Genomic DNA, 43,947 nt, shown 5'->3' with positions numbered 1-43,947 from the left:
TGTAACCCACCCGGCGGGCCTGCCCCCCCTACACCCTGGGCCCCGGCGGGGCGGGGGCCGGGGCCCCCGGCCGGGCGTCCTGGGCGGCGTCCTCCTGGGCGACGGCGAGCAGGCGGCCGGCGTGTTCGGCGACGGTGCGGTGGATCGAGCCCTCCAGCACCATGCGCCCGTAGACCGGGGCGTGGGAGGGGCGGGGGCAGGCGGCGATCAGGGTGTGCGGGTACGAGACGCTGAGGCCACGCACGTGCTTCCCGGCCTGGGCGAGCGCGTCGGTCACCCACGCCAGCGACACCCGGCCCTCCGCGGAGAGCGCCGGGTGCCCCTCGGCGTGCAGCTCGCGCAGCGCCGCGAAGATCGCCTGGTGGGCCGGGCGGTAGAAGTCCCGGGCCTCCAACCAGTCGAGGCCGGCGAGCTGGCGCGGGTCGAGCAGAACCGCGCCGAGCACGGCCTGCTCGCCGCGCAGCAGCGGGTCCATCACCGCTCCCGCTGCTGGAAGCGGAGCTCGGCGACCGCCCGGTCGGAAGCGGCCTTCGCGGCGGCGAAGCGGTCCAGCTCCCCGGTGAATGTCGGGTCGGTGGCCAGGATCGAGCCGTCCCCGGCGATCAGCCACCACTGACCGCCCCGTCGGACGACGGGTGCTCCGGCGAGCGGCTCGGAGCGCTGGCCTCGGGGCTTACGGGTCTTGTCGCGCATGGGGAACTCCGGTCTCTGGCAGGGGGAGGGCTAAGCGGTGAGGACGAAGTCGCCGGCAACGGGAGCGCCGGAGCGGCAGGCCCAGGGCGAGCAGCCGTCCGGTTCGCCCGATTCCAGCTCGGCGTCGGCGATGGCGTCGAAGACGTCGACCTGGCGTCCAGACCATTCGTGGGCGGTGACCCGGTCGATGGGGGCCTCGTCGAGTGGGCGGTGGCTGCGGTGCAGGTACGCCTGGCCGAGCAGCGGGGTGCCCTCGGCTGTCGCCCTGGCGTTGCCCGCGCGGATTGCCTGGTCGAAGGCGACGACGTCGTCCCACTCCTCGGGCGAGCCATCGCGCAGGGCTCGCCACTGTGCGTTGCCGTGGTACGGGCACCCCAGGCAAGACGACATCCGAAGCCGCGCGAGCGCAGAAGCCGCAGGCAGTCCGAGCGGGAGAAGCCCTGCTCGATCAGGGGGCAGGTGTTCTTCATGTAGGCGACGTCGGCGTCCTTCGCCCGGTGGAACTCGTCCACGGAGATGCCGATCCACTGTTCGACGAACACCCCGGACGGGATCCGCAGCGGGTGCGGGTAGCCCAGCAGTTCGCGAACCTTCTCCTTGATTGGTTTGATCTTGTACTGGCCGGTGCTTCTCTGCACTTCACTCTCACGGGTGAAGGCAGTCATGTGAGACGCCAAAACGGTCTCCGGGATCTACGAGACGGGGTCAGCGGCGGCGGACTGGAGGCCGACAGGCCAGCAGGTTGCCCGGCGTCGGTAGGATCAGCGCCCTGATGGGGAATGTGACGCGAACGCAGCGGCAGGGAAGCCAGGGGCAGCAGTACGCGCTGACCTCGGACGAAGACGACGCCGACTTCTGGGGCTTCGCCTTCGAGGCCGAGGGGTTTTTCGCCCCGCTGCCGGAAGACGAGGGTGCACGCCGGGTGCGTCTCGTGGGCTGTCGCCCGCAGGGCGGCCTACTGAAGAGCGCCAGCCACATCGGCAGCCGGCGGGCCCTGGCGGGGAACGCCATGCTCCACCTCCTCGACGCTGGCGGTGTCACCATGGGGTCCTACTTCGTGGGAGAGGTCACGGTTGTCGATACCAAGGCGTCCACCCGCGGAGAGGGACTCGTTGACCTCACGGTGACGCTGTGGTGCGACAACGCCCTGGCTGGTGCGGACGCAGTGTGGGACCTGATCCGCAAGGGTCGGCTGAGCCGCGCCGGCTTGTGGCACGGGCTTGGTCCCGAGGACAGAAGAGCGTGGCTGTCGGTCGCCCTTTGGTCCCGGGAGTACCAACGCCAAGGGAGGCCCGACCGTCCTTCGGGGCAGGAGTTCACGCTGGACGGTCGGCACATCGTGGACCGGGACAGCTTCTACTGTGCGCTTGGCGAAGCCATCAACGGGCCGGGCGGATACTTCGGCTGGAACCTTGACGCCGTGATCGACTGTCTGCGGGGCGGCTGGGGCGCCACTGCTCCGTTCACTCTTCTCTGGAACGACTCGGCCGAGGCCATAAGGCAATTGACGGAGCGACTGTCCACCGAAGACGGTGACGTCACCTTGTTTGACGTGCTCCTAAGGATCTTCGAAGAGGGGGACGTCCGCGTCGTCCTGCGATAGCAGCTGGAAGCCTCCGTGCTGGTGGCCCTCAAGAGATCTCCTGAGTGGGAGGGGTGGTTCGGGGCTTGGGGATGCCGAGGTCGACGGCTGGCCGTCGGGCTCGCCGCTGGGCCTCGTCGCGTTTGGCGCGGAGGAACGTGAGGGTGAGGTCGATGCCCTCGATCTCACCGATCCAGCCCTCGGCCTTGGCCTGGGCTCTCCGGTCCACAAGGTCGGCTTCCAGCTCGTTCAGCCGGCCGAGCATCTTCGGGTTGACGTGCAGCATCGGGCAGCGGATGCAGGCGTGCTCATGCTGACAGGGCGTGCCGTAGGGGCGTCCGCAAGAGCCGAGCTCGACCTTGCGGCGGTCGAAGTGCTCCTCGAAGTCCGACCACTCCTGCTCGGAAGCGTGCCGGTATTCGTCGTTGGGGCGTTGCTGGCGCCGCTGGTGGAGGTGGGCCTGGTAGTGCCGGATAACGTCTTCGTCGAAGACGGCGACGTAGCCGCGGGTTGTCTGGATGTTGATGTGGCCCAGCAGCGCGGCTCCGATGTGGATCGGCAGGCCGCTGTTGACGAGCTCCGTTGCGAAGATCCTTCGGAAGTCGTGTGGGGTGAATTTCAAGCCTCGGAATCCCGGATGGATCTCGGCCAGATCCTCGCAGCGTCGGCTGATCATCTTCTGGATCGTGCCGGGGTTGAAGATCTTCGAGCCGATCGCTCCGTTCTGGCGCTGGAAGAGGAAGGGCATCGGTGCGCTCCAGACCTTGTCGTGCGGGTCGTGGCGGCTGACCAGCGGGATCGGCTTTCCTCGGCGGCCGTGGCGGCGGATGATCGAGGCGATGACGTGGAACAGCTCGGCGGACATCGGGATGACGCGCTCGCGGTCGGTCTTGGACGGCGCGATGACAAGGAGGGCGATGACTTCGCCGTTCGAGCGCTGGTACTGGCGGATGCTGAGGTGGGTCAGCTCGCACAGCTCCTCGATGCGCACGCCGGAGTGCCGCAGGGTTTCGACCGCTGCCCAGTCCCAGAAGGCGGCCTCTTCCTCGGTGCCGATGTGCATCAGCCGCCCGCTGTCCAGGTTGACAATGCGGGTGGGAACGGGGTCACCGTGCCGGAGGAGCTTCTGGTCCGATTCGCTGATCACCCGGCGATAGGTGGTGCCGGCGTGGGTGAACTCTCCTCCGTCGGCGGTTTTGTCCGCTCGTTCGAGAAGGAGCCGGGCCTGGTCGTAGCGGGTCTCGACGTGCTCGACCAGGATCGGCAGCAGAGGTTGGCGCTGGCGGGTGCGGTCGGCCGTCCGCTCGTTCTCCTTGCGTCGCCGGCGGCCCAGGCCGTGGAACTCGCCCGGGGGAACCGGACACGGTGCGACCCAGGGTGCCCAGCGTTCGGGCTCGTCCGCCGCCCAGGTGTGCAGGTCGTAGTAGAAGCTTCGGACCGAGATGACGATGTCGTCCTGACCCCTACGGTGGGTGCCGTCCTCCTTGAGTCGGATAGTCTCGCGCCACCGTGTGTACAGGTCGGGATCGATTTGGAGCCCCTGCTGGTCAGGGTTGAGCTCCTCGATCCCCACCCAGAAGTGCTTGACCAGCAGCAGCGCGAGTTGCTTGAGGCTGGAGTAGTCCAGGTCAGCGCGCCGTCGACTGATGTAGTCGACCAGCAGCCGACGGACGGCCTGATCGCGGACACCGTACTGGCCGACCAATTCCTCGATGGTCCGCTGGCCACGCATCATCGCGGCCCTCATGGTGGTGGGGGTGGAGGGCGGGAACTGCCCCATGTCGATGAGAGCAGTCCACATCCCGTGCCCGTAGAGCCGGTTGGCCTGCGGCTGCCCTGGCTGTAGGCGACAGCGTGCCGCCCGGTTGTCGTGCGCGTACTGGAGGATCGAGGCAGGGGTGACGTCGGCCAGGGCGACACCCTGGTAGGTCAGGAGGGTGCACATGTCGAGCACTGCTTCCCGCTCGTGCTTGTGCCGTAGCCCTTGCGCGGCGACGTGTTCCTCGAACCTGGTCAGCAGCGGGTCGTTCTGCGCGGTGACGAACAGCGGCGTGAAATTGTTCAGCTGGTTGCGGCGGAAGGTGAACATCGAGGGCTGGACGACACGGAGGCAGAACAGCGTGCGGACCCCCGGGGTAACGGCGACGCCGGTCGTCCGGCGGGCCCCGAGCTCGCTCGCCTTGATGAGCCCTTGGCCCAGCGGGCTGGCGTCCCATCGCTCTTGCCAGGTCTGGCCGGGGTGGGTGGATAGGTACTGAAGGATCTCGCGGGTGGCCTGGCCACGCTGGTAGCGCGTCACGGTGGCAGCGTCCTCCCAGACGTCGACGGCCAGCTGGGAGATGTGGCTGATGGACGCGGTCGACAGCTCGCCGTGCGGTCGCGGAAGCGGGTCGGAGACGGCAGGCTCGGGTTTCATCGCACCGCCCACGAAGCGGCTAGAGAAGGTGAGCCCCTCGACGACGGGCCCGTGCCGGCGGCTGACGCCGGTGGTCGAGCTAGCGGTTGACCTAGGCACCGAACACCGCCTTGATGTCGTCAGCGGCGTATCCGGTGGGGTAACTCGTATCGGGCCGAGGGGTGTTGTAGTACTCGGCGAGCTTGTCGAACATCTCCTCCACGCGCGCCGTCAGGTAGCGGCTGGTGGTCTGGATGTTGGCGTGTCGCATGATCGCCTGTACCTCGACGGGGGTGAGTTTGCCGCCGTTGGCCATCCGGGATGCTGCCGTGTGGCGCAGATCGTGAAGCGTCCAGTTCGTCCCGAGCAGCACGTTGGCCCGCTGCATCACCCGGCGCATCGCCGAGTAGGACAGGGGCCGGTCGGCGCCGTGCCGGGTCCGCCACACCGGTTCGCCCCCAGCGGGGGTGCCAACCTCGTCGAGGTAGCGAGCCAGCCGGAGGAAAGCCTGTGGCGAAGCCGGCACCGTTTCGCGCTCCCGGGTGCCCTTGGAGATGACGTAGATCCGCTGGCCCGCCCAGTCGATGTCGTCCACCCCGACTCCGAGCAGCTCGACGGCGCGCGCTCCGCTGGAGACGTAGAACTCCAGCAAGGCACGGTCGCGCTCACATCCCATGCGATCGAACAGCTCGTCCCAGTGCCGGTCGGGGATGGAACGCGGCGGCCGGTCGGCGGAGCCGGGCCCGCCCGACGACCGGACGCGGCTCCAGCGGGCTTCGGTGCGAGAGAGCACGCCGACGCTGCGGGTTGACCGGGACGGGGTTCACCACGGGCCCGTTGCCCTGATGAGCGTGGAACCCGTAGAAGCCGCTGACGACCGACAGCGCGTGGTTGATCGTCCGGGGCGCGTAGCCCGCGCGGAGGGCGGGCTTGCCGGTCTTCAGATTCACCGAGCCCGGTGCGGCCCCGCCAGGCTGCTTCCGCTGGCGCTGCGGGTTCGAGGCCATCCGCAGCCATCCCGCCAGGACCGCGACCTCGGACTCGGTCGCCTTGCCCCACGCCACCCCCAGCAGCCACAGCAGCCGAAACCAGCGCAGCAGGCCGTAGTCGTAGCTGCGGACCGTCAGCGGGCTGCAGTCGTTGAGCGCCAGGTCGCGCAGGTAGGCGGTGGCTACCTCGATCTCTTCGCCGTACCCATTCACCACGATGTGCGGCGGATGGGCGCCCTCTGCGGGAACGACCGCTCCCACTCGGGGCAACTCGGCCCGTCCCTCGATCAGTTCATGTTGTAGCTCCACTGGCTTCTCCTCGTCGATCGCGCTGAGCGTCGCGATGACCAACGAGAGGAGGAGGGTGCAGATGACTGTGCACTGCCTGCGCGACATGCCCTCGCCGCCACCGGGGTTGAGGATGTGCAGAGGCATCGACGCGAAGCGCTTCGTCGGGTCGAGAGCGTCGTCGCGAATGTTGCCGGAGGCGACCCGCAGGATCGGGATCCCGGCCGGTTCCGCGACCTCCCGCTCCAGCCGGTCGAGGTGTTCGTAGACGGCCCGCGGCTCCCAGCCGGTGTCCGTGAAGATCGCGACGTCGAGGCGCGGCAGGTGGCCCTCGGCGGCGAGCAGCATGAGCGAGGTGCTCTGCACCCCGGCGCATCTGTCCCTCGTTCGACGCTGTTACATGGCGGCGTACCTGTCCATGCGGCGCCCGGCGGCTTGGCACGTGGATTGGCCCCGTCCGCTCTTGGGCGTAGCGAGATCGCCTGTTGTGTGGCGAACTAGCTGACGGGGTACATGCCGCTTGCTAAAAGGCCGTGAGCACTTGTGCCTTTGGGGGCACCTCACGTCTCGCGTGGTCTCAAGCGAGCCACGGCAACACTTGGCGGTTGAAATACGTGGAGCCAGGTGGCAGCATGGATAGTAGTGATCAGGGAGATTATTTCCAGACGTGGCGAATTGGATGACATGCAGTGCCTCCTGAATTAGCTTGCCGAGATTGGGGTGAGCCATGGGGCAGTAATACATTGATTCAGCAACAATCTACGAACTAATCGGAGCTTTCGATCGAGGGAGAGGGCTTGAGTCTGAATGGGGATGGGAATCCTCACTAGAGAGTACCGCATTGCTACTTGGTCAGAAGGTAGTACTGCCTCCGCCTCCTTCGGGATCTAGAACTGGTCATGGGGCCGACTTTGAGTACGGAGATCTCCTCATGGGCCTCGGGGGGATGGTGGAAGTTAATTCGAAACCAACGCGCAGGGCGGAGAGTCGGGCCCTGGATCGGACTCTCTATTGGATGGCCCAAAACTCAAGAGATATAGCCGAGCAGCTCGATGAACTATTCCAAGACTCTGGAAGACATCATGGGCTATTTGAGCCATGGATAGAGTCTGCTGTTCGAATAGGGTGGCCTGAACATATCCCAAGGTTGGGTGGCCTGTATGATCGCGAGTTGATACCGGCAATCAGCCGCATAATTTCGCAGGTCGATTTCGTCGCTGGCGAGGTGCCGGAAGAGTCGCTCCGCGATCTGCGCGAAAAGACCTTGAACCCCAGGGAATTGGACGCTATAGTCAAGTCTGCGTCCGATGAATTAAAGGTACTTCAGGCTGCTTATGTGGCGGCGGCGCTTGCCCGCGGACCTTATCACGAGATAGTCGCATCAAAGGGTCGCGGTGGTGCCCATATGGTTCATCACCCCATGCGGCGCCTCATTCTTCCTGATGTCGAAACTGATAGGCAAATCATCCTCTCGAATGGAATGGAATATCTATCTCGGATTATTCTGGGGGGTGCATTGCTCCAGCCGAATCCGGAGAGGAGGATGGCATTTTATGTTGACGGCCTTGTCCGCGTTCGATCCTATCTTCAGGCCAGGGCTGGAATGCGGCGGGCCCTCGAGGAGACTTCCTCATTTGAGGATGAGGCTCGTGAGCTTAGTGCAGTAGTCGCTCGGAATGCCGGAATGATTGCCCGTCCATGGTGGATTGATAGTGCTATTTCCACCACGATGGCTGCCGCTTCGAGCGTTCTAGTATCTTTCGCTCTCGCCCCGTTTCCGGTCTACATACAGTTGGGTGGAAGTGGCGTGGGAGGTGCAGCGGGAGCGCTGGCTGTACCGACTAGGCGTCTCGGGAAGTACTTTGAGCACCTCTCCCGCTTTGAGAAGCTTGGCAGTAAGACGAAAGGACGTCTGACTCCGGGATGGGTTAGAACGGCTGAGGGTAATATCCCTTAGGTTGGAGTTGATGCGGGCCGAGTTTACCGATGGGGGTCTCGCTCATGGGCGATGGTGGCAAGGTGGCGGACATTGGTCGGTAGTTTCTTGGCTTCGCAGAGCTTCGCGAGATCAGCTTGCAGGGCCTTGGTGAATTGGGCATATACCTCGGTTCGTTCGGCGAGTTCGGCCTTCTCTTGGCGGAGTCACTGGTTCGCGGTTTCGAGGTTGCTGGCTTTCGCGTGGAGGTTTTGGAACGCGGCTGGGATTCCGTTGGCCGCTTCTCTCGCGTCCTCGAATTCCTCACGGAGGTCTGGATGCTTGTGGGTCAGGACCCATCGCTTGACGCCTGCCTCGGCGGCGAGTGGGCGGCGCTGGCCGGTCCGTGATGTCGGCCGGTACCGCGGGGCGGGGTGGTCAGGCCGAGAGCTCGAAGAGGTCGCAGCCGGTGGCGCTCTTCGCGAGGGCCCGGTCGGTGATGGCCTGGGTGGCGCGGGCGGAGGCCGGGCCGATCTCCTTGGCGGAGCGCTCCTTGTACCAGGGTTTGAGATCGAGCATCGCCACCCGCATGCCGGTGGCGAACAGCAGGACCTTGCCCTTGGGGAGCGCGCGGATCTCGTCCGGCGGCAGGATCCGCTCGGTGCGCATCGAGACCGAAGTCGACTTGCCAGCGTCGGAGTTGGAGACGGACACGGTCTGCACGTCGTGCTCGCCGATCTGCCGGGAGAGACGGTCGGCGAAGTCGGCGTCGTCGATGCCGGAGCCGATGATCTTGGTGGTGGCGGCGGACCAGAGGGCGTCCATGCCGGCCTCGCCCCAGCAGCGCTGGCCCTGCCGGTAGGACTGGAGGATGGTGACCGGGATGACGCCCCGGCTGCCGAGGTGGGAGTAGAGGTCCGGCAAGTCGCTGATCTTGCACACGTTCGCGGCCTCGTCGAGGACGCAGAGGGCGGGCGGGTCGAGGCGTCCGCCGTTGCGCTCGGCGACGATCACGGCCGCGCGCATCATCGCGTCCGCCGCGGCTGCGATGATCGCGCTCGCACTGCCGCCGCCGTCCTTGCTGAGCAGGAACAGGGTGTCGTGGGAGGAGGCGAAGTCGAACGGCTTGAACTCGGGCAGGCCGGGTGTGGGGGTGACCCAGGCGGCGATCTCGGGGTCGAGCAGGCAGCTGGCGTACTGGCGCGCGGTCTCGTAGATGCCGTCGCGCGTCTCGGTCGCTCCGGTGACGGTGCCCTGGAGCTGGGCGGCGACGGCGTGGTGGCCGGCGTCGCCGAGGAGGTCGACGGGGGTGCGGTCGGCCGGGGAGGCGAGCCAGGCCAGCACGTCGGTGATCGGGCGGCGGTGGCTGGCGGCGGCCAGGAAGAGTGCACCCAGCGTGTTGGCGGCGGCGGTGGACCAGAAGTCGGAGCCGCTGGACTCGTCGACGGAGGCGGTGACGAAGTGTCCGGCGAGGCGCTTGGCTCCGGCGAGGTCGCGGGCGTCGGCGAGGATGTCCCACCACATCTCGCGCGGATGGTGGGCGATCTGCTGCGGGTCGAGCGTCCAGACGGTGCCGACCTTCGCGCGGGCGTCGACGCACGCCGTGTAGGCGTCGTTGGCGGCCTTGTTCGAGGTGAGCAGGACGGGCCCGGGGGCGGCGAGGATCGCGGGGATCGCAATGCCGCTCGTCTTGCCGGAGCGGGGCGCCATGATGGCGACCATCACGTCCTCCCAGGAGGCGCGGACTTCGGCCCGGCCGGGGGAGAGCGTGCCGACCAGGATCCCGCGGTCGGCCGGGGCGATCTCCTTCTGGTCCTTCAGGCTCGGGCGCAGGCTGCGGGCCTTGTCGGTGATCTCCTTGTCCAGGAGCGGGGCGATGTCGGCGCGGCGGGCCAGTCCGCTCTTCGCCCCGGCGCGCCGCCGCAGCACGATGCCAAACGCGGTGCCGCCGAGGAGGACGGTGAGCAGCCCGGGGACCACGCGCGTGCCCACCTGGAGCTCGGTGGGGGTCAGGTGGGGCCACAGATGGTCGGGGTGCAGCAGGGCGTCGGTGGCGCGGAACGGAGTCCAACCGCCGGAGCCGAAACAGTAGTTGGTGAGGTTTCCGGTCAGCCAGGCGAGGCTGCCGAAGGCGAGGGCGGCGCCGAGGATGCCGAACAGCAGGTAGAGGAGCGCGTCCGAGCCGGTGCTGGCCGACGGCGCGCTGGTGCGCGGGGCAGGCAAGGGAGGGTCCTGGAGGGTGCGAGCGGGCGGCGGGCGGGGCGCGCTCGGCTCTCGTGCGGATCGTCATGGGCCTGAACTCCTTCGATGCGCTGGAGAAGCGTTTCAGCGGGTGCGGCCGGTCGGCCGGGTCACGGCCGGCGGGGCTGCGGCCGGTGCCGGGGCAGGGGTGGCCGTGGCGGCCGGGGAGGTCTGGCGGGCGGCGGCAAGGCGCTGCTCGTCCGGGAGACTGATGCTGTCCAGGCCGACGTAGCCGACGACCAGCTCCGGTTCGATGGCGACGCGGTACCCGGTGTCGTCCAGCAGGCCGGCCGCACCGGACGCGGCGCTTCGCTGGTCAGCGCTGGGCCGGTGCGGCGGGAGGCTGTAGGAGACGGGGTTGCCGGGGTCGGGCGGGGCGGTGAAGCCGAACTCGCGCAGGATGCGCTCGACCCGGAGAGGGGCGTCGGTGCGGCAGTCGGCCCGGATCTGGCCGTCGGCGCCCTCGTAGATTTCGACGTCGGTGCCGTAGGCGTCGGCGAGGTTGCCCATGACGGTCCGTCCTTTTGCTGTCGCTGGTGGCGTGGGAGGGAAATGCCCGGTCTGGAGCGGCGGTTGGGTCGGGCCGTCGCGGTGGGCAAGGCGGATGTTGTGCTGCATGGCAGCGCCGATTGCTTCGCCGATCGATGAGTAGTACTCGGGCATTGAAGGCTCCTGGATCAGAAGGGGGTCGGAGTCAGCGTCCACGGCCGGCGGCGGATCCTGCCGTCACCGGCACGGCTGCTGCCGGGACGGTGCCCGCCCGCAGGCCGAGGGCTGCGGCGGCCGGGGAGACGGCGAGCGCCGCGTTGACTGCGGCGGTGGACATGGGCGCCTGGGTGCTGTCCGGGTTGGCCTGGTGGGATCGGGCGCGCTGCACCTCGTCGACCGCACCGGCGAGGTCGGCCTGGGCGGCAGTGAGCTGTTCGGACGCGAGCCCGAAGCGGTCGGCGAGCTCGTACTGGTCGGGGTCGAGATCGGTGACCTGCTCGGAGGCGGCCTCCAGCGCCTCCTGGAGGCGGACGAGAACGCCGCCGTCGGGGTCGAGCAGCTCGTCGAGTACCCCGGCGGCCTCGGCGAACGTCGTCGCGCCGCGGATCTGATCGGTCAGCTGGAGGATCTGCTCGCCCGCCGTACCGAGCCCGTGGGTCGCGGTGGTGGGGAGGTTGCTGGCGTCGAGCCTGGGGTCGAGGTCGACGGTGTAGCGGGCGGCGCGCAGCATCTCGGTGGCGTGCGTGGCGATGGCGGCTCGGTCGGCGGGGGCGGTGGTGGTGGGCAGCCGGTGGCGGCGGCCGTGCCAGTCGTCGGTCTGCCGGAAGCCGGCGGTGCGGAGCAGGGCGGCGGAGAGGTCGTCGCTGGAGCCCTTGGCGGTGACGCTGCCGCTGGGCTCGGTGCTGATGGTGATGACGGGGGTGGGCATCCGGTAGTCCTTGGCGGTGGTGATGGAGGGGGCGGACCGGGTGAGGCCGAGGTCGGCGGCGATGCGGTTGCACTCGGCCTGCACGTGGAAGGCGTCCCGGTACGAGCCGTGGATGTGGCCGTCCTCGCGGACGACGGTGGCGACGATGTGCACCGACCGGTCGAGGTTGCGGATGGCGGCCCATCGGCAGCCGTTGGGGTCGCCGTCCGGGGCGAGCCCGGTCGCGGCGACCACGCGGCGGGCGACGTCGGCCCACTGGGCGTCGGTCAGGTCCGGCTGACGGGGGTCCGAGCGCACCGAGCACAGCCACACCGGCCGGTCGGGCGCGCGGGCGCCGATTTGCCTCGCCGGGGCGTCCAGCACGCCGCCGCCCAGGACTTCCTGCGGGTCGCCGAAGAGGGGCAGCTGCTTGTCGGCACCGCGGTAGTCGGCGGCGATCAGCCGGGGCCGCAGCCGGTAGCGGGGATCATCCTGCCCGTAGAGGGCGGGGATCAGTGCGGCCGTGGTGGCGGCGCGCTGCAGGTGGGCGATCACGGCGTCCCCTTCCAGGCGATCGGAGGGCGGTGCCCGGCGGCGCGGGCTGACCGGGACGAGGATCCGCAGGATCCGCGGTTCGGCCCGGCCGTCGGCGGCTGGTAGTGGCCGCCGGGCACCGGGAGCCGGGGTCAGACGAAGGGGTTCTCGGTGGGCCGGTCGGCGTCCGTCGCGGCGGCCAGCAGCTCGGGCAGGTCGGCGGGTTCGCAGGCGCGCTGGTTGATCCACCAGCCTGCTCGGGTGACGGTGCGGGCCTGGTCCTCGATCTGCTCCCACTCGGGCTCCGGCATGCCGCCGTCCAGGACGAGCGCCGTGTAGGAGGCGGTGAGCACCTGGTGGCGGCAACGAACGCCCCAGGCGATGCCCTTCTCTGTGCCCTCCAGCGGCGGCATCCGGTACCGCTCGGACCAGGCGTCGGATTCGGCCTGCTCGGTGGCGCGCCTGGCCTCCAGCCACGCCGCCTTCTCCGTCTCGTCGCCTTCCTTCGCCGCGCGCCAGCAATCGGTGCACTCCTGCTTGGCCAGCCACTCGGCGAATCCGGCACGGCGGTCGGCCGGGCGGCCGCCGAGGTCCCGCTCCGCCTCGTGCCCGCACGAGTGGGTGATCTGCCAGACCTTCTTCACGGCCAAATCTGCTCTGCTCCTTGATAGGGGGGTGGGTGGTCAGCTGGTCAGCGGTGTCGCTGGCCGGGGATGGAGGGCGCCGTGGGCGGGGCGGGCCGGCGCTCGTACTCGGTGCGCAGCTGGGCGAGCCGCTCCTCGGCGCCGGGGAACACGTGGGCCCGGACACGTTCGAGGGTGTCGGTGCCCCGGGCGCGGACGGCTTCGGCGAGGGCGGGCTGGACGGCGACGGTGTACCGGCCGCGCTGGAGACGGGCGGTGGCATGGGCGACGGCGTCGAGGGCGTCGCCGGGGGCGCGGTAGATGCCGAGGTCCGGCAGATGCTGCCAGTCGGCCTGGGTGAGGAGGCCGGACGGGTCGATGGGCAGGTGGCCGGTGACGGCGGCGACGATGCCCAGTTCCGGGTGCTCGCCGATCGCGACGTCCGGCTCGCCGTCGGCGCGCCGGGCCTTGCTCGGTGCGTCGAACTCGGGATCGGCGTCGATGCGGTGGCCCATCGTGCGCAGGGCACGGACGGCGGAGGTTGTGCGTTGCTGGCTGCCGCGCTGGGGATCGGTGAGCCGGAACCAGCCGGGCATGTCCGGGGCGGGCTCGAAGCCGAGTGCCGGCATGACCGCTTCTGCGACCGAGGCGGGCATGTGGCCGGGCGAGGCGTAGACGTCGGGCTGCTGGTGGTGGCGGAAGATCGCCACGTCGATGGCGGGATCGTCGGGCGAGGTGGGAACGGACACGGGATTTCTCCTGAGCGTGGATGGGTGGGCTTGGTCAGCGGGCGCGGGCGAAGGCGATGCGCGGGTCGACACCGACCGGAACCGGGCCGGCGGCCGGGGTAGCTCCGGGCCGTGGGGCCAGGGCGCCTTCCTCGACGCGGAACTTGTGCGTGGTGAACGTCGGGCGGAGTGGCGCGCGGCGGGCGGTGACGTCCTCGGCGAGCTGTGGCTGCACGGCCACGCGCAGGTCGCCCGCCCGGTGCATCGCCGTGGTCGCGGCGGCCAGGCGTTCCAGCGACTCGCCGCGGACGGTGCCGGCGGGAAGGGTGTAGACGTCGAGGACGTGGTTGAACTGCCAGCCGTGGGCTTCGAGGATCGCCCCGCCGCGCTCGACGGCGTTAATCGTGTCGGCGGTGGCAGCGACGATCCCGAGCCGGGGATGCTCGGCGAAGGCGACCTCGGGCTCCGGAGCGGACGTGTGGTGCCGTTCGGGCTCGTCAATGCCGGTGTGCGCAAGGACCCGTGGTGCCTGGATGGAGTTCGCGGGGGCCAGGGCCATGTCGGTGTCGACGCGGTAGCCGGCACCGGTGAGGAGCTTGGCGGCCCAGGCGGCGCGTTCGTCGGCCTCGCGCTGCTGGTCGGCGAGCGCGAACAGGCTGGGGTGTGGCCGGGAACCCGCTGGAACTCAAGGCGTTCCAGCATCCACTGGGCGGCGGCCGAGTGGCTGGGGAGCGCGGCGACGATGCCGTGGTCGGGATGACGCCCGATGACGACTTCCGGCGGCTGACCGGGATCGGGGGAGGGCACGGTGGAACTCCGCTTCGCGGTAGGGACGGTGAGGGGAGCGGGGCGAGGAGCGGTCTGTCGCGGCGCGGCACAACGGCACCCTTCGGAGACGACCTCAGCGGCGGGGGCCGGCGGAACGGCCATGGCCGGCGGGCGAGGCGGGAACGGCCTCGGCCGGGTGGCCGGTGAGGGTGCGGGCGGAGGCAGATGATGTCGAGAGGGCGGCGAGGACCCGGGCATCGAAGCCGCTCACCGGGCTCTGCACGGCGGGACGTGCGAGGCTGGGGTGGGCGGTGTGCCGGTCGGCGAGGTCACCACGCATCGCCCGGACCTCCTGCACATAGCCCTCGGCCATGGTCGCGATGTACCGCAGGCGCGCCGCGTAGTGCGGATCGGACGCCCCGCCCAGCCCCTCCCACCAGGAGGCCGTCTCCTGGAGGACGCCGACGACCCGGTCGAGGGCCCCGTCACCGGGTGCGGTCAGCTCGCTCAGCGCCTCGACCGCATCGCGGGTGTGCCCGGCCCCCGCGATGGCCTCGGTGACCTGGGCCAGCGACCGCGACGGGGGAAGTGCCTGCGTGCGGCCCGGGTTGACCAGATTGGCTGGGCCGGCGACGACGTACCCGCCTGCGCGCAGGTAGTCGGCGGCCCGTGTCACGGCTGCCTGGCGCTCCACAGGGTCGACCATCGCGGTGGGAAGTCGGTGATGGGTCTCGTGCACCCGCACGATAGGGACGAACCCTGCGCGGTGGAGGGCGGACTCGGCCCCTGTTCGTACGGCTTGGACCTGGTCGCGGGACGGCACGCCGAGGCTGTCCAGCTGCTCGTCGACCGCGGCGAGCAGCTCGGGCACACTTCCCCCGTTACGGGCGTTGGGCCCGTTGGGCGTGCTGTCGTAGACGACTTCGAACACCTCGGGGTCGTCAGGGTCGTCCCGGGTCACGAGCCATGCGTCCGGGAACCCGGGGACCTCCGGTCGTCCGTATTCGGGCTGCGGCGAGATCGTCAGCCAGGTCCCGTCGGGGAGCCCCGCGACAACGACGTAGTCGTCCGCCCCGAACTCGACCCCGGTCTCAAGGCCCCGCTGAGCGAGGGGGCGGGTGACGTGTGGGTAGCGTCGGCCCGGACCGGTGGTGTCACGGTCGGACGGGGTGTCCGGGCCGTGGATGTGGGCGGTGACACCGAAGCCGTTGTCGGTGAACCGGACGATCAGCTGGTCGGGTTGCATGGCGTGCTCCTGCGGCGTGCGCGACCGGGCGGTGGTCGGGGCGCCGATGATGCCGGGGCCCCGGGACTTGGTCCGGCCTTGATGTCGTGGTAGGCAGTCACCCCGAGGTGGGCCGCAGACGGCGACCGTGACCGGGCCGGACCGGAAGCGAACTCCAGCCTCAGGTTTGGTCGCGCAGGCCGGTGATGTTCCTGCCGGGGCTTACGGGGCAAGGCCGGACGAAGTAATCGGCCAACTGCTCCGCCAGGACTGCGACGAGGGGCGACGTCGGTGTGGGGAGGCGGGGCTGGTCAGCCGCTCGGCCCAGCTCGGGGCGCTGGTTCGCCGCGAGGGCGGTGGTTCTGGAGCATCTGGGCTCGACCTTGCTGCAAGAGCTTCCTGCGTTCATCGGGATCTGCTGGAAGGCCGTGTACGGCTGTCCGAGACCGGGTCGTGGCGGCTGGGAGGTAGCGGTCCGTCCTGCAGGCCAGCCCGGGCATCAAAACGCAAGGGGGGCCTGGGGCTTGAGGTGAAGAACTTCCGACCGGCATCGAGCTATGAGGTGACCGAATCGCTCTTGGTCCCGTTGCCTGCTGGTGTTGTGTTCTGTTGTGCTGATGGAAGCGCTCGTGCTGTCAGCGGTCCTGCGGGACGCTGGGCGGTGGAGAGGGGAACGGCCATGCCGGCAGCGTCAAAAGTCGACCTCTTGGACCTCTACCGCGATCCCGGGCGGGTCGCCGACGACGGCTTCCGTCCCTTCTGCGCCGCCGTGGCAATGAGCGAGCCGGTCGACTACGTGCTCGGCGACGAGGCCGCTTCCGCACTCGACCGCATCGACAGGGAAGGCAGGTGGCGCTTGCACTCCCGCCCCGCAGGCGGCGGGCTCGCCACCGACGATCCCCTGATCGGCGTAGTCGGCGCGCTCGCTGCCCGTGCCGCCGCCCACCCCGGTGATCGGATGCTGCGGTGGGTGGAGCCGTATCTCCGCCAGGTCGCCGCCCACGAGTACCGGGTCGACCTGCCCGCCCGGCCCTGTGTTCTCGGCGGAGGCCGGGGGAGCGCACAGATGTGGCGCACGGCGCAGGAGACGGTCTCCGGAGCCTGCGAGTCAGCGTCCAGATGGGCCGCCCACTGCCACTCCGCGGACGTCCCGGTCGACGTGGTCATCGCCACCATGCACTTCTGGCCGGTCACCGCCCTGGTCGACCAGCACTACGCCGGGCCGACCTGCGCCGCGGAAGTCGGGAAGCTCGCGCAGGTCGCACTCGACCACCTCCACCCCCACCTCGACCGACCCGGTGCGGTCGAGCAGGTATGGGTGCCGGACCTGGGCAACCTGGTGTCCAACATGGCGACCAGGCTGACCACCCGCTATCACGACCCGTCCGTGGTGCCGCTGCCGGACCGGCTGGCGCTGCGTGCCCTCGATGCCGGCTCCGACGTCCAGGTCGCCCAGAACGGCTACTACGCAGGGCTGTCCGGCCACCCGCTGCTCGACGAATGGAAGATCGCCACGGCGCTCGCCCACGACATGTGGCAGATCCCCCACGACGAGACCAAGCCCGGCGACGACTTCAACTCCTGCTCCATGCTCCTCAGAGAAGGCGTGAAGATGGAGGACCTGGCCGACTACCTCACCTACCTCACCTGCTCCACCGACATGCCGACGGCGATCCGTCACTGTTTCGACGGCTGGACACTGATGACCATCACCTCCCGTCGCCACGCCACCCACCTGCCGGAGTCGCCGCCGCGCCGCGACCGCCTCTGGGATCCCGACGCGGTGGCGAAGGTGCGGAAGGCGATCGGCGCCGGCGGTGCCGGCACGCCCATCGCCGAGGCCGATTCCACCCTGTCGGGAGCCGACCTCGACCTGGTCGGGATCAAGGAGCTCCTCGACCCGGAGAACTGCCGCAGCTACACCGCCTGCATCGACAGCACGGCCGAGACGGCTCGGATGTGGCGGGAATACGTTTACCGCTTCGATGCCATTCCTGGCCTGCTGTCACGGTCGAAGTACGCCCAGCGTCAGATCGCGGCCACGTGATCCCGCGTGCACGGGCCAGTGCGACGAGTGGATCGACGCTTGGCACCGGGAATTCACGGTAGGACGAGGAAGTTGATGTCGGTCATTCAGGCCGCGAGGCGGAAGTCGGTGTCGTAGAGCTCGCGTTCGCGCGGGTGGAGGAGGTGCTGCACGATGAAGCTCAGGCCCGCGACCTTCCACAGGCCCCGGCCGCGGGTGAGGGCGGCGATGGCCTGGGCCTCGACGCCGGTGAGGCCGAGCAGGGACATCGACACCTGGACCTGGTCGGGTTCCTGGCGGTAGATGATCCGGGTGGAGCAGTCGGCGAGCAGGCCCTCGGCGAGGACGCGTCCGCGCGATCCGGCGTCGCCCGCGGACAGCAGGTCGGAAAGCCGGTGCAGGATCAGCAGGTTGGCGATGCCCAGGCCACGGCTGAGCTTCCACTGCTGCTGCATGCGCTCCAGCAGGCCGAGGTGGCGCATGATCCGCCACGCCTCGTCGTAGATCACCCACCTGCGGCCGCCGGCGGGGTCGGCGAGCGCGGCCTCCATCCACGCCGAGGCGCAGGTCATCGCGAGGACGAGAGCGGTGTCATCGCCACTGCTGCCGAGGCGGGACAGGTCGATGGAGAGCATCGGCGCGTTCGGGTCGAACGTCACGGTGGAGGGCGCGTCGAACATGCCGGACAGGTCGCCGCTGACCAGGCGGCGCAGGGCGTGGGCGAGGTCGTCGGCGGCGTGGCCGATCCGGCCTTCGTCGCCGAGGGTGGTGTCGAGGCGGTCGCGGGTGCCGAGGAGGCGGGCGATGTCGCCGAGCAGCGGCACGGTGCCGACCGAGTTGGCGTCGGCGACGGCCAGGTCGAGGGCGGCGGACAGGCCGGTGTGCTCCATCGGCAGCAGATCGCGCTTGAGGACGGTGGCCGCGAGGCTGGCCAGGAGGAGCAGGCGGCGCTTGCGGACCTCGCTGGTCCAGTCCTCCTCGCTCACCCCGTCCGGCTGCGGCGGCGTGTCGAGGGGGTTCAGGCGTCCCGGCAGGCCGGGGCCGAGCGCGATGGTCTGCCCGCCGAGTGCCTCGGCCAGGCCGGACCACTCACCCTTCGGGTCGGAGGGCACGTAGATCTTGTAGCCGTGGGCGATTGCGCGGGTCGCGATCGACTTGGCGAGCGCGCTCTTGCCCATGCCGATGACGCCGCACAGGATCGCGTTCGGGTTCGTGAACCCGTCGATGCGGCCGGAGTTGTAGAGCGTGAAGGGGTCGAAGCAGAAGCTGCCCTCGGCGTGGAGGTCGCGGCCAATGAAGATCCCCTCGGCACCGAGGCCGGCCTCGGCGAGGAAGGGGTAGGCCCCGCCGGCGACGGCGGTGGTCATGCGGTGCTTGGGGAGACGGAGCCGGCCACCGCGGGCGGAGGCGGGGCCCGGCCGCCCAGCGGCGGGGTAGGTGGGCTGCAGTTCGGGGTCGGCCCCCTCGTGCTCGCGGCGCTCGGTGGGGCCCTGGGCGAGGCGGGCCTTGGTGCGGGCCTCGGCGAACTCGGCGCGCGCGGCGCGCTGTTGAGCGCGAGTGGTCTTGCGCGGGACGAAGAGCTGGCTGGCGGTGGCGCGGTTCCTGGGCATGATCACGTATCCGGGCTGGTCGGGTTCAGCGGCGGACGAGGCCGGTGAACGGGGCGTGCAGGTCGGCGGGGGTGGTGCGGCGGCGCACCAGCTGGGCGGTCTCCTGGTGGCGCCGGCAGATGGTCAGCTCGGGTGCGCCTTCGGGCAGGCGGGTCCGGCAGGCGTCCGGACTGGGGACCTCGCCGGTGCCTGGCCGGGGTGAGCTGTGGTAGGCGGCGTGGAGGTGGTCGGCGGCCTGCCACAGCCGGGTGCGGGCGGCCTTCAGGTGGTCGCCCTCGCCGGGCAGCAGCGGGGCGGTGCGCTGGGTGTGGGCGTCCAGCAGGCCGTGCAGCGAGACCAAGTGCTCGTGGAGCGAGTCGAGTTCGGCACGGGATGCGACCAGGGGGCCCGTCGGGATGTTGAGCGCGCGGTGGAAGTCGATCGCGGCGGTCGCGTAGGGGACGAAGTCCTGCGCGGTGGTGGGGGCGGCCAGCATCACGCGGCGAGGGCGAAGGGCAGGGCGGAGGCGGTGAAGGCCTCGGCCTGCTGCCAGGTGAGCGGGCGCAGGTCGAGCTGGGCGCCGACGGCCGCGGTCTCCACGACGGCGCAGGCGGAGCGCAGTTCGTCTTCGGTGTCGGCCGAGACGGTGAGCAGGCCGGTCAGGGCGACGTCGGCGTGCCCGGCTATCAGCTGGCGCTCGCGGTCCTGGATGTCCTGGTACTCCACGCTGTCGGCCTCGGAGGCGACCTGGCCCTTGCGGGCGCGCTCGGCAGAGTCGGCGATCACCGATGCCTTCTTGCGGCGTACGTCGCGCATCGCGGAGTCGATGTCCTTGGGCTCGTACGCGAGTGAGACGGTGCGGCGTACACCCGAGGCGAAGAGCACCTGGTGCAGGAAGCCCGGGTTGACCTGGGTGCGGGGCCAGTTCTCCACCCAGTAGGTGGCGTGGTGGGCGGAGTCGGTGGAGATGTGGTCGGCCTTCTCCAGCACGACCACGGGGCCGGCGGCGGCCGGGTTGGCTGCCGGGCGTCCGTCCTTCGACCAGCGGTCGAGTGCGGCTCGGGACTTGGGGTCGTAGGCGGTGCGGGCGACGGCGGCGATCTCGTCGGCGTTCAGCCAGCCGGTCGGGTTGAGGCCTGCGGTGCGCGCGGACTGCTCGAAGGAGCTCGTCAGCTGGGCGAGGACCGCGAAGCCGCCGGTCAGTCCGCCGCCGGCCTGGTTGATCAGGCGCTTGGCGCCCTTGAAGTCGAGGGCGATGGCCACGTAGGCCTCGTGCGGGGCGCTGGCCGGCCCCGCGTTCTGGATCAGCTCGCCGTACAGGGCGCCCGCGAGCGGCGCGTCGGGGCGGCCGTGTTCCTCCCAGTGGCGGCGAAGCCCGTCGCCGGAGTCGGGCACGGTGCGCTCGATCACCTGGATCCGGGCGACCTGGCCGGTACGGGCCAGCGCGGCCAGCGCCCGTCCCCATCCGTTCACGTTGGCGTTCTGGGTGCCCGGGTCGAGCAGCGCGTAGGCGCGGGAGGAGACCTTGACGATCGCGGTGAGGGTGCCGGCGTGCGGGTCGTGGACGGCGCCGTAGCGGCGGTCGGGGGCGGTGACCACGCGCAGGCTGGCCGCACTGCCGGGCAGGTGGAGCAGGCCCTCGCGCACCGGCCGGGAGGAGGGGCGTACGAGCCAGACCAGCTGGCCGCGCAGGCGGCGCAGCGCGTAGCGGGCGGCGATCGGTGCCCAGTCGGCGAGGGTGCGGCCCCGGTAGCGGACGATGACGAACGGGGCTGTCGCGCCCCAGACGGGGAGGAACTGGAGGGCGCCGGTGACGCCGCGGGTGGTGAGGACGGCGAGCAGGAGCAGGCCGGCGGCCGCGGTCGTGATCAGCTGCGGTGCGCTCAGGCCGAGCAGGATGCCGCGCTTGGAGCGGTGAGGGAACTTGACGGACGCAGGGGTGGGCTCGGGTATCGAGGGGGACATCGGGTTTCCAGAGGGAGTGAGCGTGCGGGCGGCGGGCGGGGGCGCGGCACTCTTCTGGATGGCATCGAGGGACTCCTTTGCTGGTCGTGGGGCCCGGGGTGGGCGGCGGGCCGTCGCCCGCCCCGGGGGAGGGGGCCGGTCAGGTGCCGGTGTTGCTCGGCCGGTTCGGGAAGACGAACCGGACCGGATCGGGAGCCGGGGCTCCGCTCGGCGGGGGTGCGCTCGCCGCGGGCGGTGCTGGGGCCGCAGTGGGTGTGCCGGGGGCGGAGACTGTGCCTCCGGAGACGGCGTTCTGGATGCCCGGGGAGGCCGGTGCTTCCTGGCCACCAGCGGGCGACGCGCCCTTGCCACCGGGGGAGGCCCGGGTGATCAGGGCCGGGATGCCAGGCCGGGTGACCAGGGCGCGTCCGCGGTCGCCGGGCGCGCTCGGGTCCTCGCCGAAGCGGAACTTTGTCGCCTGCTGCCCGGGCCCGGCGTCGATACCCTCCTTGCTGACCCGCCCGGTCGGATCGATGCCGGACGAGGTACCGCCGCCGTCCGTCCCCGGGACCTGGCTGGGGCCCTGCGGGGCCGGGACACCGGTGCCCATCTGCATCGCGAGGCCGGCGGCGGTCTTCGCAGCCGCGGCGGCCACCGCGACACCGGCGACGCTGGTGCGGTGCATGTCGTCGTGGCCGGAGCCGTCGGTCGCCCAGTGGATGAACTTGTAGCAGGCGTAGGGGCACAGCAGCACGAGCACTATGATCACGACACCGGCCATGGCGTCGGAGAGGGCGCTCATCCCGTCCTTGGCATCGGAGTTGCCGATCGCGGAGATGCCGGTGATGAACACGATGGTCATCAGGAGCTTGGAGGCCACCAGGGTGGCGGTGGCCTCGATCCAGCCGCGCCGCCAGCGCTGCGCGACCTCCCACCCGCCGCCGGCCCCGGCAAACGAGGCGAGGACGACCAGGACCAGGATGCCGACCTTACGGGCGACCATCGTGCCCCAGTAGAGGAACGCGCCGATCGCGCACCCGATGGCGACGACCGAGGGGATGGTCCAGCCGAGGCCGTACATGAAGCCGAGTTCGGAGACCTTGATGATCCGCCGGATCGCGTCCTCCAGCGTGGTCCCGGCCGCCTTGAACAGCCCGTCGGACAGCGCGTCGACGACCGTCACCGCCACGGAGGTGAAGGAGATCGCGCAGAAGGAGAACAGGACGCCGGTCATGGTGCCCCAGGCCGCGCGGGCCAGTGCACGGTCGTCGCGGCGCCAGGCGGCGAGGATCAGCTGCGCGCAGAACGTGCCGACCGTGAGGATCAGGCCGATCGGCAGGATCAGCTCGTAGTTCTGCCGGAACCAGCCGGCGTTGAGGTCGATGCCGGTGGTCTTGTTGACCCCCTGCGAGGCGAGGTTGACGGCGCTGGTCGCCAGCTCCGTCATCGACTTGGTGATCCACGCACCGATGCCGTCGGTGATGCTCTTGCCCGGATCGGAGACGAAGTTGATCGCGTCGACCGCGTCGCAGACCTGGCTGATCATGGGGACGTCACAGACACCCATGGGGAACCTCCTTTCTGGGCAGGGGTCAGGGCGAGACGGTCGGCAGCAGGCCGACCAGAGCGCAGGGACGGTCGGGGCGGCACTGGACGGCGAGCGTGGACGAGCGGTCCTCGGCCCCGCCCTGCGGGGCACCGTTCCAGGAGATCGACTGCTTGCCGGTGACGGTGACGGCGTAGATGTACGCCTGCTTGATCGCCCCCGGATCGGCCTTCAGCACCCTGGTGAACGCCTCCGGGAAGTGCGCCTCCTGAGCGGTCGCGGTAGCGAACTGGCCGGAGTCGGCCATCCGCCCCCACAGCAGCGGCGAGGGCACCAGACGGTCCACCGACTCGGCGTCCGTGTAACGGCCCTCGGTCGTCAGCCACCGGTGCAGGCCGGCCACCAGCTCTGGCTGCGAGTACGCGCGGGTGTCGTAGGACCAGAGGGCCGTCGCGGCCGCCTTCGCGTAGGCGATCGGGTCGTGCGTTGACGGTGGAACGGGCACCGAAGCTGCGCCGCCCGTCGGCGACGCCGACGCGATAGCCGGGGGCGAAGTCGGCACGGCCGACGCCGGGTTGGGACCGCCACGGGTGTTGCGGGTGAAGAAGGCGAGCGCGCCGGCCAGGACGACGAGGGCGAGCAGGAGCACCAGGCCGAGCAGCGCCCGGCGGCGCACATGCGATGCGCCGCCGGGCTCGCCTTCACGGGTGAAGGAACCTTTCTGCATCAGTGGACCTGGCCGCCAAGGCCGGAGAAGAAGGCGACGATGCCGTTCGCCGCGCCGATCAGCAGAGCGGCGCCGGCGGACACCAGCACGCCCTTCTTGCCGTTGGCCTCGGCCTGGTGGCCGCCGGAGTGGTGGCCCCAGGCCCAGACCCCGGCGCTCACCGCGAGCGCGCCGACGATCGCGATGATCCCGAACAGGTTGAGGCTGCCCATCACCTGCTTGAGCACGCTCAGGCCAGGCAGGCCGCCCTCGTTCGGGGTGATGCCGGGGTCGTAGGCGAGCTGAGTGACCGCGTCCGCAAGGAACATGAGAACTCCAATTTGAATATGGGCGTGCGAAGGCAGCTCAGGAAGGGGGAGGAGGAGAGGGGAGGGGTGCTGGTCAGACGACGCGGCGGGCCGCGAGGATCTGCGGCTGCCATTCGGCAAGCGTCGAGATCTTGACCACGTCACCGGTCTTGGGGGCCTGCACGACGAGCCCCGAGCCGATGAACATCCCGACGTGTTCCGGCACGGCGGCGGTGCCCCGGGTGAACAGCAGATCGCCGGGCTTGAGAGCGTCCGCCGAAACGGCCGTTCCCTGCTTGACCTGGTCGTAGGTGGTCCGCTCCAGCGAGACGCCGGCGGCCTTGTAGGACATCTGCATCAGCGAGGAGCAGTCGCAACGGCCCATCGGATCCGCGCCGTGCGAATTCACGCACGTCCCGCCCCACTGGTACGGCGTGCCCAACTGGCCCAGCGCCCACCGGATCGCGGTCTGCACCTGCTGCGGTGCATCCGCCGGGATCGCGTACCCGGCCGGCAGCGAGCCCGCCGGGATGGTCCCGAAGGCGCTGCCGTCGCCGCCTGCCGTCGACATCCCGCAGCCGCTCCTGTTGTTCGGCGTCGGGCTCGCGCCGGCGCCGGCCGACGGTGACGGCGCTGCCGTCGAACTACCAGCGGACGGCGGTGATGCGGTTCCCGCGGGGGTGAGCAGCGGCTCGATCGCCTTCTGCAACGCGGTCGCCAGCGGCTCCCACTTCGCATAGGCGTCCGGGAACCCGCTGCGCTGCACCGCCTGGGCGGCCTGGGTGACGGTCATCGACTGCCAGCCGCTGACCTGCTGGAGCGCCTCGTAGAACTTCGTCGAGGCGTACACCGGCTGCATGATCTGCGCCGGCGTGCCCCAACCCTGCGACGGCCGCTGCTGGAACAGCCCCAGCGAATCGCGGTCCCCGTAGTTGATGTTCCGAAGTCCGCTTTCCTGCAGCCCCGTCGCCAGGGCAACGATCTGCCCGCGGACGGGGATGTGCATGGCGACGCCGGTGGCCTGGATCGTGTTGGCGTTGGGGATTTGCTCGTCCGGCTTGTCCAGCCCGGCCACGTTCGGTGCCGACATGGGGCTTGAGCCCTTGAGGATCGACTCCACCTGTGCTGCGACAGCGGAACTGTCCACACCCTGCGCGCCGCCGGGCGGACACGAGGCCGCTGTGGCCGACGCGTTGCCCGCGCCGACGATCACCACCGGCAGGGCGAGCATCAGCGGGCCGCAGGCGAGGACACCGACGAGCGCGCCGACGGTCTTCTTCACGGCCGCCGCCGATCACCGGGGCGGCGGAGGGTAGTTGGCGGTGGATGATGAGGGCACGGGTGTGCCAGGGCATGCTGCATCGCAGCGGCTCCTTGCCGGATTCGTAAGAGGACGCGATGCCGGCCTCTCGTGCGAAGAAGTCGCCAGCACCGCGCCGGTGGTGAAACCGCCCTCGCTCAGGGCGGGCCCGGATCAGAGGAGTTGGTAGCTCCCGGACGCCGGTCTCGGGTCACGCGCGGCAGCCGGCCGCGCTCGTAATCTCAGCCGGAACACAGCGACTCCTCAGGACCAAGGGGGTAGGGGAGAGCGATCCGCTGGAAGCCCCGGTTGGACGTGAGGCAGCGCGGATCAAGGCACGCCGGGCCGGGCCGAGTTGGCCCCTGCCCGGTTGGCATGGCGAGACAGTAGACGCGAAATCCGGCCGCACCAAACAACCCCCGACCAGGGCCGATCCAGGGGAACCACTCGCTAGGTCCGGCCGTCGATCGCCGCTACCGTCCCCGGCATCCCCGCTCCCGGCGGCTGCCGCCGGGCGTCGCCCGGAGCGGTCCCACCCCTGCCCTGAAAGAGGAACCCGTGACCTACACGCTGCACCGAGGCGACGCCCTGACCGTGCTGAAGACCCTGCCCGACGAGTCCGTCAACGCGGTCATCACCGACCCGCCGTACAACTCCGGAGGCCGGACCAGCTCCGAGCGCACCAGCCGCGACGCCCGCGCCAAGTACGTACAGACCGGTTCCGCCCACGACCTCCAGACCTTCCCCGGCGAGAACCGCGACCAGCGCTCTTACCGCTCCTGGCTCACCGAACTGCTCACCGAGGCGTACCGGGCGAGCACCGAGCACGCGGTCGCCATCGTCTTCTCCGACTGGCGGCAGGAACCCACCACGAGCGACGCCCTGCAGATGGCCGGCTGGACCTGGCAGGGCACCATCCCGTGGATCAAGCCCGCCAGCCGCCCACGCAAGGGCGGCTTCAAGCAGTCCGCAGAGTTCATCAGCTGGGGCACCAAGGGCACCCTCGACAAGAGTCGGGCGATCTACCTGCCGGGCCACTTCATCGCCTCCCAGCCCCGCAAGGACCGGGTGCACATCACCCAGAAGCCGGTGGAGATCATGCAGCAGCTCGTCCAGATCTGCCCCGATAACGGCGTGGTCCTCGACCCGTTCACGGGTAGCGGGACGACCGGCGTCGCCGCCCTGCGCGAAGGCCGACAGTTCATCGGCGTCGAGCTCAGCCCGCACTACGCCGACGTCGCCGAACAGCGACTGCGAGCCGCCCTCACCCAGGACGACTTCGCCCTCGCCGGACCGGAAGCGTGACGTGAGAACCGCTACCAGGCCGAGCGGCCACAGACGTGCAAGGGGCTGGAGCACCAAGCTCCAGCCGCCCTCTTCCCTGCCGGCTAGGACTCCTCGACCGCCCGGCGGATCAGCGGCACCGCCTTCTCCACGTCCGCCGACGAAGCGATCCGCACCTCCAGATCACCCGTACCCAGATGCCCGATCCCGCGAACGCCCCGCGTGAAGCCCTCCTCCAGGTCCACCGTGTCCGGGCCCAGCCGCAGGTACACCAGGATCGCCCGGTGCGACGGCGATGGACGGAAGATCACCGACGCCACGTTCAGCATCCGCCGGTAGGCGATGTAGTGCTTGAGCACCACCACCTCCAGCTCACCTGCCGCGGTCAGCACCTCGTCCAACTCGTCGTACAGCTCCCGCAGACAGTCCGGGACATCCACCTGCGAGCCCGTGGTTGCCGAGACTTCGGCGGGCTCGGCGTTCGTCCTGGTGGCCGGCGCGGCCGGCGCCTGTGTAGCACCGGGGGCCGCGAAGCCCGGGACCGTCTCGACCAGCTGCAACGTCAGCAGCTCCGGACCGAACACCCGGTAGCGCACCAGGTCGACCCGGAAGTCCCGCTGATGGGCAGACGCAGCGACCCGGTCGTGACGCGAGAACTCGCCCGCCACACAGATCGCCCGAGGCCGCCGCCAGTCGATCGCCTCCGCGACCTGGGCGCCCAGCTGTCTGCGCACCAGCGCCTCGAACTCGTGCCGGTGCGAGGCCAGCCACACAAGGTAGGACATCGTCTGCGTGATCAGTCCGCTGTCGCGCCCACGCTTGAACTCCACGACCGTCGGCACGTTGTTCTCGTCCAACCCCAGCGTGTCGATCCGCCCCTGGTGCCACGGCCCCGTCACGTACTCCGACGCCAGGAACCGCACCCCCAGCATCTCCTCCAGCGCCCCCTCGGCCCGCCGCTGCAAGTCCCGTTCCCGCGCCACCGTCGAACCCCGCAGCTCCACGTCCCGGCCATCGCCACCCAGCCGGAACACCTTCAGGTCGGTCACCCACGCCCCCTTCGCACGACCGTACGCAGAGAGCAATCCAGAAGAGGAGCGCAGTATTCCTTCTCAGGGCAGACGTCTTGGCACGTCCGATCCTCCCCGTCGACTGAGTAGGGGTAGGGCGCCACCGCCCCCTAGCTGGGCGACCCGTGATGGCACTGCAGTCTTGCGTCGACGAACTGCAACCTCTTTGTAGCCGCCCTGCGTTCTGCGAGAGTCAACGGATCCATTTCGGTGTCATGGACCGAAAGCTGCTGGTTTTGGCGGGTACTGACGGTCGGGCTCTGCGACGTTCCGGTCGCTACGTGGCCGCGCGATCCGCTGACTCTTGGCGGGGCGCAGGATGGTGGCCGTACCGCGCTTGGGGCCGGTCATGCACAGGATGCACGCATAGTCGGCGGTTGGGTCCAGAGGCGCTCCGGGGTGGCGAGCGCAGCCTGACTGAGGGCGTTCACGGGCGAGTTCGCGCGAGATGACGAAGCAATGGCGGAGCTCATCGGTGACAGCGGCGAACTCCTCGTCCGTTGAGTCCAATCCGAGCTCGAAGATGAGCTCGTTGGCGCCGTAGATGTACGACTTGAGCATCTCGAAGCTGTATGGAGGCGGGGGCAGTTCGTAACTGTAGACCTGCGGCAGGTTCTCGCCGCTGGAGGCGGGTGGCGGAACGGGACGGCCTCGGCGGCGGTTGCCATTGCACAGCAGGCACTTACCCCAGCCCTCGGGGGGATCCGGGTCGACAGCGCCGTTGGGGTGGTAGCGGCAGGCGATCTCGGCTCGGACGGGGGTGAGATTGGATGCGGTGCGGAACGCGCTGTACAGCTCGTCGGACAGTTCCTCGAAGAGGGCTGGGTCGTCATCGGCACACAGGTCCTTGACAGCGTCGCCGATCGTGGCGTTCTTGGCACGCAGATCTCGAAGCAGGTGGGGGCGGCCAGCGGGCACGGAGTAGGTGCCCCGGCGTGGGTTGTAGCTCACAGCGCATAAATCGGTTTGTGGGCGAATCTAGTTGAGGTTCTTCATTCGACTGGCCCAGCACAGGAAGGATGGTTAGTCACCGATCGAGTGACTGCCGATTGAGGGGCGTCAGACGGGAATGGTGCCGTCCTGGCATGGGATGCGGCGAGTTCGCGAGCCACCGGGCTTCACCGAATGCTGCTGACATGGCGTTACGGTGCGCGCGTCGTTGTCGGCTTGGTCAGGAGTCGAACCAGTACTGCGAGGAGGCAAACGTGCCAGAGGAGAGCATTGAGGGGGTTGTCGAGCGAGTCGTGCACGTCAATTCGGCCGGGTTCACTGTGGTGCGCATGGCGGTGGCGGACGAGGAGGTAATGAAGGCGTCCGGAAAGGCACTCCTGGGGGTGCAACCAGGGGAGACACTGCGCTTGACGGGAACGAGACGCCAGCATGCGGTGTACGGCGAGGAGTTCGCGGTGACGGGGTGCGAGTACATCGCGCCTGCCACGCTGTACGCGATCCGCCGCTACCTCTCCTCGGGGCTGGTGCGGGGAATCGGGCCCAAACTGGCCGAGGCCATCGTCGGGGAGTTCTGCGTGGAGACACTGCGAGTGGTGGACGAGACTCCGGAGCGGCTGCTGGAGGTCCACCTGATCGGTCGGACGCGCTACGCCGACATCGTGGACGCCTGGCACCGGCATCAGGACGTGCGGGAGCTGATGATCCTGCTGCAGTCGGCCGGGGTTTCGCCCTCGCTGGCGCCGAAGGTGGCGGAGTACTTTCGGCAGGAACTGCCAGACGGCGTGGACTGCGCCTCCGTGGTCGAGACGGTCCGGGAGAAGCCGTACCGGCTTACGGAGGTACGTGGGCTGGGTTTCCGCCTGGCTGACAAGGTCGCGCTCTCCCTGGGCTGGCCGGAGGTGGGAGCGGAGCGACTACAGGCCGGGCTGATTTTCGCTCTGGACGACGTCGGCGGCAGTGGGGACTGCTTCCTGGCTGAGCGCGAGCTCCTCACCCATTCCCGGGCGTTGCTGGGCGTCGAGGAGGACCTGCTGGTGCCGCAGCTAAACGCGCTCAGGGCGGCGGAGCGGGTGGTCGTGCAGCTGCTGCCATACAAGGGCGGTCAGGTGCCAGGTGTGTTCAGCCGCCGGATGTTCTCCATCGAGACACAGGTGACTGCGCACGTGGCCCGACTGCACCGCGCCCATACCCGGCTTGCCGTGGCCGCAGACTGGCGCGATGGGCCGCTGCCGAAGGGCGCGGAGGTCTCTGGACTGACCAGGCAGCAGGAGTGGGCGGTGCGAATGGCGATGGCCTGCCCGGTGGCTGTGCTGACGGGCGGTCCGGGATGCGGGAAGAGCTACACGGTCAAGGCGGTGGTCTCGGTTGCCGAGGCATTGGGTGTGCAGGTGGCGCTGGCCGCGCCGACAGGCCGTGCTGCACGTCGATTGAGTGAACTGACCGGGATGGTGGCCACTACGGTGCATCGCCTGATCCGCCCGCCACGTCACACGGCGGGCGGGGCGACGCTATTCGACCACCGTGACCCGCTGGAAACGGGGCTGTTCATCATCGACGAGGCGTCGATGCTGGATGTACAACTCTTCGAACGGCTGCTGGAGAAGATCCCCACTGGGGCGCACCTGCTCCTGGTCGGCGACGTCGATCAGTTGCCCAGCGTCGGCCCTGGCCGCGTCCTGGCCGACCTGCTAGCCGTCAAGGCGATCCCACGCGTCCAACTCACCGAGGTCTTTCGCCAGAAGCGGCAGTCCGCGATCGTCCGGGCCGCCCATGACATCAACCAGGGCAAGCTGCCGGTCAGCCGCGGGGAGTTCTGGTTCATCCCCGAGGAGAACCCTGAGAAACTCGCAGAGACCGTGGTCGACATCGCCACCCGCCGCCTGCCTGCCCGCTTCAACACCAGTCCCGGCGAGGTCCAGGTGCTGTGCCCCAACCGCGGGCGTACGGCCGGGTCGGTGGAGCTGGCCCGTGCGATTCAGGACATCGTCAACCCAGTTGCAGACGGCGATGTACAGCATTGGGCAGACGGCCGGCCGTTTCGGCTCGGTGACCGCGTCATGGCGACCCGCAACGACATGCGAAAGGGCCCGGCCGGCGTGCTCAACGGCACCGGCGCGCTGATCACCGCTATCGACACCGGCCTACGCGAGGTCACGCTGCTGCTCGACGACGGCGACGAAGCCGTCTACGGCTTCGACGAGCTCGACGACCTGGTCCACGCCTACGCCGTCACCGTCCACCGTTCCCAGGGCAGCGAATACTCGTACGTGGTGGTACCCCTGTCGCTGTCCGGCGGAGGCCTCATGCTGCGGCGCAACCTGCTTTACACCGCTGTGACCCGGGCGAAGAAGATGCTGGTGCTGGTCGGTGAACGGGACGCGCTCAAGCAGGCAGTGGAGTGGCGTGCGCGGCTCCGAAAGACTGCCCTGGGCCCACGACTTTCGGACGCGTTGAACGGCACCCGACTGTTGTCGGACCCGCTGAGGCCGGCGGACGGACAGATCGCCCTGCCCTGAGTCTGTGTTTTCTAGCGGGTCCAACCGGGTGAATCCCGGGGCGCCGGTTTGGCTACCGGGTCGGTAGTGCGCCACAGTGCGCGCTGTGACGGATTCCGACGTCGTGGTGCCCGGGCCGGCTTGCACCGTGTGCGAGCGAGCTCTGAGCACAGAGAAGAGACGGTACTTCGCGCTGTACTGCTCGACAACATGCCGGAAGGAGGCGGCTGAGCGGCGCCGCACCGCCAACGCGGCCAGCGCAGTCATCCCGACCTTGCCCGCGTCGGCCATCGCAGTCCGGTCGACCCCGACGACGACGCGGGCATCGGCTCCGGATCAGCCAGTTGGCCCAGCCACGGTAGCCTGCCCGCCCCTCGAACCGCTGCTCGAAGAAGGTCAGCTTCGGTTCAGGGCCTCCCAGGCTCTCGCAGAGCTTTCCCCGGGGGCTGGCCGCGAACAGCGCGCACTGACGGGTCTGGGCGTTGACCGGCTGATTGAGGTGATCAAGGCTGCTGCCGCCACGCGGTCCTCGCTGGAGCGCTTGTACGGAGCGCTGGGCTTGCCGATGGCGTCGCTCACCTGGGGAGCACCGTCTGTCGGGCAACGCCAGGTTTCCCCTCCGGCCAGGGGGGATACGACGGCCGGGCCGACCCGCCTTGCCGTGACCCCGGCTACGCCGTCGAAACCGGGCCTCAAACCGACGCGAGAGCAGCAGCGAATTCTGTCGGCGTGCAGACGCGGCAAGAACCTGGTGGTGGAGGCTGGCGCGGGCACCGGAAAGACCAGCACACTGAAGATGGCATGCGAGCTGCTGCGCGGCCGCGGCCTGTACGTCGCGTTCAACCGCGTCACCGTCGACGACGCTCGGGCGAGCTTCCCCAAACACGTGGACTGCCGGACCCGGCATTCGCTGGCCTTCGCCACGGTCGGCCGCCACTATGGTCACCGGCTCGGTCCGCGGGTGCCGGCGGAGCGGTCGGCGGAGATCCTCCGGATCCTCGAACCGGTACGGGTCAACGGACATCTGCTGTTGGACGCGGCGGCGCAAGCCCGCATCGCCACCGAGGGGATCAGCCGCTTTTGCAACAGTGCAGATCCGGTGCTGATGAAGCGTCATCTGCCCATGCCGCCAGGGTTGACTAAGACCGAGGAACGGCAACTACGGACCCACATGCTGCCTTTCGCGCTCAAGGCCTGGGAGGACGTGTTGAACCCGGGCGGCCTGTTAGCGTTCGGCCACGACCACTACCTGAAGATCTGGGCACTGGGCGACCCAAAGCTACCGGCCGACTTCGTAATGCTCGATGAGGCACAGGACTCGCCGCCAGTGATTGCCCACGTAGTACGAAACCAGGAAGCGCAGCGGATCGCGGTCGGCGACAGCTGTCAGCAGCTCTACGCCTGGCTGGGGGCGGTGGACGCGCTGGCGAACTGGCCGGCTGAGGACCGTCTTGTGTTGTCACAGTCATGGCGCTTCGGCGAGGCCGTCGCTCATGAGGCGAACAAGTGGCTAGCACTCTTGGAGTCGCCCTTGAAGCTGTCCGGCACGAAGCTATTGGCATCACAAGTGGCAGACGAAGGGGACGGTCGGCGTCCGGACGTCGTGCTGTGCCGGACCAACGCCACGGCGGTGGCGCGGGCGATCGTGGCGTTGAACGAAGGCGTGCGACCTGGGCTGGTTGGGGGCGGCGCGCAGATCAGGGCGCTTGCGCAGGCGGCGATCACGCTGCAGGCGGGCAATGGCAGCACCCACCCCGAGCTGGCAGCCTTCCGCAACTGGGAGCATCTGCGCGAGTACGTCCGCAACGAGGAGGCCGGTGCCGACCTGCGCACGTTCGTCCAGCTCATCGACACCCACAGTCCGAAGCTGGTGATTGCGGCGGTAGACGCGATGGCCGTAGAGACCCAGGCGGAGCTAGTGCTGTCCACCGCCCACCGCGCCAAGGGCAGGGAGTGGAACCACGTTGAGATCGCCGGCGACTTCCCGCTCCCTCCCACAACATCGGACGGAGGGTTGGAGCCGCCGGAGCGGGCCGAGAGCATGCTCGCCTACGTCGCCGTCACTCGCGCCCGGCTATTCCTCAATCGCTCGGGCCTGTCCTGGGTGGACCAGTGTTTTCCCTACTGATCTCCTGCCCCTGAATCAGGGGCGGCGGCCTTCCGGATGGCGAGGCAGTCCTGCTCCGAGGAGCGATGGTTCCAGATCGCCGCTTTCTGCGCGATACGCCTTCCTGATGAGAGCATCGCAAGTGCCAGTTCTTGGAGGGTGGACGGCAGCCATTCTGCGAGAAGCCGGGCACGGTATAGGTCGACCTTGGGCGCCGTGCTGCGAGGCCGGGTAAAGAGGAGCTCGTAGCAGCCTGCCGCTGGTTCAACGCGCGGAAGGCCGAGGAGCGTTGCAGTGATGGACGCTCTGGCGGGGATAACAAGCCGTCTGCGTCGAGATCTCCGTAGCAGAGGATGCGATGGATCTGGCGGAGCTCGGCGATGCTGGGCGAGAGATGCTTCGAAGGCGCGCGCCCGCCGCCGAGGGCACCGCGACCTGATCGCCAACCATCGGCTGGGGAGACCGTGAGGCGTGGGCGAAGGGGACAGGTGATGCCGGACTCGGGCTCGGACGGCTGCGACCAACCTGTCCCGTGTCCCCATGCGTCCTCCACGGTCGTTCGCGGACGCGCAGTAGCTACCGCGCGTTCACGGCAGGCTGGTGGTCGATACCTGTGTGTTGGCGGACACGGTGCCCTGACCACGTCCTTGCAGGAAGCGCGTGAGATCCCATCCCGTTTCGGGAGTGAGGCACTCCTCGTCCTCCGGGCAGATTCCGAGCTGGCGGGCGAGCGCGCGGGCATGCAACTGGGTGCTCGCCTCGATGAGTTGCGCGTAGGTGGCGGCGGCATCCCGGGTGCGGTGCCAGGCGGTGGCCGCAGTGACACCGGCGATTACGAGCCCCGGCCACCAGCTCGCCGTGAGCAAGAGGTAGAGCAGTGACCAGCCGGCCAGGGTGGTGGCACGCGTCAGGGCCTCACGGGCCGCGTTGATCTCGGTGCGTTCGGCTTCGGGCAGGGTGAACCACAGTGATGGCCAGACGACTCCGAGATCGAGGCGGTAGGTCCTGTCGAGACGGACCGTGACGGCATGGATGCGGTCACCGGTCCATGTGGGGCGTTGGGGTTCGAACTCGGAGATGCGAGTGAACCGTTGGTACGCGACGTCGAGGAGGGCGTCCCGTCGGACCGGTACCGGGTCGGCCGTACCGGCGGGCGGATCGGACAGGGCGGCGAGGGCTGTGCGGCGTGCGGCGGCGTCCCATTCCCGCTCATAGGCGGCCCGTTCGCGTTCCCACCTGCGGCGCCGTCTGTCGACGCATCGCCGAGCGAGCTGCCGCAACGGGGGCGGCCAGGTTTCCCATCGGCTCGCCAGCACGACGTACTCGCATGCTGAGCCAAGGGCTTGGGCGGCAAGTCCGGCCGCAACGGAGGCAAGTAGAAGCGCCGCCATGGCCACGGCCAGGCCGGGAAGGCCGGCCACCTTCACCGCGGTCGTCCAGTGCTTCACCTGGCGCACCAGCAGGGCGAGGTCAAGGGCATGGCCGTGACCGAGCATCCGGGCGGCCGCGACGGTCGACACGAACAACGCGCCGGGAAGGACCAGTAGGGACAGCCAGCGTTCCGCCAACTTGCCGCTGAGTGTCGCCAATAGACCGCCCATGTCAGAGCAGCGTCCGGCGCAGCGCCAGGCCGTCGATGGCGCAGGTCGGAGCGGGAGCGACCGGATCGGGCCGGTCATACCGGCTGCAACGTCCGGTCGGGCAGATCAGGAGAGCCTCCCTCGGTCGGGAGGGCACAGCACCGGCGAGCCGCAGACCACTTGACGGGGATCGGTTGTAGCCGTACACGCCCAGGGCATCACCTGCCGCTTGCAGGGCCACGTGGAGGTCGTTCAGGGCAGCGGTGATGTCCTCGTCGGCGCGCACGGCTTCCAGGAGGCGGTCCAGCGGTTCGGTAGCGGGTTCCAGTGCTTCGCGGATCCCCGCCGCATCCCCGCAGACATATGCGATCGTGTCCGCAAGCTCATCGTCCGGCCCGTCAGCCATCTGCCCTCCCAGGAGTTGTTGGTCCGACTCGCGTGGCGCCTGCAGTAGCAGTTGACGCGTGGATCCGGCCCGGGAGGACGATGTCGCAGGAGTGCTGGTAATCATGTCGGTACGTATGGATGGCGTTGGCAACGGCGCATGATGGTACGGTCTCTGACCGCACATCAGTTATGACCATTGCCCGGAGCGCCGCCCGGCCGGCTGCCACCATCGCCGGAGAGCCAGATGCAGCACCAGCCGGGAGCCGCCTTGTACCAGGACCACCTGAACACTGCGATGGAGCAGCTGGGTTCGACTCGCTTGGCCGATGATCCCAAAGTCGCGCTTGGGCCCGAGATCCTCGCCAACGCGCAGCTGCTCGAGCAGAGCCTGCGGAAGGGCGAGGGCGGCGTCGGGGGGTGGCTGGTGCTGGGATGGGTGTACTTCTATCGCATCAGGGCTCAGGGGCCAGGGGCGAGCCGAAACGACTGGATCGCCGCTGTCGAGGCGTTCACACCCTGCTTCATCGCTGACGTGGAGCCCCTACCCGAGATTCTGCTCCCCCTTATTGTCGACAATGTCGTGAACAGTGCGACCTCGATTCTAGAGAAAGTCGACCGCTCCGAGGTCCGCGCAGTTGTCCGGCTGTGGTACCGCATCGTTGCGGCCACTGCACCTGATGACCCCATGCGAGCCCGGCGCCTGTCACATCTGGGTATTGCCCTGCAGCGGCAGTTCGACCTGCTCGGTGACCCGGCGGACCGGGATGCTGCCGCAGCTTTCGCCGAGGAGGCGGTGAGGGTCACCCCAGCGGATCATTCCCCGCCCGCGGAGATTCTGTTCAACGCGGGCTCCATCCTGTGGGGCAGGTTCGGAGTCACCCAGGAGCCTGCTGATCTCGATAAGGCCCTTGACTACATGCAGCGGGCGGTGGCCGCAGGTCTTCCCGACTCACCGCTCCAGGGAGAGGCCCTGATCACGCTCGCGGTGGCTCTTCAGGAACGCTTCCAACGCCGCACCGACCCATTCGACCTCGACGAAGCGATCGCTGTCTTCAGGCGGGCGGTTGCGGCTCTCCCGGTGGGGGAGGCGCAGCACTGCACTGCGCTGGCGCTACTGAGCCAGGCACTGCTCTCCCGATTCAAATCTGTCGGCACGTCAGCAGATCTGGAGGAATCCCTCGGCACTGCTCGGCAAGGCGTTGACCTAGCTATCCGCGAAGATGCCCTCACGCCGACCCTGTCGGCGAACCTCGGTGAGGTGCTGGTGATCGCCTTCGGACACAGCGGGGACCTCGCGGACCTGGACGAGGCGATCCACAGGCATCGGCAGGCGATGGAACTCGCCGAGTCGGAAGACCCGGAGTTTGCCGGATTCCTGTCGAACCTCGGAACTGCTCATCGGATCAGGTTCGAGCAACTCGGGAAGGTGGAGGATCTGGCTGAGGCCGTCCTGCTGAGTCGACGTGCGGCCGACCGTGTGCCGGCCGACTCCCGGCTGCTGCGCGCGGTTCTCGGCAACCTCGGACACGCCATGCAGACCAGCTTCGAAGCCAGCGGGGCGGTACGGGACATCGACGATGCCGTCGATGCCCTCGGGAAGGCCCTGGCGGTCACCCCGGCCGGACACTCCGAGCGACCAGAGGCGCTGTCCAACTACGGCGGTGCGTTGCAGGCGCGGTTCCGGCTGACGGCGGTGTCCGGCGACCTGGAGCTTGGCATCGTAGCCCTGCGAGAGGCGGTCGAGCTCGCGCCGAACCGCCATGTCGAGCGCGCGAACCACCTGTCCAATCTCGGCATCGCATTGAGCGCCCGGTTCAGATCCGTTGGAGAACTCGCGGATCTGGAAGCTGCAATCGCTTTCGGGGAGCAGGCAGTCGAGGCGACACCGGAGAACCACCCGGGCCTGCCGGGGCACCTGTCCAACGTGGCCCTCGCCCTGGCCGAGAGATTCAGGCGGTCCGGCACAACGGCCGATCTGGACGCCGCGATCTCGTACGGAGAGCAGGCTGTCGCGGCCACTCAGCCGGACCACCCGGACCGACCCAGGTACCTCTCCAACCTCGCGGGAGCCATGCAGACGCGATTCTGGCGTACCGGCGCGGAAGCAGACCTGGAGGCGGCGGTTCAGGCCAACGCCGAGGTCGCGCATCGTGCGGCGGCCGACGATCCTGATCGTGGATTGCTTCTGTCCAACCTTGCGATGTCCTTGGAGGCCAGGTACGGGCTCACCGGCGACCTGCGGGACCTGGATGACGCCGTCGAGCTGTTCGGTCGGGCTGCAGAGGTCACGCCGGTCGGCCACCCCGACCACGTAGGGTTCATCTCCAACCTGGGCGGCGCACTGCGCTCGAGGTTCACGGCCACCGGTGATCTGAGTGACCTTGAGTCCGCGATCGAAGCCGGCCGGCAAGCGGTGGTGGCCAGCCAGGCGGACCAACCCTCCCGGACGGCTGTGCTGGCAAATCTCGGGATTTCCCTGGTTGCCCGGTTCCAGGCGACCGGCCATGGCAGGGAGGAGGCGGTCGACGCCTTCGAGGCGGCGCTGAAGCTCACCTCCGGTGCGCCGTCCACTCGGATCCGCGCGGCGAGGGCTGCCGCGGCGCTGCTCGCTGAGTCGGAACCTGCCCGGGGAGCCGAGCTGCTCGCTGCCGCAGTCGAGCTGTTGCCGACCGTTGCAGAACGGTGGCTCAGGCGAAGCGACCAGCAGTACGAGCTCGGTGAACTGTCCGGGCTCGCCGGTGATGCCGCAGCGCTGCTGCTGGGCTGCTCCGGCTTGGAACCGCCTGCCCTTGCCGTGCTCGAGCGCGCACTGGTCGTACTGGAATCGGGGCGTGCGGTCTTGCTGGGCCAAGCACTAGAGAACAGGACAGACCTGACAGCCCTTCGGCAAGCCCACCCGCGCATGGCTGATCGGTTTGTCCAGCTGACCGACGTGCTCGACTCCGATGTTCCTGCTCCGCCGACTGCGGCCGTCCAGGCTTCCACGCGCGCCGGCCCGCGTGGAGCATCGCAGCCACTCGGCAAGCATCGGGCGGCCTTGGACCTTGGCGAGCTGATCGACGAGGTGCGCTCGTTGGACGGTTTCGCGGGCTTCCTTCGCCAACCGGTCGCCGAAGACCTGATCAAGGAAGCTCGGTTGGGCCCCGTGGTGCTTCTCAACGTCAGCACGTACGGCAATGATGCCATTGCGGTGACGGAGAATGGCGTCAGCAGGATCCGCCTCGGAGGACTTGACGCCGAGTCACTCATTGGACGGATCAACGCCTTCTACGCTGCTCTTGTCACGGCCGGCGACCCGCAGGCTGCCCGAGCCGAGAGGATCCAGGCGCAACGTGATGTGTCGGCCGTCCTGGAGTGGCTCTGGGACGTCGTCGCCGAACCGGTTCTCCTGAGCCTCGGCCTGGATTCCCTGCCGGCACCCGATTCGCCGATGCCGCGCGTCTGGTGGCTTCCCGGTGGGATTCTCGGACTCTTGCCCCTCCATGCCGCCGGGTACCACCGTGACCCGCAGGACAGCCGCACCGTGCTGGACCGCGTGATCTCCTCGTACGCGCCGAGCATGCGTTCGCTGCGGTACGCACGGAGAGCCGTGCGAGCGGCTTCGACCGTCGACCGTCGGTCGCTGGTCGTGGCCATGCCTGTCACACCCGGTCTACCGAACGGCGCCCCACTGAGCAAGGCTGCGGCCGAGGCCGATTGGGTGGGTGCTCGCCTGCCCTCGCCGCAGACCTTTGTCGCCACCGCACCTCTGGACGGCCGGGCCGGTGCTGACGACCCGACAAAGGATAAAGTCCTCGCCGCGTTGGAACAGAGCGCTGTCGTTCACCTCGCCTGCCACGGGATCACCGACCGGACGGACCCGTCACGGAGCCGGCTCCTGCTCAGCGACCACCGATCCGACCCGCTGACCGTGGCGAGCCTCGCTCGGATCAACCTCGACTCCGCAGACCTCGCCTATCTCTCGGCCTGCAGCACCGCGGCGAACACCAACACCGATCTCATGGATGAAGCCATCCAACTGACCAGCGCATTCCAGCTGGCGGGCTTCCGGCATGTCATCGGGACGCTCTGGGAGATCGATGATGCCGTCGCGGAACAGGCCGCGAGGTCGTTCTACGACACGCTCGGGAACGAGTCGGGCGACCTTGCCATCTCCCGATCCGCCGAGGCCCTCCACCGGACGGTCCACAAGCTGCGGGACCGATACCGCGCCGCGCCGTCGCTGTGGGCCGGATACGTGCACTCCGGTGCATGACACGATGAAGGCCGCCGCGGATTTCGACCTCGTTCGGGTGGACTTCAGGACTCGGAGCCGATGCCAAGAGCGTCGTACGGGTGGTGTCGGGAGTGGTCGCAGCGTAGCGGGCGTTGAATGCCGGGGTGCGGTCGCGCTACGGCCATCGAGATTGGGCCAATGGCTTTTTCCTGTGAGCGAGTTAATGGTCACTGTCGGTGTGTGGTTGAAACACGCTGGAACGGTGTTGTGTCTGTGCGCTATCACACGGTGACGGCGCGGCCAAGTCGTCCCCTTCCGTGGATATTTGAGCTCCGCGAATTCCGGTTCATTAAGCAGGAGGAGCCCGTGCCCGAGCAGTTCATGAGTGTGAAGCAGACTGCCGAGTACCTGAACATGTCCATCGCGTGGGTGTACCGGGAGGCACCTCGAGTGGGGCTTGTTCCATACCGGTTCGGCGGCGGGCGGAACGCGAAGCTTCAGTTCAAGGTGTCGGAGGTGCACGCCTGGGTGAGGCAGCAGCGCTTGTCCGGTGGGTGAGTCCACAGTGGTGGTGAGGGGTCCGTCCGGAGGGCGGACCCCTCACTTGTTCATGCGGTCAGGGCGAGGTTGAGGAGCTGGGCGGCGCGGCTGATGGAGCCGGGCATGAGGTGGCGGTAGGTTCTGAAGGTGATGTCGACGCTCCGGTGGCCCATCCATTCGGCGACGTCGGTGATGGGGATGTTCTGGCTGAGGCAGTTCGAGGCGAAGAAGTGGCGGAGGCTGTAGATGACCATGCCTTCCGGTATGTGGACGGCGCCGGTCTTCTTGATGCGCTGCCACTGTTTCTCGAGCAGGTAGCCCCGGAAGGGCTTCGTGATGTCGTTGGGGTTGCGGAGCAGGTAGCCGTCGACGGTGCCGTGCTTGTCGGCGTACTGCTCGATGGTGTGCTTGACGCGGGCCGGGAGCGGGGCGTCGCGGTAGTCGTCGGCCTTGCGGTGCTTCATCGGGCCGTAGGTCCGGGTGGTCTGGTTGACCTGTTCGGTGATCCGGTAGATGTCGTCCGCGACGATGTTGTTGATGTTGACGGCGTAGGCCTCACCGTTGCGCAGGCCGCAGCCGCTCATGAGGTCGGCGATGAGGAGGAAGGTGTCGTCGCCGGCGGTGCGGATCTCCTGGAGCTGTTCGAGCGAGGGGATGACGACACGCTTGGCGTCGTACTGCGGCGGCTTGACGCCGTCCAGCGGGTTCTCGTCGTAGAGGCCGAGCCGGTGGGCGTCGAGGAGGATCGTCTTCAGCTTGTCGAAGGCGTTGGACTGGGTGCCGAGGCCGACGCCGTTGCGCTCCATGGTCTGGATGAACGCGTCGACGACTTTGTGGTCGAAGGTGGCCATCCGGCGGCTGTGGAAGGCCGGGTAGAGATGGTTGTCGAGCAGTGAGTCGAGATGCCGGACCGAGCCCGGGGTGAGGTGGCGCTGGCTTCGCCTCCACTCGGCGACGTAGTCGCCGAACCGCATGGAGCCGTACTTCTGGATTCGCTCCGCCTTCCGCTGGCTCTGCGGGGTGTTCTTCTTCGCCTGGTACACCTCGATGAGCCGGGCCTTGGCCTTGTCCTGGGTGGTGAACCCGGACTCCTCGATCTGTCGGCTGGCCGCGTTGCGGTAGCGGATCTTGTACTCGTGCGGGCACTTGGACCACCGCGACATGGGGTGTTCGCAGTCCTTGAAGAACGTCCCCATGCCGCGGATGAGGGTCGTGGTGGCCATGGTTGATCGGGCTCCCGGGTCTGATGCTGACCTTTTGCTGACCCCGGATGGTCGATCAAGCTCCCTGCCTTGGTGGAACCGTTGGTCCCGTGGTACGGCCTGCGGGCGTTTCCGCAGGTCAGGCGCCGCCTACGGGACCACGTCGATGTAGCTCATCATCCCGTGGTCCTCGTGGGCCCCGATGTGGCAGTGGAACATCCACCGGCCCGGGTAGTCCTCGAAGGCGACGCGGATCACGACCCGGCCCGGGACGCCGTCGACCGCGTGCGGCACCGGGACGGTGTCCTGGCGGTGGGTGTAGGGCTGGGCGGCGCCGTCGACGGACAGGACCTGGAACGCGGTGGTGTGCAGGTGGAACGGGTGGTCCTCGCCGGAGTGGTTGACGATCGTCCACTCCTCGACGGTGCCGAGCCGGGCGGGCGTGTCGAAGACGGAACGGTCCATCGCGAACTGCTGGCCGTCGATGTAGAAGGTGTTGCCGTCGGCGCTCTCGGACAGGTCGAGGGTGCGCCGCCGGGCGACGGGCGCGATGGCGAGGTCGGCCGGGGCGGTCGGCAGGGCGCCGGTCGGCTCCGGCAGGCGGTGGGCCGGGCGGCCGGTGACGGCGACCGTGGCCAGCGGCACGTCCGGATAGGCGTCGCCCTGCGGGCCGTTGCTGTAGGCGGCGGTGCGCAGGACGGTCCGGCCGGGGGTGCCGCTCGCGGTGACGAGGACGTCGTAGCGCTTGCCCGGGGGCAGCAGCAACTCGTCGGCGGTGGTGATCGCGGCGACGGGCGTGCCGTCCTCGCCGACGACGGTGAAGCGGCGGCCGTCCAGCCGGAGCCGGTAGAAGATGTCGGCCCCGGCGTTGACCAGCCGCCACAGCTGGGTCTCGTCCGGCCGCATCGGGAGCACCGGCCGGAGGCGGCCGTTGACGAGCCGTACGGTCGGGTTGCCGGACTGGAGGGGGTCCGCCGCGGTGCCCTGGAGGATGTGCCCGCCCGCGTCGAGCTGGGCGTCCTTGAGGACGACGGTGTGCGCCGTGACGTCGCGGAGGCCCGCCGGCAGCAGCGTGCGGTCGTCCCCGACGATCAGGGCGCCGGACAGGCCCGCGAAGATCTGGTTCTCCACGTCGCCCGGCGCGAACCCCGCGTCGTGGCCCGCCATGCCGTCGGCCATGGGGCACGACGTGCCCATCGCGTGGCTGTGGTACCAGAACGTGCCCTGCGCGTGGTCGGCCGGGATCTCCAGCCGGTACGTGGTGGACCCGCCCGGCGCCACGCACAGGAACGGGTCGTCGGACTGCCCCTCCGGGGACACGTGCAGGCCGTGGAAGTGCAGGTTGGTCGCGACCGGGAGGTGGTTGACCAGGTGGACGGTGACGGTCGATCCGGGCGCCACCCGCACGGTGGGCGCCACGAACGAGCCGGTGTAGGAGGCGCCGTGGACCTCGCGCCCGGAGACGTCGAAGCGGCTGCGCGCCGCGTCGAGCGTCAGGGTGAGGTCGGGGCTCGCGCTGCCGGTGGCGTCCACGGTGGCCGGGTCCTGGAACGGCATGCCTGCCCGCATGCCCTTCTCCTGCTCGGCGGTCGAGGGCGGCGGCGGTGGGACCGCCGCCGGCGAGACGGCCACCGCGTCGGCGCCGACGGCGGCCGTGAGCAGCACCGCCACGGCGGTCACGGCGTGGATGAGGCGTCTGGTGCGCCGTATTCGCCGCCGCTGGGCGTGCGCGTCCGCTCCGATGTCACGGGACATCAGGGTTCTCCGTATTCACTTGGGTGAGGGTTGGGTGGTGCGGGCGCAAGGATTCAGCAACCGGCATGCGCCCGACAAGACTTACCCCCGAATTTCCTCGTCGCCGTCCGCCAGGGCGGCGGCCTTGCGGAGGAGGACGGCGCGTTCGCGCGCGTTGGCGCAGAGGCGGACGGCCAGGTCGAGCTCGGCGCGGGCCTCGGGGGTACGGCCGAGGCGGGCGAGGAGCTCGGCGCGGACGGTCGGCAGCAGGTGGGAGCCCGCGAGCCGGCCGGTCGCGGCGAGGTCGTCGACGAGGTCCAGCGCCGGCTGCGGGCCGCTCGCCATCGCCACCGCGACGGCCCGGTTGAGCTCGACGACGGGCGAGGGCGCGACCCGGCCGAGCGCCTCGTAGAGGAGCACGACGCGCTCCCAGTCCGTCTCCGCGACGGAGGGCGCCAGGGCGTGGCACGCGGCGATGGCGGCCTGGAGGCCGTACGGGCCGAGGCCGCGCCCGGCCGCCGCGGCGCGGTCGAGGGCGGCCCGGCCGCGGCGGATCGCCGAGCGGTCCCACCGGCGCCGGTCCTGGTCCTCCAGGAGCACCGGCTCGCCGTCGGGCCCGGTCCGGGCCGGGAACCGGGCCGCCGTGAGCTCGAACAGGGCCAGCAGGCCGTGCACTTCGGGCTCACGGGGCAGCAGGGCGGCCAGCATCCGGGCCAGCCGGACCGCCTCGCGGGCGAGGTCGGTGCGCAGCAGGTCGTCGCCGCTGGTGGCGGTCGAGCCCTCGGTGAAGATCACGTACAGGACGCTGAGGACCGCGCCGAGCCGGGTGCGGCGCTCGTCGGCCGGCGGCAGCTCGAACGGCACGCCGGCGGCGCCGATCGTCTTCTTGGCGCGGGTGATCCGAGCCTGGACGGTCGGCACGGGCACGAGGAACGCGCGGGCGATCTCCTCGCTGGACAGGCCCGCCACCACGCGCAGCGTGAGGGCCACCCGCGCCTCGGGGGAGAGCACGGGGTGGCAGGCGATGAACATGAGCGCGAGCACGTCGTCGTCGACGCGGTCCGGGTCCCACGGCAACTCGTCGGTGCGCTCCGGCGGTTGGAGGGCGCCGGGGGGGGCGGGGGGGGGCGGCGGGGGGGGCGGGGCGCCGCGGGCGCCGGGGGCGGCCCGCGCGCCCCCCCCCGCGGGGGGGGCCCCCCCCCGGGGGGGGGGCGGGGCGCGCGGGGGGGGGGGGGGCGGGGGGGCCCCCGCCCCCCCCGGGGCGGGGGCCCGCGAGCCGGGCGTAGCGCTCGTCCCGGGCGTAGCGGCGCCGGAAGCCGTCGATGGCGCGCCGCCGTGCGGTGGCGAGCAGCCAGCCGACCGGGTTGGCCGGAGCGCCGTCGCGGGCCCAGGAGACGAGCGCCTCCGCGAGCGCCTCCTGGGCGACGTCCTCGGCGAGTTCGAAGTCCCCGGTGTAGCGGGTGAGCGCGCCGACGATCCGGGCGGACTCGATCCGCCAGACCGCCTCGACGGGCCCCCCCGGGGGGGAGTGCGCCCCGCGGCGCGGGGGGGGCGGCGGGGGCCGCCGCGCGCCCCGGGAAGGACG

34 protein-coding genes and 1 pseudogene are annotated in these 43,947 nt (G+C 69.5%); 8 read left to right on the top strand and 27 right to left on the bottom strand.

Annotation, left to right across the window (positions count from 1 at the left end):
* Positions 1–28 precede the first annotated feature (28 nt).
* The 3 genes from ACFV4G_RS19415 to ACFV4G_RS19405 are packed head-to-tail and all read right to left on the bottom strand — an operon-like array spanning position 29 to position 1,083.
* On the bottom strand, positions 29–475 hold the full coding sequence (locus tag ACFV4G_RS19415) for a DnaB-like helicase N-terminal domain-containing protein (RefSeq protein ID WP_380441873.1): 447 nt from the start codon (positions 473–475) through the stop codon (positions 29–31).
* Complete coding sequence (locus tag ACFV4G_RS19410) at positions 475–693, bottom strand: hypothetical protein (RefSeq protein WP_380441871.1); 219 nt, start codon at positions 691–693, stop codon at positions 475–477. The genes ACFV4G_RS19415 and ACFV4G_RS19410 overlap by 1 nt, the downstream gene beginning before the upstream one ends.
* A 30-nt stretch (positions 694–723) precedes the next feature.
* Positions 724–1,083: a hypothetical protein gene (locus tag ACFV4G_RS19405; protein ID WP_380441869.1), complete on the bottom strand. Its 360-nt coding sequence runs from the start codon at positions 1,081–1,083 to the stop codon at positions 724–726.
* A gap of 382 nt (positions 1,084–1,465) precedes the next feature.
* Here ACFV4G_RS19405 and ACFV4G_RS19400 point away from each other — a divergent pair, with 382 nt between their 5' ends.
* Positions 1,466–2,296: a barstar family protein gene (locus ACFV4G_RS19400; RefSeq protein ID WP_380441867.1), complete on the top strand. Its 831-nt coding sequence runs from the start codon at positions 1,466–1,468 to the stop codon at positions 2,294–2,296.
* Between the two features lie 28 nt (positions 2,297–2,324).
* Here the strand turns inward: ACFV4G_RS19400 and ACFV4G_RS19395 are convergent, their stop codons facing one another.
* From ACFV4G_RS19395 to ACFV4G_RS19385, 3 genes are all read right to left on the bottom strand, one after another.
* On the bottom strand, positions 2,325–4,703 hold the full coding sequence (locus tag ACFV4G_RS19395) for a tyrosine-type recombinase/integrase (protein ID WP_380441864.1): 2,379 nt from the start codon (positions 4,701–4,703) through the stop codon (positions 2,325–2,327).
* A 79-nt stretch (positions 4,704–4,782) separates the two neighbouring features.
* Positions 4,783–5,322 carry a tyrosine-type recombinase/integrase gene (locus tag ACFV4G_RS19390; RefSeq protein WP_380441861.1) on the bottom strand — a complete coding sequence of 180 codons (540 nt, stop codon included), beginning with the start codon at positions 5,320–5,322 and terminating at the stop codon, positions 4,783–4,785.
* 13 nt (positions 5,323–5,335) lie between these two features.
* Positions 5,336–6,295 carry a hypothetical protein gene (locus ACFV4G_RS19385; RefSeq protein ID WP_380441859.1) on the bottom strand — a complete coding sequence of 320 codons (960 nt, stop codon included), beginning with the start codon at positions 6,293–6,295 and terminating at the stop codon, positions 5,336–5,338.
* A gap of 667 nt (positions 6,296–6,962) precedes the next feature.
* Here ACFV4G_RS19385 and ACFV4G_RS19380 point away from each other — a divergent pair.
* Positions 6,963–7,904, top strand: coding sequence for a hypothetical protein (locus tag ACFV4G_RS19380; RefSeq protein ID WP_380441856.1), 942 nt, complete (start codon positions 6,963–6,965; stop codon positions 7,902–7,904).
* A gap of 396 nt (positions 7,905–8,300) precedes the next feature.
* On the opposite strand, the gene ACFV4G_RS19375 is transcribed toward ACFV4G_RS19380, so the two are convergent.
* The 7 genes from ACFV4G_RS19375 to ACFV4G_RS19345 all read right to left on the bottom strand — a co-directional run bounded on the left by ACFV4G_RS19375 (position 8,301) and on the right by ACFV4G_RS19345 (position 15,398).
* Positions 8,301–10,085, bottom strand: coding sequence for a type IV secretory system conjugative DNA transfer family protein (locus tag ACFV4G_RS19375; protein ID WP_380441853.1), 1,785 nt, complete (start codon positions 10,083–10,085; stop codon positions 8,301–8,303).
* A gap of 102 nt (positions 10,086–10,187) precedes the next feature.
* The gene (locus tag ACFV4G_RS19370; RefSeq protein WP_380441851.1) at positions 10,188–10,613 is read right to left on the bottom strand and encodes a hypothetical protein; all 426 of its coding nucleotides are present in this window, start codon (positions 10,611–10,613) and stop codon (positions 10,188–10,190) included.
* Positions 10,614–10,797: 184 nt separating this feature from the next.
* Positions 10,798–12,054 carry a hypothetical protein gene (locus ACFV4G_RS19365; RefSeq protein ID WP_380441848.1) on the bottom strand — a complete coding sequence of 419 codons (1,257 nt, stop codon included), beginning with the start codon at positions 12,052–12,054 and terminating at the stop codon, positions 10,798–10,800.
* Between the two features lie 131 nt (positions 12,055–12,185).
* Positions 12,186–12,683, bottom strand: a complete 498-nt coding sequence (locus ACFV4G_RS19360; RefSeq protein ID WP_380441845.1) for a hypothetical protein — start codon at positions 12,681–12,683, stop codon at positions 12,186–12,188.
* Positions 12,684–12,724: 41 nt separating this feature from the next.
* Positions 12,725–13,405 carry a hypothetical protein gene (locus tag ACFV4G_RS19355; RefSeq protein ID WP_380441842.1) on the bottom strand — a complete coding sequence of 227 codons (681 nt, stop codon included), beginning with the start codon at positions 13,403–13,405 and terminating at the stop codon, positions 12,725–12,727.
* Between the two features lie 34 nt (positions 13,406–13,439).
* Entirely contained in the window at positions 13,440–13,943 is a 504-nt protein-coding gene (locus ACFV4G_RS19350) for a hypothetical protein (protein ID WP_380441840.1), read from the bottom strand.
* 342 nt (positions 13,944–14,285) lie between these two features.
* Complete coding sequence (locus ACFV4G_RS19345; protein ID WP_380441839.1) at positions 14,286–15,398, bottom strand: hypothetical protein; 1,113 nt, start codon at positions 15,396–15,398, stop codon at positions 14,286–14,288.
* A 658-nt stretch (positions 15,399–16,056) separates the two neighbouring features.
* On the opposite strand from ACFV4G_RS19345, the gene ACFV4G_RS19340 reads away from it, so the two are divergent.
* Entirely contained in the window at positions 16,057–17,424 is a 1,368-nt protein-coding gene (locus ACFV4G_RS19340) for a hypothetical protein (RefSeq protein WP_380441837.1), read from the top strand.
* 86 nt (positions 17,425–17,510) lie between these two features.
* Here the strand turns inward: ACFV4G_RS19340 and ACFV4G_RS19335 are convergent, their stop codons facing one another.
* From ACFV4G_RS19335 to ACFV4G_RS19305, 7 genes are all read right to left on the bottom strand, one after another.
* The gene (locus tag ACFV4G_RS19335; RefSeq protein WP_380441835.1) at positions 17,511–19,013 is read right to left on the bottom strand and encodes an ATP-binding protein; all 1,503 of its coding nucleotides are present in this window, start codon (positions 19,011–19,013) and stop codon (positions 17,511–17,513) included.
* Between the two features lie 25 nt (positions 19,014–19,038).
* Positions 19,039–19,488 carry a DUF6238 family protein gene (locus tag ACFV4G_RS19330; RefSeq protein WP_380441876.1) on the bottom strand — a complete coding sequence of 150 codons (450 nt, stop codon included), beginning with the start codon at positions 19,486–19,488 and terminating at the stop codon, positions 19,039–19,041.
* Complete coding sequence (locus ACFV4G_RS19325) at positions 19,488–20,957, bottom strand: SCO6880 family protein (RefSeq protein ID WP_380441833.1); 1,470 nt, start codon at positions 20,955–20,957, stop codon at positions 19,488–19,490. Before ACFV4G_RS19325 ends, ACFV4G_RS19330 begins: the two co-directional genes overlap by 1 nt.
* A gap of 139 nt (positions 20,958–21,096) precedes the next feature.
* On the bottom strand, positions 21,097–22,503 hold the full coding sequence (locus tag ACFV4G_RS19320) for an ATP-binding protein (protein ID WP_380441831.1): 1,407 nt from the start codon (positions 22,501–22,503) through the stop codon (positions 21,097–21,099).
* A 25-nt stretch (positions 22,504–22,528) separates the two neighbouring features.
* On the bottom strand, positions 22,529–23,209 hold the full coding sequence (locus tag ACFV4G_RS19315; RefSeq protein ID WP_380441829.1) for a hypothetical protein: 681 nt from the start codon (positions 23,207–23,209) through the stop codon (positions 22,529–22,531).
* Positions 23,209–23,517 (bottom strand): DUF6112 family protein, encoded by a 309-nt coding sequence (locus tag ACFV4G_RS19310; protein WP_380441827.1) that lies wholly within the window; start codon positions 23,515–23,517, stop codon positions 23,209–23,211. Before ACFV4G_RS19310 ends, ACFV4G_RS19315 begins: the two co-directional genes overlap by 1 nt.
* 73 nt (positions 23,518–23,590) lie before the next feature.
* On the bottom strand, positions 23,591–24,778 hold the full coding sequence (locus ACFV4G_RS19305) for a C40 family peptidase (protein WP_380441825.1): 1,188 nt from the start codon (positions 24,776–24,778) through the stop codon (positions 23,591–23,593).
* A gap of 576 nt (positions 24,779–25,354) precedes the next feature.
* On the opposite strand from ACFV4G_RS19305, the gene ACFV4G_RS19300 reads away from it, so the two are divergent.
* Entirely contained in the window at positions 25,355–26,101 is a 747-nt protein-coding gene (locus ACFV4G_RS19300) for a DNA-methyltransferase (protein ID WP_380441823.1), read from the top strand.
* Positions 26,102–26,184: 83 nt separating this feature from the next.
* Here ACFV4G_RS19300 and ACFV4G_RS19295 read toward each other — a convergent pair whose 3' ends face one another.
* Complete coding sequence (locus ACFV4G_RS19295) at positions 26,185–27,129, bottom strand: hypothetical protein (protein ID WP_380441821.1); 945 nt, start codon at positions 27,127–27,129, stop codon at positions 26,185–26,187.
* 234 nt (positions 27,130–27,363) lie between these two features.
* On the bottom strand, positions 27,364–28,101 hold the full coding sequence (locus ACFV4G_RS19290; RefSeq protein WP_380441819.1) for a hypothetical protein: 738 nt from the start codon (positions 28,099–28,101) through the stop codon (positions 27,364–27,366).
* Positions 28,102–28,355: 254 nt separating this feature from the next.
* Between ACFV4G_RS19290 and ACFV4G_RS19285 the strand changes: the two genes are divergently transcribed.
* Entirely contained in the window at positions 28,356–30,617 is a 2,262-nt protein-coding gene (locus tag ACFV4G_RS19285) for an ATP-dependent RecD-like DNA helicase (RefSeq protein WP_380441817.1), read from the top strand.
* Between the two features lie 85 nt (positions 30,618–30,702).
* A complete protein-coding gene (locus ACFV4G_RS19280; protein WP_380441815.1) occupies positions 30,703–32,724 on the top strand; it encodes an AAA family ATPase in 2,022 nt (673 codons plus the stop codon).
* A 566-nt stretch (positions 32,725–33,290) separates the two neighbouring features.
* Here ACFV4G_RS19280 and ACFV4G_RS19275 read toward each other — a convergent pair.
* Positions 33,291–34,304: a hypothetical protein gene (locus tag ACFV4G_RS19275; RefSeq protein WP_380441813.1), complete on the bottom strand. Its 1,014-nt coding sequence runs from the start codon at positions 34,302–34,304 to the stop codon at positions 33,291–33,293.
* Between the two features lies 1 nt (position 34,305).
* Entirely contained in the window at positions 34,306–34,689 is a 384-nt protein-coding gene (locus ACFV4G_RS19270; RefSeq protein WP_380441811.1) for a hypothetical protein, read from the bottom strand.
* 225 nt (positions 34,690–34,914) lie between these two features.
* Between ACFV4G_RS19270 and ACFV4G_RS19265 the strand changes: the two genes are divergently transcribed.
* Both ACFV4G_RS19265 and ACFV4G_RS19260 read left to right on the top strand, forming a co-directional pair.
* Positions 34,915–38,925 carry a CHAT domain-containing protein gene (locus tag ACFV4G_RS19265; protein WP_380441809.1) on the top strand — a complete coding sequence of 1,337 codons (4,011 nt, stop codon included), beginning with the start codon at positions 34,915–34,917 and terminating at the stop codon, positions 38,923–38,925.
* 327 nt (positions 38,926–39,252) lie between these two features.
* Entirely contained in the window at positions 39,253–39,444 is a 192-nt protein-coding gene (locus tag ACFV4G_RS19260) for a helix-turn-helix transcriptional regulator (protein WP_380441807.1), read from the top strand.
* A 50-nt stretch (positions 39,445–39,494) separates the two neighbouring features.
* Here the strand turns inward: ACFV4G_RS19260 and ACFV4G_RS19255 are convergent, their stop codons facing one another.
* The 3 genes and pseudogenes from ACFV4G_RS19255 to ACFV4G_RS19245 form a co-directional block, all read right to left on the bottom strand.
* Entirely contained in the window at positions 39,495–40,649 is a 1,155-nt protein-coding gene (locus ACFV4G_RS19255; RefSeq protein ID WP_380441805.1) for a tyrosine-type recombinase/integrase, read from the bottom strand.
* 129 nt (positions 40,650–40,778) lie between these two features.
* Positions 40,779–42,383, bottom strand: a complete 1,605-nt coding sequence (locus ACFV4G_RS19250; RefSeq protein ID WP_380441803.1) for a multicopper oxidase family protein — start codon at positions 42,381–42,383, stop codon at positions 40,779–40,781.
* 81 nt (positions 42,384–42,464) lie between these two features.
* Positions 42,465–43,947 (bottom strand): annotated as a pseudogene (locus ACFV4G_RS19245) (RNA polymerase sigma factor); the annotation flags it as partial.

The sequence above is a fragment of the Kitasatospora sp. NPDC059747 genome, from assembly GCF_042732955.1.
In the GTDB taxonomy this organism is placed as follows: Bacteria; Actinomycetota; Actinomycetes; order Streptomycetales; family Streptomycetaceae; genus Kitasatospora.
The sequence above is the reverse complement of the archived record's forward strand: the minus strand, read 5'-3'. Positions and strand labels throughout refer to the sequence as shown.

What these genes read in the sequence shown, in the direction of transcription:
- ACFV4G_RS19250 (WP_380441803.1), bottom strand. Translation starts at nt 42,383, where the DNA reads ATGTCCCGTGACATCGGAGCGGACGCGCACGCCCAGCGGCGGCGAATA.
- ACFV4G_RS19370 (WP_380441851.1), bottom strand. Translation starts at nt 10,613, where the DNA reads ATGGGCAACCTCGCCGACGCCTACGGCACCGACGTCGAAATCTACGAG.
- ACFV4G_RS19410 (WP_380441871.1), bottom strand. Translation starts at nt 693, where the DNA reads ATGCGCGACAAGACCCGTAAGCCCCGAGGCCAGCGCTCCGAGCCGCTC.
- ACFV4G_RS19275 (WP_380441813.1), bottom strand. Translation starts at nt 34,304, where the DNA reads ATGGGCGGTCTATTGGCGACACTCAGCGGCAAGTTGGCGGAACGCTGG.
- ACFV4G_RS19330 (WP_380441876.1), bottom strand. Translation starts at nt 19,488, where the DNA reads ATGCTGGCCGCCCCCACCACCGCGCAGGACTTCGTCCCCTACGCGACC.
- ACFV4G_RS19310 (WP_380441827.1), bottom strand. Translation starts at nt 23,517, where the DNA reads ATGTTCCTTGCGGACGCGGTCACTCAGCTCGCCTACGACCCCGGCATC.
- ACFV4G_RS19400 (WP_380441867.1), top strand. Translation starts at nt 1,466, where the DNA reads ATGGGGAATGTGACGCGAACGCAGCGGCAGGGAAGCCAGGGGCAGCAG.
- ACFV4G_RS19320 (WP_380441831.1), bottom strand. Translation starts at nt 22,503, where the DNA reads ATGGGTGTCTGTGACGTCCCCATGATCAGCCAGGTCTGCGACGCGGTC.
- ACFV4G_RS19350 (WP_380441840.1), bottom strand. Translation starts at nt 13,943, where the DNA reads ATGGCCCTGGCCCCCGCGAACTCCATCCAGGCACCACGGGTCCTTGCG.
- ACFV4G_RS19255 (WP_380441805.1), bottom strand. Translation starts at nt 40,649, where the DNA reads ATGGCCACCACGACCCTCATCCGCGGCATGGGGACGTTCTTCAAGGAC.
- ACFV4G_RS19325 (WP_380441833.1), bottom strand. Translation starts at nt 20,957, where the DNA reads ATGTCCCCCTCGATACCCGAGCCCACCCCTGCGTCCGTCAAGTTCCCT.
- ACFV4G_RS19340 (WP_380441837.1), top strand. Translation starts at nt 16,057, where the DNA reads ATGCCGGCAGCGTCAAAAGTCGACCTCTTGGACCTCTACCGCGATCCC.
- ACFV4G_RS19265 (WP_380441809.1), top strand. Translation starts at nt 34,915, where the DNA reads ATGCAGCACCAGCCGGGAGCCGCCTTGTACCAGGACCACCTGAACACT.
- ACFV4G_RS19415 (WP_380441873.1), bottom strand. Translation starts at nt 475, where the DNA reads ATGGACCCGCTGCTGCGCGGCGAGCAGGCCGTGCTCGGCGCGGTTCTG.
- ACFV4G_RS19380 (WP_380441856.1), top strand. Translation starts at nt 6,963, where the DNA reads ATGGCCCAAAACTCAAGAGATATAGCCGAGCAGCTCGATGAACTATTC.
- ACFV4G_RS19385 (WP_380441859.1), bottom strand. Translation starts at nt 6,295, where the DNA reads ATGCTGCTCGCCGCCGAGGGCCACCTGCCGCGCCTCGACGTCGCGATC.
- ACFV4G_RS19405 (WP_380441869.1), bottom strand. Translation starts at nt 1,083, where the DNA reads ATGTCGTCTTGCCTGGGGTGCCCGTACCACGGCAACGCACAGTGGCGA.
- ACFV4G_RS19345 (WP_380441839.1), bottom strand. Translation starts at nt 15,398, where the DNA reads ATGCAACCCGACCAGCTGATCGTCCGGTTCACCGACAACGGCTTCGGT.
- ACFV4G_RS19270 (WP_380441811.1), bottom strand. Translation starts at nt 34,689, where the DNA reads ATGGCTGACGGGCCGGACGATGAGCTTGCGGACACGATCGCATATGTC.
- ACFV4G_RS19335 (WP_380441835.1), bottom strand. Translation starts at nt 19,013, where the DNA reads ATGCCCAGGAACCGCGCCACCGCCAGCCAGCTCTTCGTCCCGCGCAAG.
- ACFV4G_RS19315 (WP_380441829.1), bottom strand. Translation starts at nt 23,209, where the DNA reads ATGCAGAAAGGTTCCTTCACCCGTGAAGGCGAGCCCGGCGGCGCATCG.